We start from the raw sequence: 53,311 nt of genomic DNA, 5'->3' as shown, positions 1-53,311 counted from the left end.
GCGCAGGCCGAGCGCGCCGCCCGGGAGCGGGCCGCCGAGCGCGAGAGGTCGCGCGCGCGGCAGGCCGGGGTCGCCGAGGCCGTCCGCGACGGTGCCCAGCGCGCGCTCGTCGTGCTCGACGAGTCCCTGCGCCGGGCGTCCGCCGAGCGGGACGATGCCGAGACCGCGCGCGGCGAGCGCGACCGCGCGGTGACCGCGGCCCGCGCCGAGGTCGACGTCCGGGCCGGCGAGCTCGCCCAGCTGACCGACGTCGCGCACCGCGACGAGATGGCCCGCACGCAGCAGCGCCTGCGCATCGAGACGCTGCAGGCGCGCGCGGTCGACGACCTGGGCCTCGACCCGGCCGTGCTGATCGACGAGTACGGCCCCCACCAGGACGTCCCGGTCATCCCCCCGCCCGACCCCGGCTCCGACGAGCCGGCGGCGGTGCCCTACGTCCGCGAGCAGCAGGAGAAGCGCCTCCGGGCTGCCGAGCGTGCCCTGTCGCTGCTGGGACGCGTCAACCCGCTCGCGCTCGAGGAGTTCGCCGCGCTCGAGGAGCGTCACCAGTTCCTCGTCGAGCAGCTGGCCGACCTCAAGAAGTCGCGTGCCGACCTGCTCGAGATCGTCAAGGAGATCGACGAGCGCGTCGAGCAGGTGTTCGCGGACGCCTACCGCGACACCGCGGCGGCGTTCGACGTCGTCTTCCCGCGCCTGTTCCCCGGCGGCGAGGGGCGACTCGTGCTCACCGACCCCGACAACATGCTCACCACCGGCATCGAGGTCGAGGCGCGGCCCGCCGGCAAGAAGGTCAAGCGCCTGTCGTTGCTGTCGGGTGGCGAGCGATCGCTGACGGCCGTGGCGCTCCTCGTCGCGATCTTCAAGGCGCGGCCCAGCCCGTTCTACGTGATGGACGAGGTCGAGGCCGCGCTCGACGACGCGAACCTGGGCCGCCTGCTCGAGATCTTCCGAGAGCTGCAGGAGGACTCCCAGCTCATCGTCGTGACGCACCAGAAGCGCACGATGGAGATCGCCGACGCCCTCTACGGCGTGACCATGCGCGGGGACGGCGTGACCACCGTGATCAGCCAGCGGATGCGCGAGGACGTCGCGGTCTGAGTGCCTCGCGTCCTTGTGGAGATTGTGTGAGGTTGTCCGCCCGGCGCGCGTTCGATGCTGCTCACTGCGTGCTCGGCACGGAGACTGGATGACATGCCGGTTCTCGTTGCGATCTTCGTCGCCCTGCTCGTCGCGGGCGGTGTGCTGCTCGTGGCCAGCGTCGTCAGCACCCGGCGCGACCGCCGCGAGTCGCCGCTGACCGCCCTGAAGGCGGGCCTGACGGGCCGGGACCACCCCGACTCCGCGGTCGGTGCCGCCGCGACCGCCGAGCCCGTGGACGTCTCGCTGGCCGAGTTCCTCAGCGTGACCGTCGAGGAGGGGGACCCGTACCTCCACGTCGACGACCTGACCTCGACGCTGCAGGACGCGCGCGCCAAGGCCGCGGGAGCACTGACCGCCAAGCGACGCTGACTCGCTTCCTGGCGCCGCCGCCGTACAGACTGTCCCGGTGACCAACGACAGCCTCGAGATCCTTCTCGCCGCCGGCATCCCGATCGCTCTGCTCGTCGTCCTCGCGACGACGCTCGTGCGTCGTCGCCGACCCGGCCTCGACGACGAGGCACCGCCTCCCGTGGCGGAGGAGGCACCGGCAGCGACCCCGGTCGAGGCTCCCGTCGACACGGCGCCTCCCGCGCCCGTCGTCGAGGCGCCCGAGGAGGTCTTCCCGGACGAGGCCGAGCTGGCTCCCGTCCTCGAGGTCCCCGAACCCGTCGCGGGTCGCCTCGCGCGGCTGCGCTCCCGGCTCGCCCGGTCCGGCTCACCCCTGGGCACGCGGCTGCTCGCGGTCCTCTCGCGCGACCACCTCACGGAGGACGACTGGGACGAGCTCGAGGAGACGCTGCTGCTCGCGGACGTGGGCGCCGGTCCGAGCGGTGAGCTGATCGACGCCCTGCGCACACGGGTGCGGGTGGACGGCGTCAAGGACCCCGCGCAGGTCCGCGCGCTGCTGCGCGAGCAGCTCATCGCGCTCGTCGACCCCACGCTGGACCGGTCGCTGAGCACGGCCCCGACCGTGGCCGAGGACGGGTCCGCCGTCCCGGCCGTCGTCCTGGTCGTCGGCGTCAACGGCACCGGCAAGACGACGACGGTCGGCAAGCTCGCGCGCGTGCTCGTCGCCGAGGGGAGCACTGTGGTGCTCGGTGCGGCGGACACCTTCCGAGCCGCCGCCGCCGACCAGCTGCAGACCTGGGGCTCCCGGGTGGGCGTGCACACCGTGCGCTCGGACCGCGACGGTGCCGATCCCGCGGCCGTCGCGTTCGACGCGGTCCGGGAGGGCAAGACCGAGGGCGTCGACGTCGTGCTCGTCGACACCGCCGGGCGCCTGCAGAACAAGGCCGGCCTGATGGACGAGCTCGGAAAGATCACGCGCGTCATCACGCGCGAGGCGCCCCTGTCCGAGGTGCTCCTGGTGCTCGACGCCACGACGGGCCAGAACGGCCTGAACCAGGCGCGGGTCTTCAACGAGGTCGCCGGCGTCACCGGCATCGTCCTGACCAAGCTCGACGGCACCGCGAAGGGCGGGATCGTCGTGGCGGTCCAACGTGAGCTCGGCGTCCCGGTCAAGCTCGTCGGCCTCGGTGAGGGACCCGACGACCTGGCGCCGTTCGACGCCGCGTCCTTCGTCGACGGGCTGCTCGAGGGCTGACCGCGAGCGCAGGGTCGCGCCGACCTGTCCGGTTTGCTCGGATAATGGGTGGAGTTGTCGCCGTCGGTCCGGCAAGGTGCCCGTGCGGACCGTCACCGAGCCCATCACCTGCCGGAATCAGTGGCTGACCAGGCACGACGCGCGTCGACGCGCGGCCGGACCTCCTGGACGACCGCTCACCACGAAATCGAACGTTTACGCGGGATCGGCGCTTGTCACACGCCCGTAACGTCCCTGGTGACCGAAGGAAACGGGCCTCCCCGACTGTTGACCCGTCCGACCGCCAGGTCGGCGGAGGGAGAGACGCGTAATGGGCTCCACCTTGGTTTCCGCGGAATTCACGCTGGACTCCGGCAACACCGCCTGGATGATGACTTCGGCCGCGATCGTCCTCATGATGACGGTCCCCGGCCTCGCGTTCTTCTACGGTGGCATGGTCCGCAGCAAGTCGGTCCTGAACATGCTGATGATGAACTTCATCTCGGTCGGGACCGTGGGTTTCGTCTGGGTGCTGTACGGCTACTCGATGGCCTTCGGCCCGGACACGACCGGATTCGGGCAGTTCGTCAGCAGCCCGACCACGTACTTCGGTCTGAACGGTCTGACCGACGACCTGAGCCTCCTGGGCTTCGCGGGCGTCCCGGCGCTCGTCGCCGTGGGATTCCAGGCCACGTTCGCCGTGATCACGGTCGCACTCATCTCGGGCGCGATCGCCGACCGCATCAAGTTCGGCACCTGGATCGCCTTCACGGTGGTGTGGGTGACGCTCGTCTACTTCCCGCTCGCGCACATGGTGTGGGGCGGCGGCTTCCTGAGCCCGGTCGGTAAGGTCGCGGGCTGGCTCTCGGCCCCCATCGACTTCGCCGGTGGCACGGTCGTCCACATCAACGCCGGTATCGCGGGCCTCGCCCTCGTGCTCCTGCTCGGCAAGCGCAAGGGCTGGCCGAAGGAGCCGATCCGGCCGCACAACCTGCCGTACACCATGCTCGGTGCCGGCCTGCTGTGGATCGGCTGGTTCGGGTTCAACGCCGGCTCCGAGGGCGGCGCGGACAGCGTCTCCGGTCGTGCGTGGATCAACACGTTCGTCGCCACCTGCCTCGCGATGCTCACCTGGCTCATCGTGGAGAAGATCCGCGACGGCCACGCGACGTCCCTGGGTGCCGCATCCGGCATCGTCGCGGGCCTTGTCGCCATCACCCCGGCTGCGGCCGCGGTGGACACGTACGGCGCCATCGCGATCGGTGCGATCGCCGGTGTGGTCTGCGCCCTGGCGGTCGGCCTGAAGTTCAAGTTCGGCTACGACGACGCTCTCGACGTGGTGGGTGTCCACCTCGTCGGTGGTATCACTGGGACGCTGCTGATCGGCTTCTTCGCGACGACGAACCAGGGTGCCTGGTACCCGGACGGCGCGCAGGACGGTGTCTTCTACGGTGGCGGCTTCACCCAGCTGGCCTCGCAGGCGGTCGTGGCACTGTTCGCGGTCGTGTTCTCCTTCGTCCTGACCATCATCATCGGCTTCGTCCTCAAGGCGATCACCGGTCTGCGGCTCAGCGAGGATGACGAGGTCAACGGCATCGACCTGGCAGTGCACGGTGAGACGGCGTACGAGACCCTGGGTGGAACCCGGGTCCTGACGGAGGTGAACTGATGACCAAGCTCGTCACGGCTGTCATCCAGCCGCATCGGCTCGATGACGTGAAGTCCGCGCTGGAGGCCGCCGGAGTCCGGGGGCTGACGGTGAGCGAGGCGAGCGGCTACGGCCGTCAGAAGGGCCACACCGAGGTCTACCGAGGCGCGGAGTACACCGTCGACCTGGTGCCCAAGGTGAAGATCGACGTCCTGGTCACCGACGAGGACGTGGCGGGCGTGACCGAGGTCATCATCCGCGCGGCCCAGACGGGCAAGATCGGTGACGGCAAGGTCTGGGTCGTGCCGGTGGAGGACGTCGCTCGTGTCCGCACCGGTGAGCACGGCGACGACGCGCTCTAGCAGGACGGTGAATCGCAGCACATGACACACGAACGGCCGCCCGCGGGGGGCGTGGCCGGACATGGGTCGCCCGAGGTCCCGCACCCCCCCGKTGGGGTGCGGGACCTCCGCGCAGAACGGCTCGAGCTCGCCGCCGGCCTGACCGGCCCGGGGTCCGACGGCATCGGGCGACGCCGCGCCATCGTCGACCTCGTCGTCCACCGGCTCAGCGAGCAGTGGACGCTCGCCACCGAGGGCGACGACGTCTCGGGCATCGCGCTCGGGGCGGTGGGCAGCATCGGCCGGGGTGACGCCAGCCCGGTCAGCGACCTCGACCTGCTCCTCGTCCACGAGGGACGCGGGCACTCGCCCGACGAGCTCGCCGCGCTCTCGCAGCGCATCTGGTACCCCATCTGGGACGCCGGGCTCGACCTGGACCACTCGGTCCGCTCGCTCGCACAGTGCCGCCAGGTGGCCTCCAAGGACCTGCCGGCCGCGGTGGGCCTGCTCGACCTGCAGCCGGTGGCCGGCGACGCGCTGGTGATCGCGCGCGCCAAGTCCGCCCTGCTCGAGGACTGGCGCTCCGCGGCCCGCCGCCGGCTCCCCGAGCTCCTCAACTCGACCCGTCAGCGCGCCGAGCGGCACGGCGAGCTCGCCTACCTCATCGAGCCGGAGCTCAAGGAGGCGCGCGGCGGCATCCGCGACGCCGTGGTGCTCAGCGCCCTGGCTGCCACCTGGCTGACGGACCGCCCGCACGGTGCGGTCGACATGGCCTACGCGCACCTGCTCGACGTGCGCGACACCGTGCAGGTGGTCACGCGACGGCACACCAACCGGCTCCTGCTCGCCGACCAGGACGAGGTGGCCGCGCTCGTGGGGTTCGACGACCGCGACGACCTCCTGGCGAGCATCGCCGAGGCCGGCCGCGTCATCTCCTACGCGCTCGACACCACCGTCCGCAACGCCCGGCAGGCGCTCCAGCGCCCGGCGAGGACCGCGATGCTCGTGCGCGGACGTCGGGCCGCGCCACGGCTGCGCTCGATCGCGGAGGACCTGGTCGAGCACGACGGCGAGATCGTGCTCGCGGTCGACGCGCGACCGGCGGACGACCCGCTGCTCTCGCTGCGCGCGGCGGCCACCGCTGCGCGGACGGGGCTGAGCCTGTCGCCGGTGACGGTCGCGAGCCTGACGTCCACGCCGCCCCTGCCGACGCCCTGGCCCAAGGCGGCGCGCCAGTACCTGCTCCAGCTGCTCGGCTCGGGTCCGGCGCAGGTGCCCATCTGGGAGGCGCTCGACCTGGCCGGCGTGGTGACCACCTGGATCCCCGAGTGGGCGGGCGTCCGGAACCGGCCGCAGCGGTCGCAGGTCCACCGGCACACGGTCGACCGCCACCTGATCGAGACCGTCGCGCGTGCGAGCCGCGACAAGCGCGTGGTCGAGAACGGCGACACCCTGCTGGTGGCGGCCCTGCTGCACGACATCGGCAAGCGCGCCGGCGCGGGGGACCACTCGGTCGAGGGTGCCCGCCTGGCCGGCCCGATCGTGGCGCGGATGGGTTTCGACGAGCAGATGGTGGCCGACGTGACGCGCCTGGTGCGCGAGCACCTCACGCTCTCGGAGCTCGCCACGACCGCCGACCCGGACGACCCGGCGACCATCGCGCGGCTGCTCGACGCGGTCGACCACCGCCCGGACATGCTGGTCCTGCTGCGCGCGCTGACCGAGGCGGACGCCGGCGCGGCCGGTCCGCTGGCGTGGAGCACGTGGCGCGCGACGCTCGTCGACGACCTGACGGCGCGGGCCACCCGCGCCCTGGCAGGTACGCTGGGCTCTCTCTGAGAAGCCGTTCCTGAGAACCCCCGAAGTGTGAGGATCGCCAGGTGTTCGCCACCCTGTCCGACCGACTGACGTCGACCTTCAAGAACCTGCGTACCAAGGGCCGTCTGTCCGAGGCGGACATCGACGCCACGGTGCGCGAGATCCGTCGCGCCCTGCTCGACGCCGACGTCGCCGTCCCGGTCGTGCGGTCGTTCACCGGTGCCGTGCGCGAGCGGGCCCTGTCGGTCGAGGTCTCCGGTGCCCTGAACCCGGCCCAGCAGGTCGTCAAGATCGTCAACGAGGAGCTCGTCGCGATCCTCGGCGGCGAGACGCGCACGCTGAACCTCGCCAAGAACCCGCCGACGGTCATCCTGCTCGCGGGTCTGCAGGGTGCCGGCAAGACGACCCTCGCCGGCAAGCTCGCGCTGCACCTGAAGTCGCAGGGCCACACCCCGCTGCTCGTCGCGGCCGACCTCCAGCGCCCGAACGCGGTGACGCAGCTGCAGGTCGTCGGCGAGCGCGCCGGCGTGCCCGTGTTCGCCCCGCACCGGGGCAACCAGGGCCACGAGGACGTCCTGCCGGCCGACGCCGACCCGGTCGCGGTCGCCCGCGAGGGGCTCGCGACGGCCAAGTCGAAGCAGCACGACGTCCTGATCGTCGACACGGCCGGACGCCTCGGCGTCGACGCGGACCTGATGAAGCAGGCCTCCGACATCCGCGACGCGCTCGACCCGGACGAGATCCTGTTCGTGATCGACGCGATGATCGGCCAGGACGCGGTCACGACCGCCCAGGCGTTCCAGGACGGCGTCGGGTTCACCGGCGTGGTCCTGTCCAAGCTCGACGGCGACGCCCGCGGTGGCGCCGCGCTGTCGGTGGCCAGCGTCACGGGCCGCCCGATCCTGTACGCCTCCACCGGTGAGAAGCTCACCGACTTCGAGGTGTTCCACCCCGACCGCATGGCGTCGCGCATCCTCGACATGGGCGACGTGCTCACCCTCATCGAGCAGGCCGAGAAGGCGTTCGACGCCGGCGAGGCCGAGGCGCTGGCCGACAAGCTGTCCGCGGGCAAGGACCTCACGCTCGAGGACTTCCTGAGCCAGATGCAGCAGCTGCGCAAGGCCGGACCGCTCAAGAAGATGATGGGCATGCTGCCGGGCATGGGGCAGATGCGCGAGGCGCTGGACAACTTCGACGAGCGCGAGGTGGACCGCATCGAGGCGATCATCCGCTCGATGACGCCCGCCGAGCGCCGCACGCCGAAGATCATCAACGGCTCGCGCCGCGCGCGCATCGCCAAGGGCTCGGGAACGCAGCCCAGCGACGTCAACCAGCTGCTCGAGCGCTTCGACGGCGCGCAGAAGATGATGAAGCAGATGGCCAAGGGCGGCGGGATGCCCCCGGGCATGCCGGGCAGCATGGGCAACCTGCCGGGCATGGGCGGCAAGAAGTCGAAGGGTCGCACGGCCCCGCCGGTGCGCCGGGTCAAGGCCAAGTCCGGCAACCCGGCCAAGCGGGCCGAGCAGGAGCGCGGCATCACGAGCCGTCCGGCCTCGGCCCCCGGCTCCGCGTTCGGCGTCGCCGCACCCAAGGCACCCGTCGACGTCGACCCCGCAGACCTGACGCTGCCCGCGGACCTCGACCGGTTCCTCGGCGGTCGCTGAGCCGGGCTGCGGCCACCCCGATGGTCCTGCACCTGCGTGGCACGGTCGTCCTCGACGACGAGCACGAGGTCGGTGAGGCCTGGGTCGTCGGCGGACGACTGACGTTCCAGCGCCCGGCGCTCGAACCGTCCGCCGTCCTCGAGGGCTGGGTGCTGCCCGGCCTGGTCGACGTCCACTGCCACATCGGCCTGGCGGCGGACGGCCCGGTCGACGCCGCGACCGCCGAGCTGCAGGCGATCGCCGACCGCGACTCGGGCGTGCTGCTCGTGCGCGACGCGGGCTCGCCGGCCGACACCGGCTGGGTGCACGACCGCGCCGACCTCCCGCGGCTGATCCGCGCGGGACGGCACCTGGCCCTGCCCAAGCGGTACCTGCGGCACTACGGCCGCGAGCTCGCGTCGACGGACGCCCTTGCGTCCGCGGTCCTCGAGGAGGCGGCGCGGGGCGACGGCTGGGTCAAGCTCGTCGCCGACTGGATCGACCGCGACCTCGGAGCCGACGGCGACCTGACGCCCCTGTGGCCGGCGGACGTGCTGAAAGAGGCGGTGGCCGGGGCGCACGCCGCCGGTGCCCGCGTCACGGCGCACACGTTCGCGACGGAGTCTCTCGACGCCTTGCTCGACGCGGGTATCGACTGCCTCGAGCACGCCACGGGGGCCACGTCCGAGCACGTCGACCGCATCGCGGCGGCGGGCATCCCCGTCACCGCGACCCTCCTCCAGATCGCGCAGTTCGAGGCGATCGCTGCCCAGGGGGAGGCGCGCTACCCGCGGTTCGCGTCGCGCATGCGCGCCCTGCACGCCCACCGCTATCAGCTGGTGCGCGACCTGCACGAGGCGGGCGTCCCCGTCCTCGTCGGGACCGACGCCGGCGGCACCCTCGGGCACGGCCGGATCGCCGACGAGGCCGCCGAGCTGGTGCGCGCCGGCCTGCCGCCCCGCGAGGTGGTCGCGGCGGCGAGCTGGCGGACGCGCGAGTGGCTGGGCGTCCCGGGCGTCGCCGAGGGCCAGAGCGCCGACGTGGTCGTCTACGACGGCGACCCCAGGACGGACATCGCCGTGCTCGAGCACCCGCGCGCCGTGGTTCTCCGGGGGGACGTCGTCGCGCACGTGTGACGTCGGGCATGTGGTTGGGGGAGACCCTCCACATCTGGCACAATGGTCGGCTGTACCCGGCGTCTGCAGCCCCTCTACCTGCGTTCACCGTGTCCCCGACCGAACCGGCGCGCCCAACCCCACGGGTCATGCGCGGGAACGTCAACTCAGCAGACCTCAGGAGAAGACCACACCGTGGCCACCAAGATTCGTCTCAAGCGTTTCGGCAAGATCCGCCAGCCGTACTACCGCGTCGTCGTCGCCGACTCGCGCACCAAGCGCGACGGCCGCGTGATCGAGGAGATCGGCAAGTACCACCCCACCGAGGAGCCCTCGTTCATCGAGATCGACTCCGAGCGTGCGCAGTACTGGCTCGGCGTCGGCGCGCAGCCGACCGAGCAGGTCTCCGTGCTCCTCAAGATCACGGGTGACTGGCAGAAGTTCAAGAACCTTCCCGGCCAGGAGGGCACCCTGCGCACCAAGGCCGACAAGGTCGACCCGAAGGCGGCCATCGAGGCCGTCGGTCTGGACGCCGAGAAGGCCAAGGCCAAGGCGTCCGAGAAGAAGGCTGCCGACAAGGCCGCCGCTGCCGAGGCTCCTGCCGCGGACGACGAGGCCTGATGCTCGCGGAGGCGCTCGAGCACCTGGTGCGCGGCATCGTCGACCACCCGGACGACGTGCGGGTCAACGCCTCGACGCTGCGTCGCGGTGACCTGCTCGAGGTCCGCGTGCACCCGGACGACCTCGGCCGGGTCATCGGCCGCGGCGGTCGGACCGCTCGTGCCCTGCGCACGGTCGTCGGCGCGCTCTCCACGGACGGCTCGGTCCGGGTCGACGTCGTGGACGTCGACCGGCGCTGAGCCCAGCACCACCTGCGCAAGGCCCGGTCCCCTAGCCTGGGGACCGGGCCTTCGCCACATCCGCCGCCTCTGGAAGGACTCCCATGCTGTTGACCGTCGCGCGGATCGGCCGTGCCCACGGCCTGCGCGGTGAGGTGGCGCTCGACCTGCGCACCGACACCCCCGAGGACCGATTCGGCGCCGGCACGCAGCTGCGGACCGAGCCGGCTGCGCGCGGTCCGCTCACGGTGGTCAGCACCCGGGTCCAGCAGGGTCGCTGGTACGTGACGTTCGCGCAGATCAACGACCGCACCACGGCCGAGGCCATGCGTGGCACCGAGCTCGTCGTCGAGGAGGACGTCTCCGACGAGGACGACGCCTGGTACCCGCACGAGCTCGCAGGGCTGCGCGCCGAGCACGTCGACGGCTCGCTGCTCGGCGAGATCATCGGTCTGGAGCACCTGCCGGCGCACGACATGCTGATCTTGCGCGAACCCGACGGCACGCGCACGCTCGTGCCGTTCGTCCGCGTGATCGTGCCGGTCGTCGACGTCGCGGGCGGGCGCGTGGTGCTCGACCCGCCCGGTGGCCTGCTCGCCTCCGACGCCGCGAACCTGGTGGTCTCCGAGGAGACGGTCGGCGCGTCGGACGACGACGGGGCCGACGACTGACGTGCGCATCGACGTCGTCTCGATCTTCCCGGAGTACCTCAGCCCGCTCGAGCTCTCGCTCGTCGGCAAGGCCCGGACGTCCGGGCTGCTCGACCTGCGGGTGCACGACCTGCGGGACTGGACCACGGACCGGCACCGGACGGTCGACGACACCCCGTTCGGCGGCGGCGCGGGCATGGTCATGCGCCCGGACGTCTGGGGGAGCGCGCTCGACGAGGTCCTGACGCCGGGCGCGCACCTCCTGGTGCCGACGCCGTCGGGGGAGCCGTTCACGCAGCGGACCGCCGAGGCGCTCGCCGGCGAGAGCCACCTCGTGCTGGCCTGCGGCCGGTACGAGGGGATCGACTCGCGCGTGGCGGAGCACTACCGCGGGCGTCCCGGGGTGACCGTGACCGAGTTCTCGATCGGCGACTACGTGCTGAACGGCGGCGAGGTGGCGGCCCTGGTCGTCGTCGAGGCCGTCGGACGCCTGCTCCCGGGCGTCGTCGGCAACCCCGAGTCCCTGGTCGAGGAGTCCCACGGGGCTGCTGGACTGCTCGAGTACCCCGTCTACACCAAGCCACCCGCCTGGGCCGGGCTCGAGGTGCCCGAGGTGCTGCTCTCGGGGCACCACGCGAAGATCGCGCGCTGGCGTCGGGACACCGCGCTCGAGCGCACCGCCGCGCGCCGGCCGGACCTCGTCGCCGCTCTGCCCCTCGACCAGCTCGACGCGCACGACCTGCGCGTGCTGGCTGACCTCGGGTGGGTGCCCGTGGACGGTCGGCTCGTCCGGGCTGAACCGCCCCTCTGATTTACCGCTGCACCCCTGCGTGTGGCAGACTTGCCCGTTGGTGCGCGCAGGCTGCGTCTCTGCCACAGGGGAGACGATCAACGGCCACCTGGGAGATGTCTCCCGGACGCGCACGACCATGAGCCCACGGACGCCGGCTCCTGCCCTCGCGGGCGGGCCGAGACGTCCCGACGACGCTCCTGACCTGTGGCAGGGCGAGGAAGTGAACATCATGCACACGCTCGACTCCGTCGATGCAGCATCGCTGCGCTCCGACATCCCGGACTTCCGCGCCGGTGACACCCTGAAGGTCAACGTCAAGGTCGTCGAGGGCACGCGCTCCCGCATCCAGGCGTTCCAGGGCGTCGTGATCGCGCGCCAGGGCAGCGGCGTCCGCGAGACCTTCACGGTCCGCAAGGTCAGCTTCCAGGTCGGCGTCGAGCGCACCTTCCCCGTGCACTCCCCGAGCCTGGAGTCGATCGAGGTCGTCACCCGCGGTGACGTCCGTCGCGCCAAGCTCTACTACCTGCGCAACCTGCGCGGCAAGAAGGCGAAGATCAAGGAGAAGCGCGACTTCGTCCCGGCCAAGAAGGCCTGACGCTCAGCGCTCCCAGCACTCCTCGACGGGCGGTCACCTCACGGTGGCCGCCCGTTCGCGTCGTCGGACATCCGTCGTGTACGCGGATCACAACTCCACGTGCGAGAGTGTGCGGGTGACCGACCGACCCGCCGACGAGCTCGGCATCGACGCGGGTCCGACGGCCTGGCCGGGCCAGGTGAGCTCGGCTGCGCCCGCGACGGCCGCGACGGCGGGAGAGACCGTCGTCCCGTTCGGGGAGGTCCCGCCCTCGACCCCGGCGTCGTCCAGCCCGCGTCGCCACGCGGCCCCCCGGCGGCACGGCGGAGCCGGTTCGCTCCTGCGCGAGACGGTCATCATCCTCGTCAGCGCGATCGTCCTGTCGCTGCTGGTCAAGACCTTCCTGGTGCAGGCGTTCTTCATCCCGAGCCAGTCGATGCACGACACCCTGATCGAGGACGACCGGATCCTCGTCTCGAAGCTCACGCCCGGCCCTTTCGACCTGCGCCGCGGTGACATCGTCGTGTTCAAGGACCCGGGTGGCTGGCTCCAGGAGCAGGTCGTGCCGGATCCTGGCCCCGTCCGATCCGGGATCAACAACTTCCTGACATTCATCGGCCTGTACCCCGCGGACGCCAACGAGCACCTGGTCAAGCGGCTGATCGGGCTGCCCGGCGACCGCGTGGCCTGCGCCGGACCGGGCGAGCCGATCACCGTGAACGGCGTGCCGATCGACGAGCCGTACCTCGCCGCGGGCGCGATGCCGAGCGAGCTCCAGTTCGACATCACGGTGCCGCCGGACAGCATCTGGGTGATGGGCGACAACCGCCAGAACTCGGCGGACTCGCGGTTCCACCAGGGCAACCCGGGCGGCGGCTCCGTGCCGATCTCGAACGTCGTCGGCACCGCGTTCGTCACCGTGTGGCCGCTCGAACGCTTCGGCCTCCTGCGCAACCCGAGCAGCACGTTCGCGGACGTGCCACCCCCGTCGTGACCACGACCGCCGACCGTCCGGCGACGCCGCGCACCGCGGCGCCCCGGCCGTCGGCACCCCGCACGCCGCCGCACCTGCGCAACGAGCGGCTGCTCCTGCGCGACGGCGCCCGCCTCCTCGCGGGCATGGACGAGGTGGGCCGCGGGTCGCTCGCCGGGCCGGTCAGCGTCGGCGTCGTCGTGGTGGACGTCTCGACGCGCTCCGCCCCGCGCGGGGTCGCCGACTCCAAGCTGCTGACGCCGGCGGCGCGCACCGCCCTCCTGCCTCCGCTGCGCCGGTGGGGTGTCGCCCGGGCCGTCGGGCACGCGAGCGCGGCGGAGATCGACGAGGTCGGGATCATCGCCGCCCTGCGCCTCGCGGGCACCCGGGCGCTGGAGACGGTCGCCCTGGTGGTCGGCCCGGTGGACGTCGTGCTCCTCGACGGCTCGCACGACTGGCTCAGCCGTCCGGCCCAGGGCGACCTGTTCTCGCTCGACGACGAGCCGCTGGTCGCCGGACCGCGCGTGCACCTGCGGGTCAAGGCCGACCGTACGTGCGCGAGCGTGGCCGCCGCGAGCGTCCTGGCCAAGTGCGAGCGCGACGCGATGATGGTCGACCTGTCCGCGCAGCACCCGCACTACCGCTGGGACGAGAACAAGGGCTACGCGTCGCCCGAGCACATGGCGGCGCTGCGCGAGCTCGGACCGAGCGTCCTGCACCGGCGCTCGTGGCGGCTGCCGGGAGTCGAGGTCGACTGAGCCGCGTCGGTCGGGCGAGCGTCGTGCGATGGGGGATGATGGGCGCGTGAGTGCCGAGGACCTGGAGAACTACGAGACCGACATGGAGCTCGCGCTCTACCGCGAGTACCGCGACGTCGTGGGGCTCTTCTCCTACGTCGTCGAGACCGAGCGCCGGTTCTACCTGGCCAACCAGGTCGACCTGCAGGTGCGGTCGGCAGCCGGTGAGGTCTACTTCGAGCTGTCGCTCGCGGACGCGTGGGTGTGGGACGTCTACCGCTCCGCGCGGTTCGTGAAGTCGGTGCGGGTCGTGACGTTCAAGGACGTCAACGTCGAGGAGCTGGCCAAGGCCGAGCTCGACCTCGGGGGCAGCGCCGGCTTCGCGCGCTGAGCCGCCCCCAGCCCCTGCGCGGACCTCCTGGTCGGGACCGGCCGTTCCTGCCGCGTCCCGGCTGGAAGCGTCGTGCCCGGAGGTGGTCCGGTGCGCGCGAAGGACGCAGTGGGGCGGTACGGCGAGGACGTTGCGGAGGCGCACGTGCGTCGCCGCGGGTGGCAGGTGCTCGAGCGCAACTGGCGGTGCCGCGACGGTGAGCTCGACCTCGTGGCGCTCGACGGCGACGAGCTCGTGGTGGTCGAGGTCAAGACCCGTCGGTCGACCGCGTACGGGCACCCGGCCGAGGCGGTCACCGCCGTGAAGCTCGCGCGGGTGCGTCGGCTCGCGGCCCAGTGGCTCGCCGTGCACGACGTGCACCCGAGCTCGGTCCGGGTCGACGTGATCGCGGTCCTCCTCCTGCGTGGTCGCGCGGCGCAGGTCGACCACCTGGTCGGGGTGGTCTAGGTGGTGCTCGGCCGAACCCTCGGCGTCGCCCTCGTCGGGCTCACCGGGCACGTCGTCGACGTCGAGGCGCACCTGGCGCCGTCCCTGCCGGCATTCACGCTCGTCGGCCTGCCGGACGCGTCGCTCGCCGAGTCGCGGGACCGCGTGCGTGCCGCCGTGACCTCGTCGGGCCTGGCGTGGCCCAACCGGCGGATCACCGTGAACCTCTCGCCCGCCACCCTGCCCAAGTCGGGGTCGGGCTTCGACCTGGCGATCGCCGTCGCGACGCTCGCCGGTGCCGAGGTGGTCGACCCGGCGGGCCCCCAGGGAGTCGTGCACCTCGGCGAGCTCGGTCTGGACGGGCGGCTGCGGCCCGTGCGTGGCGTGCTCCCTGCGGTCGCCGCAGCCGTCGCCGCAGGGCGTCGTCGCGTGGTCGTCGCCGAGGCCAACGTGGCCGAGGCCCGGCTCGTGCCGGGTGCCCAGGTGGTCGGTGCGCGCAGCCTGGCAGAGGTGGCCGCGAGCTACGGCGCCGACGTCGCGGTCCCCGCGCTGCCCGCGGTCGAGCCCGAGGCCGTGCAGCTGCGCCCGCGCCTCGCCGCGCTCGACCTGGCGGACGTGGTGGGCCAAGAGGACGCCCGCGCGTGCCTCGAGGTCGCCGCGGCGGGCAGTCACCACCTGCTCATGGTGGGGCCGCCCGGCACCGGCAAGACCATGCTCGCCGCCCGCCTGCCCGGGCTCCTGCCCGATCTGTCGGAGGCCGACGCGGTCGAGGTGACCGCCGTGCACTCCGTGGCCGGAGCGTTCGACCCGGGGGAGGGACTCCTCCGGAGACCGCCGTTCGAGGACCCGCACCACACCGCGACGCCGGCCAGCGTGATCGGCGGCGGCTCCGGGGTGCCGCGTCCCGGCGCCGCGTCGCGTGCGCACCGCGGCGTGCTGTTCCTCGACGAGGCCCCGGAGTTCAGCACCGCGGTGCTGCAGACCCTGCGCCAGCCGCTCGAGCACGGCGAGCTGGTCCTGCACCGGGCCGCCGGCACCGCGCGCTACCCGGCGCGGTTCCAGCTGGTGCTGGCGGCCAACCCGTGCCCCTGCGGCCAGGCGGTCGGCAAGGGGCTCGCGTGCACGTGCCGCAGCGAGCAACGGCGCCGCTACTTCGGCAAGCTCTCCGGGCCGTTGCTGGACCGCGTGGACCTGCAGGTGGAGCTCGGCCCGGCGCGGGCCGGGTCGACCGCGGGGGAGTCGACCTCTCTGGTCGCCGCCCGGGTCCTGGCTGCCCGTGGAGCGCAGTCGGACCGGCTCGAGGGCACGCCCTGGCGGACGAACGGCGAGGTCCCGGGCGGTTGGTTACGTGCGCGGCTGGGCCCCGACCGCTCTCTGATGGGCGACCTCGACCGGGCGCTGGACCGAGGCACGCTCAGTCTGCGCGGGGTCGACCGGGTGCTGCGGGTCGCGTGGACGCTGGCGGACCTCGAGGGTCGGGCGGCGCCCGGGCGATCCGACGTCGGGCGTGCGCTGCTCCTGCGCACGCGCGGGAACGGCGCATGAGCGCCGACGAGGCGGACGCGCTCGCGCGGATGGCCTGGAGCGCGCTCGTCGAGCCCGGTGACCCGGTCGCCGGGGTCCTGGTCGAGCAGCTCGGTGCGTCCGACGCCCTCGACTGGGTCCGTTCCGGCGTCGGAGGCAGCTCCGAGATGCACTGGCGAGCGCTCGAGGAGCGGTGCGGGACTCTCGCTCCGGACGTGCGGGCGCGGATCGCCCGAGCCGTCGCCCGCTGGTCCGGGCGCCTCCCCGACGTCGACGCTGCCCGCAGCGGGGACCAGCTGGCGCGGCTCGGTGGCGTGCTGCTCGTGCCGACGGACCCGCGCTGGCCCGACGGCCTGACCGATCTCGGCGCCGAGGGGCCGTTCTGCCTCTGGGTCCGCGGGGAGCCCGACCTACGGGCGGTGCTGACGCGGTCCGTCGCCGTCGTGGGGTCGCGGGCGTCGACCACCTACGGCGAGCGGGTCGCGTTCGACCTCGCCGACGGCCCGACCGGCCGCGGGGTGTGCGTCGTGTCCGGCGGTGCGTACGGCATCGACGCGGCGGCGCACCGGGGTGCCGTCGCGCGGGACGGCGCGACCGTGGTGGTCCTCGCAGGGGGCGTGGACCGCGCCTACCCCGCCGGCAACGCCCGGCTGCTCGAGGCGGTGGTCGGTGCCGGCGGGGCGCTCGTGGCGGAGGTGCCGCCGCAGAGCCTGCCCACCAAGAGCCGATTCCTGCAGCGCAACCGGTTGATCGCCGCGGCCGGCAAGGCGACGGTCGTGGTCGAGGCGGCCTGGCGGTCCGGCGCGATGAGCACCGCCCACCATGCGGCCAGGTTGCTACGACCGGTCGGGGCGGTGCCCGGACCGGTCACGTCGGCCGCGTCCGCCGGCTGCCACCGGCTGCTCCGGGACGGCGTCGCGGTCTGCGTCACGGACGCCGACGAGGTCGGTGAGCTCGCCGGGCTGACCGGCTCGGCCGCAACCCCCGGCGAGGAGGCCGCCGACGCCGGTGCGGTCCGCGCGACCGACCACCTGGACCCCGTGGCGCGCCGGGTCCTCGACGCCCTGCCGCGCCGGTCGGCGGTCGAGGTGGAGCGGGTGGCCGCCGCGGCGGGTATCTCCAGGGTGGAGGCAGGGGCAGCCCTGGGCATTCTGGAGCTCGACGGATGGGCAGTTCGCCGGGGCAACGGGTGGCTTCTGAGCAGGATGTCCGAAAGTTCATAGTGCCAAATGTCCAGCGGACTCGCCGATGGCAAAGGAGTGAGTTTCGGGGGTGAGTCCTGCAGGGGGTGAAAAAATCGGACACCGGTCCAATACGCGCTCGACGAATCGGACATTGACCCCGGAATCGCCCAGGATTAGGCCGTAGGTGTGAAAGTCGCGCTTGTTCCCGGCTGTGTTTCACGCCACCGTAGGGGCCATGAACGTGGCCGAGATCACCACAGGGACGCCCAGCCGGGCGAGCATCCTTGCTGCGTTCTCGGACCACCTGACCGCCCAGCGCGGCCTCTCGGAGCATTCCGTCCGCGCCTATCTGGGCGATGTCGACCAGCTTCTGGGATATGCCTCCCGCCACGGCGCGGTCACGCTCTCGGACATTGATCTCGCGATGCTGCGCGGCTGGCTCGCCTCCATGGCGACGGCTCGGCGCAGCCGCTCCACCCTGGCCCGCCGCGGTGCGGCCGTCCGGACGTTCTTCGCATGGGCCACGCGCTCGGAGCTCGTCGCGACCGACCCGGCCCTGCGCCTGGCGACGGCCCGCGCGGCCTCCCCGCTGCCGACCGTGCTCCGGGTCGAGCCGGTCACCCAGCTCCTCGACCAGGCCGGCGAGCGCGCCGAGGACGACGACGCGATCCACCTGCGCGACTGGGCGCTGCTCGAGCTGCTGTACGCCACGGGCGTCCGCGTGGGGGAGGTCGTCGGTGCCGACCTGGCCGACGCCGACCCGTCCGAGCGCACCATCCGCGTCGTCGGCAAGGGCGACAAGGAGCGGGTCGTGCCCTTCGGCCGCCCCGCCGAGCTGGCGCTGCGCGCCTGGCTCGACCGCGGTCGCCCGCAGCTCGCACAGCCCAACTCCCCGAAGGCCGTGTTCCTCGGCCTCCGCGGCGGACGCCTCGACCAGCGCCAGGCGCGCGCGGTCGTGCACCAGGCCGCCGCACTGGCAGGCGTCGACGACGTCGCGCCCCACGCACTGCGTCACACCGCAGCGACCCACCTTCTCGAAGGCGGTTCGGACCTGCGCAGCGTCCAGGAGATCCTCGGTCACTCGAGCCTCGCCACGACGCAGCGCTACACACATGTCTCCGCCGAGCGTCTGCGATCGGCGTTCCAGCAGGCGCACCCCCGAGCATGACGGACACAACGGAGTCGACGATGACCACTCAGCTGGATGCCGCATACAACGTGCACACGCGGTTCACGGGTACTGCGCCCGAGGGCGTCATCCCGCAGCCGCGCGCGTCCGCGGCCGAGCTGCTCGCCGAGGTCCCGACGCAGCGTGGAGCCTCCGCGCCCAGCCGGACCGGCGAGGACATCGACGCCCTCTGGGAGGAGTACAAGGCGACCTCCGCGCCTCGTGCCCGTGAGCGCCTGATCCTGCACTACGCGCCCCTGGTCAACGCCGTCGCCGGCCGCGTGGGCATGCGGCTGCCGAGCACCGTGGAGCAGGCCGACCTGGTCTCCTACGGCATGTTCGGCCTCATCGACGCCATCGAGAAGTACCAGACCGACCGTGCGGTGAAGTTCGAGTCCTACGCCTCCTCCCGCATCCGCGGCGCCATCATCGACGAGCTGCGCGCCATGGACTGGGTCCCGCGCTCGGTCCGCACCAAGGCCCGCTCCGTCGACCGCGCCTACGCCGAGCTCGAGGCCAAGCTGCACCGCACGCCCAGCGAGGCCGAGGTCGCCCTGCACCTCGAGATGCCGGTCGAGGACCTCCGTGCGATCTACTCTCAGCTCTCCACCGTCAACGTCGCCGCGCTCGACGAGCTGCTCGGCGGCGGCGAGGACCGCCCCGGCGGCGTCTCGCTCGGCGACACCCTCGGCGACGAGCGGACGCTGGACCCGGCCGGCTCGCTGGAGGCGGCCGAGACCAAGTTCCTGCTGGCCCGTGCCATCGAGTGTCTCGGGGAGCGCGAGCGCATCGTCGTCGTCCTCTACTACTACGAGGGCATGACCCTCGCCGAGATCGGTCGCGTCCTGGGCGTCACCGAGTCGCGGATCTCGCAGATGCACACGGCCGCGATGGTCCGGCTGCGCACCCGCCTCATGGACGCCGAGCGCGTCTGACCTCCGGCGGGACGCGTTCCCGACGAGAGCAGCACCACAGGTCCCGCCCCGGGCAGCAGACCCAGCGGGTCGACGTACTCGGCGCCCTCCCGCACGCCCCAGTGCAGGCAGGTTCGCGGCGCGCAGTGCGAGCCCGCAGCCTCGACGGTCCCGACCGGGTCGCCCCGTGCCACGCGCGTCCCGACGAGCACCGAGGCGCCGACCGGCTCGAGGCTCGACCGCCGACCGTCCGGGTGCGCGACGGTCAGCACGCCGCGACCCGCGACGGATCCCGCGAACGCCACGACACCGTCCGCCGGCGCGAGCACCTCGGCACCCACGACCGAGCGCAGGTCGACCCCGCGGTGCCCCGCCGACCACGCCTGCTCGGGCGCCTCGAACCGCCGCGCGACGTCGGGCGCGCCGGCCAGCGGCAGGCCGTAGGACTCGGACGCGCGCACGGGTACCGGTCCGGAGGCCGCCGGCAGCGCCGAGCCGAGCACGCCCAGCAGCACCAGCGCGAGGAGCGCGCAGACGGCGACCGCGACGGTCGGCGCGAGCCGGACGTGCGGCGCTGGTCGCGGCGAGGTCCTGGTCATGTCGCCACCCTGGCCTCCGGGAGCGACCGGCACGTCGGGCGCGTCGCCGACCGGAGGCGGATCCGCGTCGCCGGGGGGCTGGGGACGGCTCGGCCCCCGGTGTTCGGAGCTGCTGCCGCCATCCGCTAAACTGTTCTCGCGACCGGTCCGTACCGGTCGACTTCGCGCGTCATCCTCCCTTCCGGGAACCCGCTCGTGCCCTCCGGGGTCGGGCGAGCACCAGGTCGGGGTCGATCTCCGCAGCGGTCCGGCATCTTGCACACGGTCACCCGATGCAGCTGCCGGAGCGGACGACGACATGGCGCCAGGGGCGACGACCACATGGTCGGAGCCGACAACCGAGATGCGGATCCCTCGCGGGTCCGCCTTTGACGCGTGCACCTCGCGGTGCGCGCCGGAAGGACGTGCCATGGCCGTCGTGACCATGCGCCAGCTGCTCGAGAGCGGTGTCCACTTCGGACACCAGACCCGCCGCTGGAACCCCAAGATGAAGCGCTTCATCTTCACCGAGCGCAACGGCATCTACATCGTCGACCTGCAGCAGTCGCTGTCCTACATCGACCGCGCGTACGACTTCGTCAGCCAGACCGTCGCCCACGGCGGCACCATCCTGTTCGTCGGCACCAAGAAGCAGGCGCAGGAGCCGGTCGCCGACCAGGCCGCCCGCGTCGGCATGCCGTACGTCAACCAGCGCTGGCTCGGTGGCATGCTCACCAACTTCAGCACCGTGCACAAGCGTCTGCAGCGCCTCAAGGAGCTCGAGCAGATCGACTTCGACGACGTGGCGGGCTCGAACCTCACGAAGAAGGAGCTGCTCGTCCTGCGCCGCGAGAAGGACAAGCTCGCGAAGACGCTCGGCGGCATCCGCGACATGGCAAAGGTCCCCTCGGCCGTGTGGATCGTGGACACGAACAAGGAGCACCTCGCCGTCAACGAGGCGCGCAAGCTCGGCATCCCGGTCGTCGCGATCCTCGACACCAACTGCGACCCCGACGTCGTCGACTACCCGATCCCGGGCAACGACGACGCGATCCGCGCCGTGCAGCTGCTGACCCGCGTCATCGCGGACGCCGCGGCCGACGGTCTGCTCAAGCGTCACTCGGGTCGCACCGCGGCCGCCGAGGGCGCCGACGCCGACGCCGAGCCGCTGGCCGAGTGGGAGCGCGAGCTGCTCGCCGGTGCCGAGGCCGGCCTGGCCGCCGAGGCCACGGCCGAGGCCACCGAGGACGCTGCCGAGGAGGCCGTCGCGGCCGAGGTCGTCGAGGAGATCGCCGAGGCGGTCGCCGAGGAGATCGCCGCCGAGGAGATCGCGGAGGCCGTCGTCGAGGAGGCCGCTGTCGAGGCCATCGCCGAGGAGCTCGTCGCTGAGGGCGTCGAGGCCGAGGTCGCCGTCGAGGCTGCCGAGGAGGTCGTCGCCGAGGCCGTTGCCGAGGAGGCCGCCGACGCCGACGCCCAGGCCGAGGGCGACACCGACGCCAAGTGAGTTGATCCGGCCGCCGCGAGGCGGCCGGATCCCCGCTCGATCATCACGACACAAGCAGAACGGACACGACTGATGGCGAACTACTCGCTCGCAGACATCAAGGCGCTGCGCGAGAAGACCGGTGCCGGAATGATGGACGTCAAGAAGGCGCTCGAGGAGGCTGAGGGCGACTCCGACAAGGCGCTCGAGCTCATCCGGGTCAAGGGCCTCAAGGGCGTCGGCAAGCGTGAGGGACGCGCGGCCTCCGACGGCCTCGTCGTCGCGCACGTCGGCCCGACGGCCGACGGGGAGGGTCAGACGGGCGTGCTCGTCGAGATCAACTCCGAGACCGACTTCGTCGCCAAGAGCCCGAACTTCGTCGCCCTGGCGGACCGCGTCCTCGCGGCCGCGGTCGACAGCCCGGCTCGCGACGCGGACGCGCTGCTGGCCACCGAGGTCGACGGCTCCAGCGTGCAGAACATCGTCGACGAGACGGCCGCCACCCTGGGTGAGCGCGTCGTCGTGCGTCGTCTGGCCCGCGTGGCCGGCGAGCACGTCGAGGTCTACCTGCACAAGGTCAGCAAGGACCTGCCCCCGCAGGTCGGCGTCCTCGTGGCGACCGACGCGGCCGGTGCCGGTGTGGCCCGTGACATCGCGACCCACATCGCGGCGTTCTCGCCGACGTACCTGACGCGTGAGGAGGTCTCGGCCGACGTCGTCGCGAACGAGCGCCACATCGCCGAGGAGACGGCGCGCAACGAGGGCAAGCCCGAGGCCGCGCTGCCGAAGATCATCGAGGGCCGCCTCAACGGCTTCTTCAAGGAGAACGTCCTGCTCGAGCAGGCGTTCGCCAAGGACAACAAGAAGACGGTCGCCCAGGTCCTCTCCGAGGCCGGCGGCACGCTGACGGGCTTCGTGCGCTACCGCGTGGGAGCCTGACACCTGTGAGCGCAACGGTGGCCCCGATCCGACTGGGTCGGGGCCACCGTCGCAACCAGGCGGCGGACGCCGCACCCAACAGCTGCGAGGAGACGACGTGAGCCAGGACCCGGGTCCCGTGCGCGGGGCCGAGCCGGAGCGTCGCGTCCTGCTCAAGCTGTCGGGCGAGACGTTCGGCGGAGGCGACATCGGCCTCGCGGCGGACGTCGTGCAGCGGGTGGCCGCGGAGATCGCGGTGGCCGTCCGCGCCGGGGTGCAGGTGGCGATCGTCGTCGGCGGTGGCAACTTCTTCCGCGGCGCCGAGCTCTCGCAGCGCGGTCTGGACCGCGCCCGCGCCGACTACATGGGCATGCTCGGCACGGTGATGAACTGCCTGGCGCTGCAGGACTTCCTGGAGCAGGCCGGCGTGAGCACCCGCGTGCAGACGGCGATCACGATGGGCCAGGTGGCCGAGCCGTACATCCCGCTGCGCGCCATCCGGCACCTCGAGAAGGGCCGCGTCGTCATCTTCGGCGCCGGCGCCGGGATGCCGTACTTCTCCACCGACACCGTCAGCGTCCAGCGCGCCCTCGAGACGCACTGCCACGAGGTCCTCATGGGCAAGAACGGCGTGGACGGCGTCTACTCGGCCGACCCGCGTACCGACCCCACGGCCGTGAAGCTCGACCACCTGACCTACACCGACGCCCTGGTCAACGACCTGGGGGTCATGGACGGCTCGGCGCTCAGCCTGTGCCGCGACAACGACGTCCGCATGCGCGTGTTCGGCCTCGAGGAGGTCGGGAACGTCACGCGGGCCCTGCAGGGTGAGAAGATCGGCACGCTGATCACGGCCAGCTGAACCCCACCCGGGCGCAGGCCGAACGACACGAACGACGAAGGAGCTCCGGTGATCGACGAGACCCTCTTCGAGGCTGAAGAGAAGATGGACAAGGCCGTCGAGGTCGCCAAGGAGGACTTCTCGACGATCCGCACGGGCCGCGCCAACGCCGCGATGTTCTCCAAGGTGTTCGTCGACTACTACGGCAGCCCGACGCCCCTGCAGCAGCTCGCGTCCTTCAACGTGACCGAGGCGCGCACGATCCTCGTCTCGCCGTTCGACAAGTCGTCGACGGTCGCGATCGAGAAGGCCCTGCGCGACTCCGACCTCGGGGTGAACCCCACCAACGACGGCAACGTCATCCGCGTGGTCCTGCCCGCGCTGACGCAGGACCGTCGCAAGGACTTCGTCAAGCTGGCCAAGACCAAGGCCGAGGACGCGCGCATCTCGGTGCGCAACGTGCGTCGTCGCGCCAAGGAGGAGCTGGACCGCATCGTCAAGGACGGCGAGGCGGGTGAGGACGAGGTGGGTCGCGCCGAGAAGGAGCTCGAGGCGCTGACCAAGAAGCACGTCGACCTCATCGACCAGCTCCTCTCGTCCAAGGAGAGCGAGCTGCTCGAGGTCTGATGACGGACACAGCCATCGCCACCACCCGCACGCCGCGCTCGGGTCGCGACCTCCCGGTCGCGATCGTCGTCGGTGTCGGCCTGCTCGTCCTCGTGGTGGCCTCGCTGTTCATCCGCAAGGAAGCGTTCGGCGTCCTGGCGATCATCGCGGTCTGCGCGGGTCTGTGGGAGCTGGCGCAGGCGTTCACGCGCCGCGACATCCACCTGCCGCTGCTCCCGCTGCTGGTCGGCGCGATCGGGATCCTCGTGTCGGCGTACACAGCCGGACCCGAGGCGCTGTTCGTGTCGTTCATGCTCACCGTCGGGGGCGTCGTCGTCTGGCGCGTGCTCGACGGCAGCGGCCAGTCGGCCCTGCGGGACGTGACCGCCGGGACGTTCGCGGCCGCGTACCTGCCGTTCCTCGCCGGGTTCGTCATGCTCATGCTCGCGGAGCCCGACGGGCCGTCGCGCGTGATGCTGTTCATCCTGCTCTGCGTGGCCAACGACACCGGCGGCTACACGGTCGGTGTCCTGCTGGGCAAGCACCCGCTCGCGCCGTCGGTCAGCCCGAAGAAGACCTGGGAGGGTCTGCTCGGGTCGATCGTCCTGGCGTGCGTCGTCGGCGTCGTCGGCGTGCAGGTCGCGTTCGACGGTGAGCCGCTCGTCGGCGTGTTCCTGGGGCTGGCCACGGTCGTGACGGCGACTCTGGGCGACCTGAGCGAGTCCATGCTCAAGCGCGACCTGGAGCTCAAGGACATGGGCCGGCTCATCCCCGGCCACGGTGGCCTGCTCGACCGGCTCGACTCCCTCCTGCTGACCGTCCCCGCGGTCTACGTCGTCCTGGCGGTCCTGCAGCCCGCCGCCTGACAGCTCGTCTTTCTTCCTCGCGCGGCCACCGCCGCCAGCCCGACCCGAGAGGGGGTACCGATGACCGGTACACCCGTCCGCCTCGACCTGTCCTCGCCCAGCCGGGGACCTCGGGGCAAGCCGCCCAAGCACTTCGTCGACCTCACGCCCGAGCAGCGGATCGAGGCCGTCACGGAGCTGGGGGAGAAGCCGTTCCGCGCCAAGCAGCTGGCGACGCACTACTTCACGCACCTGTCGAACGACCCCGCGACGATGACCGACCTGCCGAAGGCGACCCGCGACAAGCTGGTCGAGGGGCTGTTCCCGCGCCTGCTGACCGCGCACAAGACCATGACGGCCGACCACGGCACCACGGTCAAGACGCTCTGGCACCTCTTCGACGGCGCCAAGGTCGAGTCCGTGCTGATGCGCTACAAGAACCGCACCACGCTGTGCATCTCGAGCCAGGCCGGCTGCGGCCTCGCGTGCGCGTTCTGCGCGACGGGCCAGATGGGCCTCACACGCAACCTGTCGACCGCCGAGATCGTCGAGCAGGTCCGGGCGGCCGGCCGCATGCTCGCCGACGGCGAGGTGCCGGGCGGCCCGACCAGGCTGACGAACGTCGTCTTCATGGGCATGGGCGAGCCGCTGGCCAACTACAAGTCGGTGATGGAGACGGTGCGGCGCCTCGTCGCGCCGACACCCGACGGGCTGGGGATGTCCGCCCGCAACGTCACCGTCTCGACGGTGGGCATGGTCCCGGCGATGAACAAGCTGGCGGGCGAGGGCATCCCGGTGACGCTCGCGCTGTCCCTGCACGCGCCCGACGACGAGCTGCGCAGCGAGCTCGTGCCGGTCAACACGCGCTGGTCCGTCGCCGAGGCGATCGACTCGGCGCACCGGTACTTCGTGGCCACCGGCCGACGCGTCTCGATCGAGTACGCGATGATGCGCGACATCAACGACCAGGCGTGGCGCGCGGACCTGCTCGGCGAGCTGCTCAACCAGCGGGGGCGTGGCTGGGTGCACTGCAACCCGATCCCGCTGAACCCGGTGCCGGGCTCGAAGTGGACGGCGAGCGATCCGCAGGTCGAGCAGGAGTTCGTGGCACGCTTGCGTGCGCACGGCATCCCGACGACGATCCGGGACACGCGCGGCAGTGAGATCGACGGTGCCTGCGGCCAGCTCGCAGCAGAGGAGGACGAGTGAGCGACGGCATGTTCCGGACCGTCTCCGGTCTGAAGCAGGGCTACGACCCGGACGAGGTCGACGACTTCTTCGCCCACGCGAGGGCGGTGTACGAGCAGGGACCGGCCGCCGCGTTGTCCAGCAAGGACGTGCGTGGGGTCGCGTTCGACATGGTGCGCGGCGGGTACGTGACCGCGGCCGTCGACGCGGCGCTCGACCGGCTCGAGGCGGCCTTCGTCGCCCGGGCGCGTGCCGAGTACGTGTCGACGCAGGGGCAGCAGGCGTGGATGGCCAAGCTGAGCGAGCAGGCGCGCACGCTCTACGGCCGCCTCGGTCGGCCGGACGGCGACCGGTTCGCCCCGCCCGAGCGTCGTCAGCAGGGCTACGAGCCCGCCGACGTCGACGAGCTGTGCCGTCGCCTCGTCGCCTACTTCGACACCGGTGCGCCGCTCGCGGCCGCCGAGGTGCGTGCCGCCACGTTCCGCCGCCGCAAGGGCCGCAACGCCTACGCCGAACCGCCGGTCGACGCGTTCTTCGCGCGGGCCGTCGAGGTGCTGCTCGGCGTCGAGTGACCAGCACGGGTGACTGACCCGCAGAAAGGCCGCGCTCCGACGAGGAGCGCGGCCTTTCGCATTCATGGAGCTCAGCCGTCCTCGCGCTTGAAGGTCCGCGCGCCGAACAGCCTCGTCGCGACCCGGGCCGTGGCTCAGCCGTCCTCGCGCTTGAAGGTCCGCGCCCCGAACCACATCCCGAGCGCCGCCAGCGCGATCGTGATCACCACGCCCCAGACCGCCGTCGGGGTGCCGAAGTCGCCGTTGAACTGGGCACGGATGCCCGAGACGACGTGCTTGACGGGGTTGAGGTTCGACAGGGTGTTCAACCACGCGGGGGCGGTGGCGGCCGTGATGGGCAGCAGGATCCCGGACAGCAGCAGCAGCGGCAGGGCGATGCCGTTCATGAGCGGGGCGAGCGCGTCCTCGCTCTTGAGCGTCAGCGCGATCGCGTAGGACGCCGACGCGAACGCGGCCGCGAGCAGGGCGCCGGTCACGATGCCGAGCACGACGCCCCAGAACGGCGCCTCGAGCCCGAACAGGAACGCGACCGAGCACAGGACGACGCCCTGGACGAAGACGACGATGACGTCACGGGTGACGCGGCCGAGCACGAGCGCGGCGCGGGGTGCGGGGCTGACGCGCTCGGCCTCGATCACGCCGTCGCGCCACTCGCCGATGAGGCCGAAGCCGACGAACAGCGCGCCGAACATGCCCAGCTGCACGAGCAGTCCGGGGACGAACATCTGGTAGGAGTTCGTGGCGCCGAGCTGCCCGGCGATCGGCTCCAGCAGGGGACCGAACAGGCAGAGGTAGAGCACGGGCTGCAGGAGACCCATGACCGACCAGACGGGGTTGCGCAGCGAGATGCGCATGGCCCGGCGGAACACGGTGCTCGTGTCCCGCAGGAACGTCGAGCGGCCGGTCTGCTCGTCGAGGATCGCCGGTGCTTCGGTGGTGGTCATGCTGCGGCTCCGTCCGTGGTGTCGGCGCCGTCGGCGCGGCGTTCGCCGTCCCGCAGGGAGCGTCCGGTGAGGGTGAGGAAGACGTCGTCGAGGGTCGGGCGGCGCAGCTCGACGCCGTCGATCTCGACCCCGTCGGCGTCCAGGGCGCGCAGCAGTCCGGCGAGCTGGGTGCGACCCTGCGGGACGCGCACCTCGACGATCGAGCCGTCGACGACGGGTGCCGTGGCGCCGGGCAGCTGCGCGGCGACCGTCGCGATGCGGGCGACGTCCGAGGGCAGGGCGGCGGTGAGGACGATCGCGTCGCCGCTGACCCGCTGCTTGAGCTCCTCGGGGCTGCCCTGGGCGACGATCTGGCCGCTGTCGATCACGAGGATCCGGTCGCACAGCGCGTCGGCCTCGTCGAGGTAGTGCGTGGTGAGGAAGACCGTGCTGCCGCGGGTGTCGCGCAGGCCGCGCACGTGCGTCCAGAGGTTGGCGCGGGCCTGCGGGTCGAGACCGGTGGTCGGCTCGTCGAGGAACACGAGCCGGGGTGTGTGGATCAGCCCGAGCGCGATGTCGAGGCGACGGCGCTGGCCCCCGGACAGGGAGCCGGCCTTGCGGTCCCAGAGCCCGTCGAGCTCGAGCTGACCGAACAGCTCCCGGCCGCGGGCGACCGCGACGGACCGCTCGACGCCGTACAGCAGGGCGTGGTCGACGACCTCCTCGCCGGCGCGGGCCTCGGAGGCGGTGGACCCGGACTGGGCGACGTAGCCGATGCGGCGTCGCACGGTGCCGGGGTCGCGGCGCAGGTCGGCACCGGCGACGGTCGCCTCGCCGCGCGTCGGGCGCAGGAGGGTGGTGAGCATGCGCAGCGTCGTCGTCTTGCCGGCGCCGTTCGGGCCGAGGAAGCCGACGATCTCGCCGGCCTCGACGTCGAGGTCGACGCCGCGCACGGCGTCCACGTCTCCTCGTCGGGTCTTGTAGGTGCGGGCCAGGCCGCGGGCATGGATCATGCGAGGTCTCCTTCGGGTGGAGACCTCAGTATTCAAGATTGACTATTACTCGTCAACCTTGACTATTACGTGTCTTTCAGCAGGCCGAGATCGAGGCCGTGACCCTGCTGCTCGACGAGGAGCACCCCGGGACCCACGCCGGCGAGCCGGGCGGCCTCGACCTGCTCGGGCGTCGGCGTCCAGAGCGGCGGCTCCCCGTCGAACGCGTACGCACCCGACCGCAGGCGCCCGAGGTACTCGTGCGCCCAGGCGATGTCCGCCCGGACGTGCGCCGACAGCAGACGGGGCACCTCGCTCGCCGTGTCGGGGGTGTCCTTGGCGTCGAGGATCGAGTCGATCGACCCCGTCGTCTCGGTCAGGAGGCCCTCGAGCAGGCCGATCCGCGTCTGGATCGCACGGACCACCTCGTCGCGCGGGAGCGCGTAGGCCATGTTCACGGCCGTGAGGAACACCTGCAGGTCCTCGACCTCCAGCAGCCCCGCCCGCACGAGGGCCAGGAACTCCTCGTCGCCCTCGCGCGTGATCACGTAGGTGGTGCGCTGCGGGCGCGTGCCGGCCGGGGTCTCGATCTCGGCCAGCAGCCCGGCGCGGGTGAGCGTCTTGAGCGCGTTGTAGATGGATCCGGGGTGGATCCGGGCCCAGCGCTCGATGTCCCAGCTCACCAGCTCGCGGCGCAGGAAGTAGCCGTGCACGGGCTGGAAGATGCGCACGCAGCCGAGGACGAGCAGGCGCGTGGCGGACCCCTGGGCGGGTACAGGACCGGGCATGCGGCGATCCTGCCACGACCCGCGATGATGGGGGCGTGAGCCAGCGCAGCGTCATCCTCCTCGGGTCCACGGGCTCGATCGGCACCCAGGCCATCGACGTCATCACCCGCAACCCGGACCGGTTCTCGGTGACCGGGCTGAGCGCCGGCGGCGGTGACGTCGGGCTCCTCGCCCGGCAGGCGCGGCAGCTCGGTGCGGCCACGGTCGCGGTTGCCGACGAGACCGCGGGCCCGGCCCTGCGAGACGCGCTCCCCGGCGTCGAGGTGCTCGTCGGGCCGGACGCATCGACCGAGCTCGCCGGCCGCGGCGCCGACGTGGTGCTGAACGGGGTCACCGGCAGCGTCGGCCTCGGCCCGACGCTCGCGGCCCTGCGCGCGGGAAGCACCCTGGCGCTGGCCAACAAGGAGTCGCTGGTCGTGGGCGGCCGGCTCGTCCACGCCGCGCGGCAGCGGCCCGACCAGATCGTCCCGGTCGACTCCGAGCACTCGGCGATCGCCCAGGCCCTGCGCGGAGGCACGCGGCCCGAGGTCCGCCGCCTCGTCCTGACCGCGTCCGGGGGACCGTTCCGTGGCTGGGCTCAGGACGACGTCAAGGCGGTCACGCCGCAGCAGGCCCTCGCGCATCCGACCTGGTCGATGGGGCCGGTGGTGACGATCAACTCGGCGACCCTGATGAACAAGGGGCTCGAGCTCATCGAGGCGCACCTGCTGTTCGACGTGCCGGTCGAGGACATCACCGTCGTCGTGCATCCGCAGTCGGTCGTGCACTCGATGGTCGAGTTCGTCGACGGGTCGACGCTCGCACAGGCGTCGCCGCCCGACATGCGGCTGCCGATCGCGCTGGGGCTGAGCTGGCCCGACCGGGTACCGGACGTCGCGCCGGGCTGCGACTGGACTCGGGCGACCGCCTGGACGTTCGAGCCGCTCGACGAGGAGGTGTTCGGTGCGGTCGCGCTCGCCCGGACCGCCGTGGCGGCATCCCCGACGCACCCGGCGGTCTACAACGCCGCCAACGAGGAGTGCGTGGAGGCGTTCCTGACCGGGCGGATCGGGTTCCTCGACATCGTGAGCACGGTCGAGCGGGTGCTGGGCGAGCACGGCGGGGTCGACGACCTCACGCTCGACGCCGTGCTGGACGCCGAGAGGTGGGCGCGGACGCGCGCCCACGAGCTGCTCGCCCGCGCCTGACCCGGGCGAGTGCCGCAGGAGGCGGTCAGCGGCCGAGCACGCGGCTGAGCACGGACTCGACCCGGCTCGTGTGCCCGGACCGGCGCTCGATGCGGTCGGACCACGCGGCGGCCCGGCGGGCGGCCGTGATCCCGGCCCAGCGCAGCGGCTCCGGCTCCCACCGCGGGGAGCGGTGGCCCACCCAGGGCAGGCGCACCAGGGACGAGTCCGCGCCGGCGACCAGGTCGGCCAGCGTCCGCCCGGCGAGGTTGGTCGTCGCGACGCCGTCCCCGACGTACCCGCCCGCCCAGCCGATGCCGGTCTCCGCGTCGAGGCCGACGGACGGCGACCAGTCGCGCGCGACGCCGAGCGGTCCGCCCCAGCGGTGCGTGACCTCCGCGCGGTCCAGCACGGGGAAGAGCTCGACCAGCTCGCGCCGCAGGTGCTCGGCGGTGGCGTCGACCTGGTCGTAGGACGGCCGGATCGCGGAGTTGAGGTGGTACGGCGCGCCGCGACCGCCGAACGCGAGCCGGTCGTCGGTCGTGCGCTGGCCGTAGACGATGAGGTGCCGGGCGTCGTGGAACGTCTGCGCGCGGTCCAGACCGATCTGCGCCCAGACCTCGGGCGGCAGCGGCTCGGTGGCGATCATGTGCGAGTAGACGGGCGCCAGGTCGCGCTCGGAGCCGGGCAGCTGCGTGGTCCATGCCTCGGTCGCACGGATGACCCAGCGCGCGCGCACCGTGCCGTGGTCGGTGACGACGGCCCGCGGGGAGAGCCGCAGGGCACGCGTGCCCTCGGCCAGCCGGGCGCCGCGGGACAGCAGCACGTCGACGAGGCCGCGGACGAGGCGCAGGGGCTGGATGCGGGCGCAGTCGGGGGTGTAGGAGCCGCCGATGACGCCCTCGGCCCGCACGTGGTCGGCGACCTCGTCGGGGCCCAGCAGGTGGGACTCGTCGCCCCACCGGGAGTCGGCCTCGACCTCGGAGGCGATGCGCTCGAGCTGCGGGCGGTTGCGAGCCAGCGTGACCGTGCCGCCGAACGCGAAGCCGCAGTCGATCTGCTCGGCCGCCGCGACGCCGCCGACCTCGACGACCGTGTCCCGCATCGCCGCGCGCATGTCGGCCGCCGCCTCCCGGCCGTGCCGCCGGGCGAGCTCGTCGGCAGAGACGGGGAAGAGGGCTGAGCACCAGCCGCCGTTGCGACCGCTGGCCCCGAACCCGGCCACCTCGGCCTCGACGATCAGCACGTCGAGCGCCGGGTCGTGCTCGAGCAGGTAGTACGCCGTCCACAGGCCCGTCAGCCCAGCGCCGACGATCACGACGTCGGCCACCTCGTCCCCGTCGAGCGGGTCGCGAGGCACCAGGCTGTCCGGGTCCTCGGCGGCGACCTGGTCGAACCAGAGGGACAGCGGAGCGGGCGCCGCAGCCGTCACAGGCGCGTCCACGCCTCGGTGAGCACCCCGCGCAGGATCTGCTCGATCTCGTCGAACTGCTGCTGCCCGCACGTCAGCGGGGGAGCGAGCTGGATGACGGGGTCGCCGCGGTCGTCGGCCCGGCAGTACAGACCCGCCTCGAACAGGGCGCCTGACAGGAACCCGCGCAGCAGGCGCTCGCTCTCGTCGTCGTCGAACGTCTCCCGGGTGACCTTGTCCTTGACGAGCTCGATCCCGTAGAAGAAGCCCTCGCCGCGCACGTCTCCGACGATCGGCAGGTCGAGCAGCTTCTCCAGGGTCCGCCGGAACGCCGGGGCGCTCTCCTTGACGTGGGTCGTGATGCCCTCGCGCTCGAAGACGTCGAGGTTGGCGTTGGCGACCGCGGCCGAGACCGGGTGCCCGCCGAACGTGTAGCCGTGGGCGAACGATGCGTTGCCCTTGGCGAACGGCTCGTACAGCTTGTCGGAGGCGATCAGGGCGCCGATCGGGGAGTAGCCCGAGGTCATGCCCTTGGCGCAGGTGATCATGTCCGGCACGTAGCCGAAGTCGTCGCACGCGAAGATCGAGCCGATCCGGCCGAACGCGCAGATGACCTCGTCGGAGACCAGCAGCACGTCGTACTCGTCGCAGATCTCGCGCACACGCTCGAAGTACCCGGGCGGTGGCGGGAAGCAGCCGCCGGCGTTCTGGACGGGCTCGAGGAACACGGCGGCGACGGTGTCCGGACCCTCGAACTCGATGGCCTCGCCGATGCGGTCGGCGGCCCATCGGCCGAAGGCCTTGGGGTCGTCGCGCAGGTGCTCGGGCGCGCGGTACTCGTTCGTGTTCGGCACCTTGTGCGCGCCCGGGACGAGCGGCTCGAACTGCGCCTTCAGCGTCGGCAGGCCGGTGATCGACAGGGCCCCGTGCGTGGTGCCGTGGTAGGCGATCGACCGCGAGATCACCTTGTACTTGTTGGGCTTGCCGGTGAGCTTGAAGTAGTTCTTGGCCAGCTTCCAGGCGGTCTCGACGGCCTCGCCGCCACCCGTGGTGAAGAAGACGTGGTTCAGGTCGCCCGGGGCGTAGGCGGCCAGGCGCTCGGCCAGGTCGATCGCCTCGGGGTGCGCGTACGACCACAGCGGGAAGAACGCGAGCTTCTCGGCCTGCACGCGCGCCGCCTCGGCGAGCTCGGTCCGGCCGTGGCCGGCCTGCACCACGAACAGCCCGGAGAGCCCGTCGATGTACTGGCGCCCGGCGTCGTCGTAGATGTGGTGACCCTGGCCGCGCACGATCGTCGGGACGCCGTGCTCCCACGCGCTCTGCCGGGTGAAGTGACCCCAGAGGTGGTCGCGTGCCGCCTGCGAGCGGTCGGCGCCGGAACGGGTGGTGCTCATCTGGTCCCCCAGTTGTAGAGCTGCTTGCGCAGCTTCAGGTACACGAACGTCTCGGTGGTCCGTACGCCGGGGAGCGAGCGGATCTTCTGGTTGAGCACCTCGAGCAAGTGGTCGTCGTCCTCGCACACGACCTCGCACAGCAGGTCGAAGCCGCCGGCCGTCACGACGACGTAGTCGACCTCCTGGAGGTCGGCCAGCGCGTCGGCGACGACGCTGAGGTCGCCCTCGCACTTGAGCCCGATCATCGCCTGGCGCGTGAAGCCGACCTGCAGCGGGTCGGTCACCGCGACGATCTGCATGACGCCGGAGTCGGTCAGTCGCTGGACGCGCTGCCGCACCGCGGCCTCCGACAGGCCGATGGCCTTGCCGATCGTCGCGTACGGCCGCCGGCCGTCCTCCTGGAGCTGCTCGACGATGGCCTTGGAGACGTCGTCGAGCACCATGCCGCCGTTGACCGGTCTGCGATTGCCCACGCGCCGATCGTGGTCGGCGATCGGCCTCGATGCAAGGAATTCGTTGTGACAGGCCGAAAAAACTTCTGATTTCGAGGACTGGGGCTCCTCGATCGGCCGAATGGTCCGTCCTACCCTGCCGCAACGCGCGTCGTCGGCGTACGGTGCGACCACCGACGAATCGCCCGCGAAGGAGTCACCGTGAGCCAGGCCCCCGACCAGACCATCGAGCTGCTGAACGTCGTCGGGGGTGAGCTGCGGCCTGCTGCGGACGGCCGCACGACCTCGGTGGTCGACCCGTCGACGGGCCAGGAGTACGCCCGCGCGCCGCTGAGCGGGGCCGCGGACGTGGACGCCGCCTACGCGTCGGCGTCGCAGGCGTTCACCACCTGGGGTCGCACGACGCCGGCCGAGCGACAGCTGGCGCTGCTGCGGCTCGCGGACGCCGTCGAGGCGCGTGCCGACGAGTTCGTCGCGGTCGAGTCGCGGAACACCGGCAAGCCGCTGCACCTGACCGCGACGGACGAGGTGCCGCCCTGCGTGGACCAGCTGCGCTTCTTCGCGGGCGCCGCGCGCGTGCTCGACGGGCTGAGCGCGGGGGAGTACATGGCCGGCCACACGTCGTGGGTGCGCCGGGAGCCGGTCGGCGTGATCGGGCAGGTCACGCCGTGGAACTACCCGCTCATGATGGCGATCTGGAAGATCGCACCCGCGCTCGCCGCCGGCAACACGGTGGTGCTCAAGCCGTCGGACACGACCCCTGCCTCGAGCCTGCTCCTCGGTCAGGTGGCGGCCGAGGTGCTGCCTCCCGGCGTGCTCAACGTCGTCTGCGGGGACCGCGTCACGGGTCGGGCGCTCGTCTCGCACGCCCGTCCGGACATGGTCGCCATCACGGGGTCGGTGCGCGCGGGCTCGCAGGTCGCCGAGGCCGCGTCGGCCGGGCTCAAGCGCGTCCACCTGGAGCTCGGCGGCAAGGCGCCGGTCATCGTGTTCGCCGACGCCGACCTCGCGGCCGCGGCCGAGGGCATCGCCGGCGCCGGGTACTACAACGCGGGGCAGGACTGCACCGCGGCCACCCGGGTCCTCGTGCACGCCTCCGTGCACGACGACTTCGTCGCCGCTCTCGCCGACGCCGCGCGCGGGCAGAGGACCGGGATGCCCGACGACGCGGACGTCGCGTTCGGTCCGGTGAACAACGCGCTGCAGCTCGAGCGGGTCACGGGCTTCCTGGACCGGCTGCCGGACCACGCCTCGATCGTCGCCGGCGGTCACCGGGTCGGCGACGCGGGCTACTTCGTCGAGGCCACCGTCGTCTCCGGCCTGCGCCAGGACGACGAGGCCGTCCAGGACGAGATCTTCGGGCCGGTCATCACCGTGCAGACGTTCACGGACGAGGACGAGGCGATCGCGCTGGCCAACGGCGTCCGCTACGGCCTCGCGAGCTCGGTCTGGACCTCGAACCACGGCCGCGCGCTGCGGATGTCTCGGGCGCTCGACTTCGGCGTCGTGTGGATCAACACGCACATCCCGTTCGTGGCCGAGATGCCGCACGGAGGCTTCAAACAGTCCGGCTACGGCAAGGACCTGTCGATGTACGGGTTCGAGGACTACACCCGGATCAAGCACGTGATGTCCGCGTTTGATGTGTAAGTCCACTGATCCGACGGGTGGATGCTTCAGGCGTGCAACATTTTCGTTGCGGTCGGGTGCTTTCGCAACGAATTCCTTGCTGGACGCCCGTCCGCTTGCGATGATCCGTCGGACCGTGTTCGTGTCACTGCCGTACCGAGGAGCCCCATGAGCGACCAGCGCCGTCGACCTGTACCGACCGACCCGCGCGTCCGGGCTCTCATCGCCCAGGCGACACGTCGGAGCCGTGAACGGTCGACGGACCTGTCGCGGCGTTCGTTCCTGCTCGGTGCGGCCGGCACGGCCGGCGCCGCAGCGCTGCTCGCAGCGTGCGGCACGGGTGGTTCGGCGTCCCCGACGGCGCAGGCCGCGAAGGATGACTCGGCGAGCGAGAAGCTCGTCCGGTGGGCCAACTGGACCCAGTACCTGGACCAGAACGACGACGCCACCGAGTACCCGACGCTCACGTCGTTCGAGTCCAAGACCGGCATCACGGTCGACTACGCCGAGGACATCGAGGACAACGACTCGTTCTACGGCAAGGTCAACGGCCAGCTGAAGAACGGCCAGGACATCGGCTACGACATCGTCACGCTCACCGACTGGATGGCCGCGCGGATGATCCGCCTCGGCTACACCCAGGAGCTCGACAAGGCAGCCATGCCGAACTCGGCGAACATCCTGCCGAACCTGGCGAACGTCGACTTCGACCCGGGTCGCATGCACTCGTTGACCTGGCAGTCGGGCTTCGCCGGGCTGGCCTGGGACAAGGAGAAGGTGCCCGGCGGCGTGCACTCGATCGAGGACCTGTGGAAGCCGGAGCTCGCCGGGCGCGTCGAGGTGCTCTCCGAGATGCGCGACACCATGGGCCTGATCATGTTCAGCCAGGGCGTCGACCCTGCCGGCGAGTGGACCGACGACGACTTCTACGCCGCGCTCGACGTCCTCAAGCAGAAGATCGACTCGGGCCACATCCGCAAGGTGCTCGGCAACTCCTACACGCAGGACCTCGCCTCGGGCGACGCGATCGCCGTCATCGGCTGGTCGGGCGACATCACGTCGCTCAACTATGAGTCGGACGACCGCTTCGAGTTCGCGATCCCGGAGGCCGGCGGCACGCTCTGGAGCGACAACATGATGGTGCCGATCGGCTCGCCGGCCCGCAGCAACGCCGAGACGCTCATGAACTACTACTACGACCCGGAGGTCGCCGCGCAGGTGGCCGCGTGGGTCAACTACATCACCCCGGTCGAGGGCGCCCAGCAGGCCATGCTCGAGCTCGACCCCGACCTCGCGACCAACCCGATGATCTTCCCGACGCCCGACATCCTGTCCAAGGTCAGCGTCTTCCGGACGCTCGAGCCGGCCGAGGAGGCGCGCTACAACGGCGAGTTCCTCACCGTGATCGGCGCATGACGAGCACGACAGGGGCCTCGGACGCCGTGACGGTGTCCGTCGAGGACGCCACCGACTCGGGCGCCGCGCTGGAGATCACCGGCGTCACCAAGGCGTTCGGCGACTTCGTGGCGGTCGACGACCTGAGCCTGACCGTGCCGTCCGGCTCGTTCTTCGCGCTGCTCGGCCCGTCGGGCTGCGGCAAGACGACGACCCTGCGGATGGTCGCCGGCCTCGAGCAGCCGACCACCGGGACGATCGCCATCGGCGGCAAGGACGTGACCGGGACGCGCGCCCACCAGCGGCCGGTCAACACCGTCTTCCAGAGCTACGCGCTGTTCCCGCACCTGACCGTGGGGGAGAACGTCGCGTTCGGCCTGCGCCGGACCGGCAAGAGCGAGATCGCCCGTCGGGTCGCCGAGGGTCTGGACCTGGTCGAGCTCGCCCACCTGGCGGACCGCAAGCCGGCCCAGCTCTCGGGCGGGCAGCAGCAGCGCGTGGCCCTGGCCCGCGCCCTGGTCAACCGGCCGTCCGTGCTCCTCCTCGACGAGCCGCTCGGCGCGCTCGACCTCAAGCTGCGCCGCCAGATGCAGCTGGAGCTCAAGCGGATCCAGACCGAGGTGGGACTGACGTTCATCCACGTCACGCACGACCAGGAGGAGGCCATGACGATGGCCGACACCGTCGCCGTGATGAACCACGGGCGCATCGAGCAGATGGGCACGCCCGCCGAGCTGTACGAGCTCCCGCGCACGGCGTTCGTCGCCAACTTCCTGGGCCAGTCGAACCTCGTGCCGGGCACGGTGGTCGAGAAGGTCACGACGACCCAGCTGCTGGCGGTCGACGTCGCCGGGAACCGGATCCTGGTGCCCGAGGGCCGGTCCGTGCGGTCGAGCGGTGGTGTCCTGGTCGGTGTCCGGCCCGAGAAGCTGCGGATCCTCGTCGGCGACCAGGAGCCGTCGGCCACGGAGAACGTGCTCGGCCCCGGGACGGTCACGGACGTGTCGTTCATGGGCGTCAGCACGCAGTACCAGGTGACGGTCCCGGGCCTCGGCACGTTCGGCGTGTTCGCGCAGAACCTGCTCGGTGGCTCGACGGTCGCGCCCGGTGCCGAGGTCCGCCTCGCCTGGTCGGCCGACTTCACGTTCGCGCTGGACGGCGCCGACGCTCCCGACGAGGGAACGGTCGACCTGGACGACGACCTGTGAGCATCACCGCGGCGCTCGCCGAGTCGGGCCCGCCCGAGGCGGCGCCCCGTCCGCGCAAGTCCTCGCGTGCGCACTGGATCCTGCTCGGCCCCGGCCTGATCTACCTGCTCCTGCTGTTCGTCGTGCCCGTCGGCGCGCTGCTCGCGACGTCCCTGTACGTGCCGGTGCCCGGTGGCGACATCGGGCAGTACCAGCCGGCGCTGCACTGGCAGAACTACACCGAGGCGATCGCCCAGTTCTGGCCGGTGATCCTGCGCTCGTTCTGGTTCGCCCTGGTGGCCACGGTGGCGACCCTCGTCATCGGCTACCCGATGGCCTACGCGATCGCCATCCGCGCCCGCGGACGCAAGCTCCTGCAGGGCATGCTGCTCGTCCTGGTCGTCGCGCCGTTCTTCACCAGCTTCATCCTGCGCACGATCGCGTGGAAGCAGATCCTCGCCGACGACTCGTTCGTGGTCAGCGCCCTGCACTGGCTGAACCTGCTGCCCGAGGACGCTCGCCTCACCGCGACGCCCTTCGCGGTCGTCTGCGGTCTGACGTACAACTTCCTGCCCTTCATGGTGCTGCCGATCTTCGCGGGGCTCGAACGCCTGGACGCCCGGATGCTCGAGGCGGGCGCCGACCTGTACGCGTCGCCGATCACCACGTTCCGCAAGGTGACCTGGCCGCTGTCCCTGCCCGGGGTCGTCGCCGGGACCCTGCTGACGTTCATCCCGGCGGTGGGCGACTACGTCAACGCGGCGCTGCTCGGCAACAACACGAACACGACCATGATCGGGCAGGTCATCGACGCCCGGTTCTTCAAGGTCCTGGACTACCCGACGGCCGCCGCGCTGTCCGTCGTCCTGATGGCCGCGATCATGCTCATGGTGTCGCTGTACATCAAGCGCGCGGGGACCGAGGAGCTCCTGTGACCGCGACGGCGACGAGGCCCACGGATGCGCCGACCACGAGCCGGACCCCGACCGTGCGCCGCAAGCCCGTCCGGCGACGGATCGGCGACTCGATCATCCCGATCTTCGCGATCCTCGGCTTCGTGTTCCTGCTGGTGCCGGTCGCGTACACGGTCGTCTTCTCGTTCAACGACGCCGGCAAGACGAACCTCGTCTGGCGCGGGTTCACGCTGGACAACTGGCAGAACCCGTGCGGCGCGCCGCAGGTGTGCGAGGCGTTCGGCAACTCGCTGAAGGTCGGCGTGCTGGCCACGGTCATCGCGACGATCCTCGGCACGCTCGTGGCCATCGGGCTGGTCCGGTTCCAGTTCCGTGGGCGCTCGGCCACCAACCTGCTGATCTTCCTGCCGATGTCGACGCCCGAGGTCGTGCTCGGCGCGGCGCTCCTGGCGCAGTTCCTGTCGGTGCGGGTGCCGCTCGGCTTCAGCACCGTGGTCGCGTCGCACGTGCTGTTCTGCATCAGCTTCGTCGTCGTCACGGTCAAGGCCCGCGTCTCGAGCCTCGACCCGGCGATCGAGGAGGCCGCGGCGGACCTGTACGCGTCCCCTCTGCAGGCGTTCTGGCGCGTCACGTTCCCGCTCCTGCTGCCCGGGATCGCCGCCGCCGCGCTGCTCGCGTTCAGCCTGAGCTTCGACGACTTCATCGTCACGAACTTCACGTCCGGCTCGTTCGAGACGTTCCCCAAGTTCGTGTACATCTCGGCCACGCGCGGCATCCCGCCCCAGGCCAACGTCATCAGCTCGTTCATGTTCGTGCTGGCCCTGGCGATCGTCGTGATCGTCCAGCTGGTCGGCTACGCCCGGGGCCGACGCCTCTCCCGTCGATGACAGCAACCATGAATGACGAACGGGTGCGACGCGCCCGGTGAGAGGTGGACCTCGTGCGGATCCTGGTGGTCGGTAGCGGAGGGGTGGGCGACGCGGTCGCCCGGATCGCGGCCCGGCGGCCGTTCTTCGAGCAGCTCGTGGTCGCGGACGTGGAACTCGGCCGCGCGGAGCGCACGGTCGCCGCGGCGAGCGAGCACGACGTCGTCGGCGGCCGGTTCGTCGCAGCGGTCGTGGACGCCTCGAGCCCGGCCGCGGTCGAGGCCCTCGTGCGCGAGTGCGGCGCGACGCACGTGCTGAACGCGGTGGACCCCCGGTTCGTCATGCCGATCTTCGAGGGCGTGCGCGCGGCCGGCGCGGACTACCTCGACATGGCGATGTCGCTGTCCCACCCGCACCCGGACCGCCCCCACGAGCTGCCCGGCGTGAAGCTCGGCGACGAGCAGTTCGCGGCCTCCGGCGACTGGGAGTCCGCCGGTCGCCTCGCCCTCGTCGGCATCGGCGTGGAGCCCGGGCTGTCCGACGTGTTCGCGCGGTACGCGGCGGACCACCTGTTCGAGTCGATCGACGAGCTCGGCGTGCGCGACGGCGCCAACCTCGTCGTGCTCGGCGACGACGGCGAGCCGATCTTCGCGCCGTCGTTCTCGATCTGGACGACGATCGAGGAGTGCCTCAACCCGCCGGTGATCTGGTCCGCGGACCGCGCCGAGGCGGGCTCCGGGCTCGAGGACGGCTGGTACACGACCGCGCCGTTCCACGAGCCCGAGGTGTTCCGGTTCCCCGACCCGATCGGCGACGTGGAGTGCGTGCACGTCGAGCACGAGGAGGTCCTGCTCATGCCGCGCTGGGTGTCCGCGCGGAAGGTGACGTTCAAGTACGGGCTCGGTGAGGAGTTCATCGGGGTGCTGCGGACGCTGCACACGCTGGGCCTGGACCGCACGGAGCCGGTCCTCGTGCGCGGGGTGCCGGTCAGCCCTCGTGACGTCGTCGCCGCGTCCCTGCCGGACCCGGCGACGATCGGCCCCCGGATGACCGGCTCGACGTGCGCCGGACTGCTCGTCACGGGCACTGGAAAGGACGGCAACCCCCGCGAGGTCTACCTGCACCACGTCGTGGACAACGCCTGGTCGATGGCCGAGTACGGCGCCCAGTGCGTCGTGTGGCAGACAGCCGTCAACCCGGTCGTCGCGCTCGAGCTGCTGGCCGCGGGCGTGTGGTCGGGGTCGGGGGTGCTCGGCCCGGAGGCGTTCGACGCGGTGCCGTTCCTGGACCTGCTCGCCGGACCGTACGACTCGCCCTGGGGCCTGCAGGAGCGGACCCCCTAGGTCGCGCGGCGGTAGACCGACACGTGTGACGACGAGTCCGCGGTGAACGGTGCGCCCGCCCAGTCGGCCTCGCGGCTCTCGAGCTCGAGGCCGGCCAGCTGTGCCATGAGGTCGAGCTCCGCGGGCCAGACGTACCGGTGCGGACTGCGGGACAGTCGGGCCGCCGTGCCGTCCTCGTCGTACCGGACGTGGTGCGAGACCACCTGCTGGTGCAGCACGTCGTAGGTGTCCAGGCCCAGGTAGCCGGGCTCCACCGCCCAGACCGTGGCGCTGCGCCCGGGCGGCAGGGCGCGCAGCTCGGGGACCCAGAGCTCGACGACGAACCGGCCGCCGGGCGTCAGGTGACGGGCTGCGTTGCGGAAGCACGCGACCTGCTCGGCCTGGGTGAGCAGGTTCGAGATCGTGTTGTAGACGAGGTAGACGAGGCTGAACGCGCCCGGTGCCGTGGCCGTCGCCATGTCGCCGACGACCACCGGGATCGTCGCCTCGTCGGCCTTCGTGCGCAGCCGGCCCAGCATGGGCTCGGACAGCTCGATGCCGGTGACCGGCACTCCGCGCTCGGCGAGCGGGACGGCGACGCGTCCCGTGCCGATCGCGAGCTCGAGTGCCCGGCCGCCGCCGGCCAGCTCTACCAGCCGTTCGACCGTGGGACCGAGCACCTCGGGGGCGAACATGCCGATCCCCGGGGTGTCGTAGAGCTGCGCGGTCTCGTCGTCCCAGATCTGACCCATGTTCCGACCGTGGCAGCCTCGCCCGGCGGAGGTCGACCGATTTACAGGGCGTGCAGCGCGTCCTCCAGGACGCCCAGCGCGTCGTCGAGCAGCTCGTCGCCGATGACCAGCGGAGGAAGCAGCCGCAGCACGTTGCCCCAGGTGCCGCAGGTGAGCACGAGGACGCCCTGGGCGGCGCAGGCCGCGGCGACCTTCTGCGCCGCCGCCTTGTCGGGGTCGAGCGTCCCGGGCACGACGAGCTCGATCGCGAGCATCGCGCCCCGACCACGGATCTCGGCGACCGCGCCGACGTCGGCCAGGTTGGCGGTCAGGCGGGGCACGACCCTGGCCTCGATCGCCCGCGCCGCCCCGGCCAGGTCGGTCCGCTCGTACAGGTCGATGCTGGCCAGCGCGGCCGCGCACGCGACCGGGTTGCCGCCGAACGTCCCGCCCAGGCCGCCGGCGTGCACGGCGTCGAGCAGCTCCGCGCGGCCGGTCACCGCACCGAGCGGCAGCCCGCCCGCGATGCCCTTGGCCAGCGCGATCAGGTCCGGCACCACGTCCTCGTGGTCGCACGCGAACATCGCGCCGGTGCGGGCGAAGCCGGTCTGCACCTCGTCGGCGACGAACACGATCCCGTTGTCCCGCGCCCAGGCGGCGAGCGTCGAGAGGAAACCGGGCGCCGGGACGACGAAGCCTCCCTCGCCCAGGATCGGCTCGACGACGATCGCCGCCACCTGGTCGGCCCCGACCTGGCGCTCGGCGACGCCGATCGCGCGTCGGGCGGCCTCCTCGCCGGTCATCCCCTCGGGGTCGCGCAGCGGGTAGGACGCGGGGACGCGGTACACCTCGCCCGCGAACGGTCCGAAGCCCGTCTTGTAGGGCATGGCACGGGCGGTCATCGCCATCGTGAGGTTGGTGCGGCCGTGGTACGCGTGGTCGAGCACCAGCACCGCGTCGCGGCCCGTGGCGCGGCGGGCGATCTTCACGGCGTTCTCGACGGCCTCGGCGCCGGAGTTGACCAGCACCGACCTCTTGGCGTGGTCGCCGGGCGTGAGCCGCGCGAGGGCCTCGCACACCGCGACGTACTCCTCGTACGGGCTGATCATGAAGCAGGTGTGCGTGAAGTCGAGCGCCTGCGCGCCGACCGCGGCGGACACCTCGGGCGCGCTGGCGCCGACGGACGTCACGGCGATCCCGGAACCGAGGTCGACGAACACGTTCCCGTCCACGTCCTCGATGACCGCACCCGACGCCCGCGCGACGTACACCGGGAGAGTCGACGACACGCCGGCGGCGACGGCGGCCGCGCGTCGTGCGCCGAGCGCGACGGAGTTCGGGCCGGGGACGGCGGTCCGCAGCGACCGACGCTGCTCGAGAACGGTGAGGTGCGCGGAATCAGTGGCCATGCTCGGACGCTAGTGCCGATCTCGAGCGCGGGAAAGGTCCGCCACGACGAATTCCGCGACAGGACCGCCGTGGACAAGAGCGTCCGAGCATTCGCGCAGGTCGTCCGGATTTCGACCCGCCGAACGAGTGAGCCCAGCGGGCGTCCAGCGACTTCCCAGGGTTGCGGGGGAGGATGTGCGCGCGGGGGCTCGGGGTCCACGCTGGGGTGGGGCGGCGCGTCCCCTGACGGAGGGTCCTGATGGAGTACCTGATCGGCTTGCTCATCTTCATCGTCGTGCTGCTCGGCTCGATCGCGCTGCACGAGGTGGGGCACATGGTGCCCGCCAAGCGCTTCGGCGTGCGGGTGAGCCAGTACATGGTCGGGTTCGGCCCCACGCTGTGGTCCCGCACCAAGGGCGAGACCGAGTACGGCTTCAAGGCGATCCCGCTGGGCGGCTACGTGCGCCTGGTCGGCATGTACCCGCCCGCCGACGCCGTCGGGAACCCACCGGCGCGCACCTGGGTCGGTCGCCTCGCCAGCGACGCCCGGCAGGCCAGCGCCGACGAGATCCACCCCGGCGAGGACAGCCGCGCGTTCTACCGGCTCTCGACGCCCAAGAAGCTGGTCGTCATGCTCGGCGGCCCCGTCATGAACCTCGTCATCGCGTTCTTCCTCATGGCGATCGTGTTCGTCGGGATCGGGCTGCCCGGTCCGACGACCACGGTCAACACCGTCAGCGCGTGCGTGATCCCCGCCGACGCCCCCGCGACCCGCGAGTGCACGTCGAGCGACCCGGCGGCCCCGGGCGCCGAGGCGGGCCTGCTGCCCGGCGACACCGTGGTCGTCTACGACGGCACCGCCGTCGAGTCGTGGGACCAGCTCTCCGGGCTGATCCGCGCCACCGGCGACGTGGCCGTCCCGGTGACGGTCGAGCGCGACGGCACCACGGTCGAGCTGTCGGTCACGCCGGTCGTGGCCGAGCGCCCCGTCTACGACGAGAACGACGCCCCGGTGCTGAACGCGGACGGCACCCCGAAGACGACCTCGGTCGGCTACATCGGCATCGGGCCGAAGGAGGCGACGCAGCGCGAGTCGATCTGGGCGATGCCCGGCCGGGTCGCCACCATGACCGGTCAGACGGCGTCGGTCGTCGCGACCCTGCCGGCCAAGGTCGGCGACCTCTGGGACTCGACCGTGAACGGCACGCCGCGCGACACGACGAGCGTGGTCGGCGTCGTCGGCATCGGCCGGTTCGCCGGGGAGATCGCCTCGGAGAACGACATCGACTGGGGCCTGAAGCTCGCGGGGCTGCTGCTGATGCTCGCGAGCCTGAACATCGCGCTCTTCGTCTTCAACCTCATCCCGCTCCCGCCGCTCGACGGCGGTCACGTGGCAGCGGCCCTGTGGGAGGGCGGTCGCCGGCAGGTGGCCAAGCTCCGTGGCCTGCCCCGCCCGGGGCCCTTCGACAGCGCCAAGCTCGTGCCGATCGCCTACAGCGTCTTCATCCTGCTCGGCGGCGTGGGGCTGCTCCTCGTGTATGCCGACCTCGTCAACCCCGTGCAGATCTGAGGGTGATGTCGTGCACGCCACGTCCTGCGAGCCGGCAGGCGGCGGCACGGGTGCGATGATGGCGACGTGAGCATCCCGATCAGCCTCGGCATGCCGGAGGCGCCCGTTCCCGTCCTGGCACCTCGGCGTCCCACCCGCAAGATCCGCGTCGGCAAGGTCGAGGTCGGCGGTGACGCGCCTGTGAGCGTCCAGTCGATGTGCACGACCCCGACCACCGACATCAACGCGACCCTGCAGCAGATCGCCGCGCTGACCGCGGCCGGCTGCGACATCGTGCGGGTGGCGGTGCCGACCCAGGACGACGCCGAGGCCCTGCCCGCCATCGCCCGCAAGTCGCAGATCCCGGTGATCGCGGACATCCACTTCCAGCCGAAGTACGTGTTCGCCGCGATCGACGCCGGCTGCGCGGCCGTCCGCGTCAACCCGGGCAACATCCGCAAGTTCGACGACCAGGTCAAGGAGATCGCCCGCGCGGCGACCGACGCCGGCGTCTCGATCCGCATCGGCGTGAACGCCGGTTCCCTCGACCCGCGCCTGCTGGCCAAGTACGGCAAGGCCACGCCCGAGGCGCTCGTCGAGTCGGCGGTCTGGGAGGCGTCCCTGTTCGAGGAGCACGGCTTCCACGACTTCAAGATCTCCGTGAAGCACAACGACCCCGTGATCATGGTCCGGGCGTACGAGCTGCTCTCCGAGCGCGGCGACTGGCCCCTGCACCTCGGCGTCACCGAGGCCGGGCCGGCGTTCCAGGGCACGATCAAGTCCGCGACCGCGTTCGGCGCGCTGCTGAGCAAGGGCATCGGCGACACCATCCGCGTGTCCCTGTCCGCGCCGCCGGTCGAGGAGGTCAAGGTCGGCATCCAGATCCTGCAGTCGCTCAACCTGCGGCCCCGCAAGCTCGAGATCGTCTCCTGCCCGTCCTGCGGGCGGGCCCAGGTGGACGTCTACACGCTCGCCGAGCGGGTCACGGCCGGTCTCGAGGGCATGGAGGTCCCGCTGCGGGTCGCCGTCATGGGCTGCGTCGTCAACGGGCCCGGCGAGGCGCGCGAGGCGGACCTCGGCGTCGCGTCCGGCAACGGCAAGGGACAGATCTTCGTCCGGGGCGAGGTCATCAAGACCGTCCCCGAGGCGCTGATCGTCGAGACATTGATCGAGGAGGCCATGCGGCTCGCCGAGTCGATGGACCCGGTCGAGTCGGGCGAGGGTGCTCCCGTCGTCACCGTGGGCTGAGCGAGCGAATCCGCACGTCGACCACCGGAATTCATCACATCGACGCACTCAAGATGGGGTGAATCGGGCCTCGGTGGTGCAAGATCGGCTCATGGTGCAACGCCGCGCTGCTCTGCTCGACAACCGAGCCGGAGGTCGGGTCCTGTCGGACATCGACCTCGAGAGCGCGCTGGCCGTGTGTGCACGAGATGCCGTCGGCTCCGTTCTCGCGACCGCCCGGTTGGAACAGGCCGTCGGACGCGGTCTGCGTGCGGCAGGTGGCAGCCTCTGGGGATACGAGCAGGACGACGAGCTGGTCGCGATCTGCTTCGCGGGAGCGAACATGGTCCCCGTCGTCCCCGTCGACGACTCGCGCACGGTCGCCCGTGCGCTCGACGCGTTCGCCGGGCTCGCCCGCCTGCAGGGACGGCGCTGCTCGTCCATCGTCGGTCCGGCCGACGCCGTGCTCGGCATGTGGAGCCGGCTGCGGCAGTTCTGGCCCGCGGCGCGCGAGGTCCGCGACGACCAGCCGTCCATGGTGATCGAGCACGCCCCTCTGGTGACCGCCGACCCGACCGTGCGCCGCTCGGTCCCCGAGGAGTTCGACATCGTCCTTCCGGCCTGCGTCCGGATGTTCACCGAAGAGGTCGGCTACTCGCCCGTCAGCGGGCCAGGCGGCCCGTACGAGACGCGCGTGCGCAACCTCATGGCGCAGGGCCGCTCGTTCGTGCGCGTGGACCGGTCGTCCGTCCGCCCGCGCGGGGACGTGGTGTTCAAGGCTGAGCTCGGCGCGGTAGCCGGCGGGGTCGCCCAGGTGCAGGGCGTGTGGGTGACGCCCGACCGCCGCGGTGAGCGGCTCTCCGAGTCGGGCATGGCCGCGGTCGTGCAGACCACGCGCTCCGAGGTCGCACCGCTCGTCTCGCTCTACGTCAACAACTACAACGTGCGCGCGCTGGCCGCCTACAGGGCCGTCGGCTTCCGCCAGGTCGGCACGTACGCGACCGTCCTGTTCTAGCGGCTACCGCAGCAGGCGCGACATCCGGCGGTCCGCGAGCGGCTTGCCGCCCGTCTGGCACGTGGGGCAGTACTGCAGCGCGGAGTCGGCGAACGACACCTCGTGCACGGTGTCCCCGCACGGGACCCCGTCCCAGCCCGGGCACGGCTCGCCCGCGCGACCGTGGACGCGCATCCCTTGGCGCTTGGCGTCCTTGAGCTCGGTCGCGGGCTTGCCCGACGCGGCGGCGACAGCCTCGGTGAGCACGTCCTGGATGGCCCGGTAGAGGGTGGCCGTCTTCGCGTCGTCGAACGACTTCGTCATGGCGAACGGGCTCATCCGGGCCACGAGCAGGATCTCGTCCGAGTAGGCGTTGCCGATGCCGGCGATGGTGCCCTGGTCGCGCAGCAGGCCCTTGACCTGCTGGTTGCGTGCCGCGAGAAGCTCCGCCAGGCGGTCCTGGGTGAACTCCTGCGACAGCGGCTCCACGCCGAGCGTCGCGATCTGGGGGACGTCGGTCGGCTCCTCGACGACGTGCACCGCGAGCCGTTTGCGCGTGCCGGCCTCGGTGAGGTCGAAGCCCGCGCCGTCGTCGAACCGGACCCGCAGGGCGATGGGGGACTTGCCCGGCCGGACGGGCCGCTCGGACAGGGCCTCCGACCAGCGCACCCACCCCGCTCGGGACAGGTGCCAGACCAGGTGCAGCGGCTCGCCGGTGGACGTCGCGACCATGAGGTCGAGCCACTTGCCGTGGCGCTGGACGTCGACGACGACCCCGCCCCTGAGCGCGTCGGGCGGCGGCTTGAACGTCTTGAGCGCGCTGATGGCGCCGATCTCCACGGACGTCACGGTGTGGTCGACCGTGCGCCCGCGCAGGAACTGCGCGAGCGCCTCGACCTCGGGCAGCTCCGGCACGCTGCCCATGCTCTCGCATGAACGGGCGGTGCGTGGGAGCAACTAGGCTCCCGGTCATGCTTCTGCGCCTCTCCACGCTCTTCTTCCGCACGCTGCGCGAGGACCCGGCCGACGCCGAGGTCGCCAGCCACCGGCTCCTCGTGCGCGCTGGGTACATCCGTCGCGCCGCCCCCGGCATCTACACCTGGCTCCCGCTCGGCCTGCGCGTGCTCGCCAAGGTCGAGGCCGTGGTCCGCGAGGAGATGACCGCGGCCGGGGCGCAGGAGGTGCACTTCCCGGCGCTGCTGCCCAAGGAGCCGTACGAGGCTTCGGGCCGCTGGACCGAGTACGGCCCGAACATCTTCCGCCTCAAGGACCGCAAGGGCGGTGACTACCTGCTCGCGCCCACGCACGAGGAGATGTTCACGCTGCTGGTCAAGGACCTGTACTCGTCGTACAAGGACCTGCCGCTCGCGCTCTTCCAGATCCAGACGAAGTACCGCGACGAGGCCCGGCCGCGCGCCGGGCTGATCCGCGGGCGCGAGTTCATCATGAAGGACGCCTACTCGTTCGACGTCGACGACGCGGGCCTGGAGGCGTCCTACCAGTCGCAGCGTGCGGCCTACCAGCGCATCTTCGACCGGCTCGGGCTCGAGTACGTGATCGTGGCTGCGACGTCGGGCGCGATGGGTGGCTCGCGGTCGGAGGAGTTCCTCACGCCGACGGCGATCGGTGAGGACACGTTCGTGCGCTCCGCGGGCGGCTACGCGGCGAACGTCGAGGCCGTCACCACGGTCGTGCCGGACGCGATCCCGTTCGACGACGCGCCCGCGGCCCACGTCGAGGACACGCCGGACACGCCCACGATCGACTCGCTGGTCGCCGTCGCCAACGAGCGCTTCGCGCGCCCCGACCGGGCCTGGACCGCGGCCGACACGCTCAAGAACGTCGTGCTGGCTCTCGTCCAGCCCACCGGCGAGCGCGAGCTGCTGGTCGTCGGCCTGCCCGGCGACCGGGACGTGGACCTCAAGCGCCTCGAGGCCGCCGTGGCCCCGGCCGAGGTCGAGGCCGCCGGAGATGCTGACTTCGCCGCCCACCGCGAGCTCGTCCGCGGGTACATCGGACCCGGGGCGATGGGACCGAACGTGCCCGTCGCCGACGGGGTCGAGCGCACCGCCGTGCGCTACCTGCTCGACCCGCGCGTGGTGCCCGGCACCCGGTGGATCACCGGCGCGAACCAGCCTGGCCGGCACGTGTTCGACCTCGTCGCCGGTCGCGACTTCATCGCCGACGGCACCGTCGAGGCCGCCGAGGTGCGTGCGGGCGACCTCGCGCCGGACGGCTCGGGACCGCTCGAGCTGGCTCGCGGCATCGAGATCGGCCACATCTTCGCGCTCGGCCGCAAGTACGCCGAGGCGCTCGGGCTGACCGTGCTGGACCAGAACGGCAAGGCCCAGGTCGTCACGATGGGGTCCTACGGCATCGGCGTCACGCGGGTGCTCGCCGCGCTCGCAGAGGCCAACAACGACGAGCGCGGCCTGGCCTGGCCCGCCCACGTGGCACCGGCGCACGTGACCGTCGTGGCCACCGGCAAGGACGCGGCCGTCTTCCAGGCCGCCGAGGCGCTGGCCACCGAGCTGTCGTCGCGCGGCATCGAGGTCATCTACGACGACCGTCCGGGCCGCGTGTCGCCCGGCGTGAAGTTCGCCGACGCCGAGCTCCTGGGCGTCCCGCTCGTCGTCGTCGTCGGCCGCGGGCTGGCCGAGGGCGTCGTCGAGGTCCGCCCGCGCACCGGCGGCACCGCCGAGCAGGTCCCGGTCGACCGGGCCGTCGACCACGTGGCCGCCCTCGTCGACACCCTGCTCAACGGCTGACACGTCACGACGTCCGCACTCGCGTGGCCTACCGCGCCCACGAGTGCGGACGTCGTCGACGGGGAAAGGCTGGCGTCCGAGCTCGGACGTGCCCGGGTCAGCCGACGGGTTGGGTGACCTGCTCGGGGAGGCCAGGGAAAGCGACCGGGGTCGCGCCCCAGGTCGCCGCTGCGCCGGTCGCGGCACGCAGACCGTCGACGAGCGCCAGACGGTCGCCGGCCGGAGCGGCGGCCACCGCGTTCGCGTAGGCGTCCGCGACGGCGGTCTGCAGGGTGCGGGCCAGGGCCACCGCGACAGCGGGGTCGTCGAGGCCCACGGGCAGGGTGTACGAGGCTCGGCGAGGGTCCTGCGTCGTGCCGTCGCTGCCCGACTCGCGCGCCCAGCGCTCCGCGTCGGCACGGTTGGCGGACGCGGCCGCGCGGGCGGCGGCGCGCTGGTCGCCCGAGAGCTTCGCGGCGATGACCTCGAAGCCGAATCCGGCCTGGTCGTGGGCGAGCGCCAGCGCGTCGAGGTCAGGGCGCGGCACCGTGCTCGGGGTCGGCTCGGGCAGGGGTGCCTGAGCGGAGGCGGTGCTGGTCTCGTCCGCGGACGGGGCCGAGGCGTCGACCGCCGGGGGATCCACGGGCGGCACGGGCAGCCCCGCGGCGGCCGCGAGCCTGGTCGTCAGCTCGGACCGCGACGTCGCGATCGAGGCGACGAGCCGGGCCAGGTCGCCGTCGTCGACCGTGTCCGCGTCAGTCAGCGACGTGGTCGTCGCCGTGGCCAGCTCGGCCAGCAGCGTCGCGACGTCCAGCACCGGGGGCGCCGTGGTCGTCGACGGCGAGGCGCTCGGCTCCGGCAGGCCGGAGTCGTACGTGCCGCCGGCCTGCTGGGCGTGCTGGTCCGAGAACGACGCGAGGTCCGCGAGCACGCCCGCGAGCGGCTCCGCGGCCGTCGCGCCGAGCGCCCGGGCGTCCGCGGCCAGGGTCAGGGAGTCGGCGACCGTGCGGGCGCGGACCTGCTCGATCGCGTCCGGGGTGGGCTCGACGGGAGGCGGCGTCTCGGTCCGCAGGCCGCAGGCGGCCACCAGCGCCAGGGTCAGAAGTGTGGCGAGCGCGACACCGAACCGGCGGGCGCGGGAGGCGACTTCCGGGTGCTGGTGCGGGCGCGACAGGGGAGGCATCGCCGGTGATCCTGCCATGCGTCCGACCCGCGGCGGTCGGGCACGCCCGGACTCGTTAGGCTGGACCCCACAACATCACAGGGTCGATCCGTTGCCTCGGCACTGACCCGCTGGAGCGATAAGGAGGCTGCCGTGGCCGCGCCATCGCACCCAGCACATGCCGAGAAGGTCCGGGCGGTCGTCGAGCCCGCCGTCGGGTCGGTGGGTCTGCTCCTGGAGGACGTCACGGTGCGCCGCTCCGCCGGGCGGTCCGTCGTCGAGGTCGTGATCGACGTGACCGAGGACGACGAGGGCGGCCTGGACCTCGAACGCATCGCCGACGCGACGCGCGCGGTCTCGGACGCCCTGGACTCCGCCGACACGATCGACGGCGAGTACACGCTCGAGGTGATGAGCCCGGGAGTCTCCCGGCCGCTCACCGAGCGCCGACACTTCACGCACGCCGTCGGTCACACGGTGGTGGTGCACCGGCACGACGGCGGCACCCTGAGCGGGCGGCTGACCGCGGTCGAGCGGACCGGGGCCGACGACGGCACCATCGTCGTCGTGCCGGTGACGCCCGGCCTCAAGGGGCGCAAGCCGGTGGTCGGGGAGCCCGTGCAGGTTCCCCTGTCCGAGGTGCGCGCCGCGCACGTCGAGGTGGACCTGACAGGGGTCGGGCCCGTGGACGACGACGAGGCCGGCAGCGACGCCGACGCCGGACAGGAGAGCTGAGATGGACATCGACATGCAGACGCTGAGGATGCTCGAGCGCGAGCGCGAGATCAGCCTCGACGTGCTGGTCTCCGCGATCGAGCAGGCGCTCCTCTCGGCGTACCACCGCACGCCCGGCGCGCACACGCGGGCCCGCGTCGAGGTGGACCGCAAGAGCGGTCACGTGACCGTCTGGGCGCGCGAGGAGGCCCCGCCGCAGGACGACGAGGGCCCCACGTTCGCGCACCACGACGAGCCCGAGTTCGACCACACGCCTGACGGGTTCGGCCGCATCGCTACAGCGACCGCCCGGCAGGTCATCGTCCAGCGCCTGCGGGACGCCGAGGACGACCAGGTGCTCGGCGCGTTCCGCGGCAAGGAGGGCGAGGTGCTCGGCGGGGTCATCCAGCAGGGCCGCGACCCGCGCACCGTGCTCGTCGACGTCGGCGGCACGGAGGCCGTCCTGCCGGCGCACGAGCAGGTGCCGGGGGAGGAGTACGTGCACGGCGACCGCATCCGCGGCTACGTGCTCGAGGTGGCCCGCGGCCCGCGCGGACCCCAGGTGACCCTGTCGCGCACGCACCCGAACCTCGTGCGCAAGCTGTTCGAGCTGGAGGTCCCCGAGGTGGCCGACGGCACCGTCGAGATCACCGCGATGGCGCGCGAGGCCGGTCACCGCACCAAGATGGCCGTCCGCGCGACCGTGCCCGGCGTCAACGCCAAGGGCGCGTGCATCGGCCCGATGGGCGGCCGCGTCCGGGCCGTCATGGCCGAGCTGCACGGCGAGAAGATCGACATCGTCGACCATGCGGACGACCCGGCCGAGATGATCGCGCACGCGCTGTCGCCCGCGCGGGTGCTGTCGGTGACCGTCGTCGACCCCGAGGCGCGGGCCGCGCGCGTCGTCGTGCCGGACTACCAGCTCTCGCTCGCGATCGGCAAGGAGGGCCAGAACGCCCGCCTCGCCGCGAAGCTGACGGGCTGGCGGATCGACATCCGCTCCGACGCCGAGGTCCCGGGCGACCTGCAGGGCGCGAGCACCGGTGAATGACGTCACGATTGACGCGTCCAGTGGTACGGCGCGGTAGACTTGCTGCGGCTGGGCCGGATGTCCGGCTCCTCCCGTCGAGCCGGCGGACCCCACAGACAGCGAAAGCGGTCTCTGGCATGGGTCCGGTCCGGACCTGCGTGGGGTGCCGAGCCACCGGCCCGAGGTCAGCCCTGCTGAGGGTGGTCGTCGCCACGGATGCCGCGGGATCTCCCGCGCTCGCTGTGGACGAGGGTCGCCGGATGCCGGGCAGGGGGGCGTGGCTGCACCCCGATCTTGGATGTCTCGAGACCGCCGAACGCCGACGTGCACTCGGGCGGGCACTGCGCAACGCAGGCCTGCTCGACGTGACCGCCGTGCGCCGGCACCTCGAGGAGCAGGAGAAGAACGGCGTCGGGCAGATCCCGGCGTCGTAGGCCGATCGTCGATGAGGGAAGCGGGTCTGGAAGCCGATGGCTACCCGATGAGAACGCTCCGATGAGTACCCAGCGATGAGTACCCAGAACTAACGACGGTCCGACCCTGTCCGGGCGGACCGAGACAGGAGAGATGTGGCCAAGGTCCGCGTCTACGAGCTCGCCAAAGAGCTCGGGGTCGACAGCAAGACCATCATGACCAAGCTGAACACCATGGGTGAGTTCGTCCGGTCGGCATCGTCGACCATCGAGCCCCCGGTCGTTCGCAAGCTGCGCGACGAGTACCCCGCAGGCAGTGCGGGAACGTCAGCGCCGGCAGCAGCAGCACCCAAGGCACCCGCGCGCCCCGCGCCGGCGCCTGCCCCCGCTCCGGCCGCCGCGCCCGTCGTCGAGGCCCCGCGCCC

The 53,311-nt window shown here is 72.1% G+C and carries 53 protein-coding genes and 1 pseudogene; 43 read left to right on the top strand and 11 right to left on the bottom strand.

Translation table 11 applies throughout. The features are described 5' to 3' along the window. From AC1DUE_RS18435 to whiG, 21 genes are all read left to right on the top strand, one after another. The coding region (locus tag AC1DUE_RS18435; RefSeq protein WP_477040867.1) for an AAA family ATPase at positions 1–1,098 on the top strand (1,098 nt) is incomplete at its 5' end. Between the two features lie 93 nt (positions 1,099–1,191). After that, positions 1,192–1,509, top strand: a complete 318-nt coding sequence (locus tag AC1DUE_RS18430) for a hypothetical protein (RefSeq protein ID WP_477040866.1) — start codon at positions 1,192–1,194, stop codon at positions 1,507–1,509. A gap of 37 nt (positions 1,510–1,546) precedes the next feature. Continuing rightward, on the top strand, positions 1,547–2,743 hold the full coding sequence (ftsY, locus tag AC1DUE_RS18425) for a signal recognition particle-docking protein FtsY (RefSeq protein WP_477040865.1): 1,197 nt from the start codon (positions 1,547–1,549) through the stop codon (positions 2,741–2,743). 310 nt (positions 2,744–3,053) lie between these two features. Then, positions 3,054–4,391 carry an ammonium transporter gene (locus AC1DUE_RS18420; protein WP_477040864.1) on the top strand — a complete coding sequence of 446 codons (1,338 nt, stop codon included), beginning with the start codon at positions 3,054–3,056 and terminating at the stop codon, positions 4,389–4,391. Further along, positions 4,391–4,732: a P-II family nitrogen regulator gene (locus tag AC1DUE_RS18415; protein WP_028047055.1), complete on the top strand. Its 342-nt coding sequence runs from the start codon at positions 4,391–4,393 to the stop codon at positions 4,730–4,732. Before AC1DUE_RS18420 ends, AC1DUE_RS18415 begins: the two co-directional genes overlap by 1 nt. Before the next feature lie 21 nt (positions 4,733–4,753). Further along, positions 4,754–6,550 (top strand): [protein-PII] uridylyltransferase, encoded by a 1,797-nt coding sequence (locus AC1DUE_RS18410; RefSeq protein WP_477040863.1) that lies wholly within the window; start codon positions 4,754–4,756, stop codon positions 6,548–6,550. Between the two features lie 41 nt (positions 6,551–6,591). Beyond that, on the top strand, positions 6,592–8,193 hold the full coding sequence (gene ffh, locus AC1DUE_RS18405; protein WP_477040862.1) for a signal recognition particle protein: 1,602 nt from the start codon (positions 6,592–6,594) through the stop codon (positions 8,191–8,193). A gap of 20 nt (positions 8,194–8,213) precedes the next feature. Beyond that, positions 8,214–9,308 carry an amidohydrolase family protein gene (locus AC1DUE_RS18400; protein WP_477040861.1) on the top strand — a complete coding sequence of 365 codons (1,095 nt, stop codon included), beginning with the start codon at positions 8,214–8,216 and terminating at the stop codon, positions 9,306–9,308. A gap of 174 nt (positions 9,309–9,482) precedes the next feature. Continuing rightward, on the top strand, positions 9,483–9,908 hold the full coding sequence (gene rpsP, locus AC1DUE_RS18395; protein WP_477040860.1) for a 30S ribosomal protein S16: 426 nt from the start codon (positions 9,483–9,485) through the stop codon (positions 9,906–9,908). Further along, entirely contained in the window at positions 9,908–10,147 is a 240-nt protein-coding gene (locus tag AC1DUE_RS18390; RefSeq protein WP_477040859.1) for an RNA-binding protein, read from the top strand. Before rpsP ends, AC1DUE_RS18390 begins: the two co-directional genes overlap by 1 nt. Before the next feature lie 83 nt (positions 10,148–10,230). Next, positions 10,231–10,797, top strand: coding sequence for a ribosome maturation factor RimM (gene rimM, locus AC1DUE_RS18385; RefSeq protein ID WP_477040858.1), 567 nt, complete (start codon positions 10,231–10,233; stop codon positions 10,795–10,797). Position 10,798: 1 nt separating this feature from the next. Further along, positions 10,799–11,587, top strand: a complete 789-nt coding sequence (gene trmD, locus AC1DUE_RS18380) for a tRNA (guanosine(37)-N1)-methyltransferase TrmD (RefSeq protein ID WP_477040857.1) — start codon at positions 10,799–10,801, stop codon at positions 11,585–11,587. A gap of 211 nt (positions 11,588–11,798) precedes the next feature. Continuing rightward, positions 11,799–12,164 (top strand): 50S ribosomal protein L19, encoded by a 366-nt coding sequence (gene rplS / locus AC1DUE_RS18375; protein WP_028047047.1) that lies wholly within the window; start codon positions 11,799–11,801, stop codon positions 12,162–12,164. Between the two features lie 115 nt (positions 12,165–12,279). Beyond that, a complete protein-coding gene (gene lepB / locus AC1DUE_RS18370; RefSeq protein WP_477040856.1) occupies positions 12,280–13,137 on the top strand; it encodes a signal peptidase I in 858 nt (285 codons plus the stop codon). After that, the gene (locus AC1DUE_RS18365) at positions 13,134–13,874 is read left to right on the top strand and encodes a ribonuclease HII (RefSeq protein ID WP_477040855.1); all 741 of its coding nucleotides are present in this window, start codon (positions 13,134–13,136) and stop codon (positions 13,872–13,874) included. Before lepB ends, AC1DUE_RS18365 begins: the two co-directional genes overlap by 4 nt. Before the next feature lie 46 nt (positions 13,875–13,920). Beyond that, positions 13,921–14,244 carry a DUF2469 domain-containing protein gene (locus tag AC1DUE_RS18360; protein ID WP_028047046.1) on the top strand — a complete coding sequence of 108 codons (324 nt, stop codon included), beginning with the start codon at positions 13,921–13,923 and terminating at the stop codon, positions 14,242–14,244. 90 nt (positions 14,245–14,334) lie between these two features. Then, positions 14,335–14,691 (top strand): YraN family protein, encoded by a 357-nt coding sequence (locus tag AC1DUE_RS18355; RefSeq protein WP_477040854.1) that lies wholly within the window; start codon positions 14,335–14,337, stop codon positions 14,689–14,691. Then, entirely contained in the window at positions 14,692–16,215 is a 1,524-nt protein-coding gene (locus AC1DUE_RS18350) for a YifB family Mg chelatase-like AAA ATPase (RefSeq protein WP_477040853.1), read from the top strand. Beyond that, on the top strand, positions 16,212–17,417 hold the full coding sequence (dprA, locus tag AC1DUE_RS18345) for a DNA-processing protein DprA (RefSeq protein ID WP_477040852.1): 1,206 nt from the start codon (positions 16,212–16,214) through the stop codon (positions 17,415–17,417). Before AC1DUE_RS18350 ends, dprA begins: the two co-directional genes overlap by 4 nt. Positions 17,418–17,613: 196 nt before the next feature. Further along, entirely contained in the window at positions 17,614–18,546 is a 933-nt protein-coding gene (locus AC1DUE_RS18340) for a tyrosine recombinase XerC (RefSeq protein ID WP_477040851.1), read from the top strand. A 20-nt stretch (positions 18,547–18,566) separates the two neighbouring features. Continuing rightward, positions 18,567–19,481 (top strand): RNA polymerase sigma factor WhiG, encoded by a 915-nt coding sequence (gene whiG, locus AC1DUE_RS18335; RefSeq protein WP_477040850.1) that lies wholly within the window; start codon positions 18,567–18,569, stop codon positions 19,479–19,481. A 77-nt stretch (positions 19,482–19,558) separates the two neighbouring features. Here the strand turns inward: whiG and AC1DUE_RS18330 are convergent. Next, positions 19,559–20,059 (bottom strand): annotated as a pseudogene (locus tag AC1DUE_RS18330) (peptidoglycan DD-metalloendopeptidase family protein); the annotation flags it as partial. A gap of 409 nt (positions 20,060–20,468) precedes the next feature. Here AC1DUE_RS18330 and rpsB point away from each other — a divergent pair. The 7 genes from rpsB (at position 20,469) to AC1DUE_RS18295 (ending at position 26,491) form a co-directional block, all read left to right on the top strand. Next, complete coding sequence (gene rpsB, locus AC1DUE_RS18325) at positions 20,469–21,542, top strand: 30S ribosomal protein S2 (protein ID WP_477040849.1); 1,074 nt, start codon at positions 20,469–20,471, stop codon at positions 21,540–21,542. 72 nt (positions 21,543–21,614) lie between these two features. Next, a complete protein-coding gene (gene tsf / locus AC1DUE_RS18320; RefSeq protein WP_477040848.1) occupies positions 21,615–22,460 on the top strand; it encodes a translation elongation factor Ts in 846 nt (281 codons plus the stop codon). Positions 22,461–22,557: 97 nt separating this feature from the next. Then, on the top strand, positions 22,558–23,301 hold the full coding sequence (gene pyrH / locus AC1DUE_RS18315) for a UMP kinase (protein WP_477040847.1): 744 nt from the start codon (positions 22,558–22,560) through the stop codon (positions 23,299–23,301). Between the two features lie 48 nt (positions 23,302–23,349). Beyond that, entirely contained in the window at positions 23,350–23,907 is a 558-nt protein-coding gene (gene frr / locus AC1DUE_RS18310; protein ID WP_477040846.1) for a ribosome recycling factor, read from the top strand. Then, positions 23,907–24,752, top strand: coding sequence for a phosphatidate cytidylyltransferase (locus AC1DUE_RS18305; RefSeq protein WP_477040845.1), 846 nt, complete (start codon positions 23,907–23,909; stop codon positions 24,750–24,752). Before frr ends, AC1DUE_RS18305 begins: the two co-directional genes overlap by 1 nt. Positions 24,753–24,812: 60 nt before the next feature. Further along, positions 24,813–25,940 carry a dual-specificity RNA methyltransferase RlmN gene (gene rlmN, locus AC1DUE_RS18300; protein WP_477040844.1) on the top strand — a complete coding sequence of 376 codons (1,128 nt, stop codon included), beginning with the start codon at positions 24,813–24,815 and terminating at the stop codon, positions 25,938–25,940. Then, positions 25,937–26,491 carry a DivIVA domain-containing protein gene (locus AC1DUE_RS18295; RefSeq protein ID WP_477040843.1) on the top strand — a complete coding sequence of 185 codons (555 nt, stop codon included), beginning with the start codon at positions 25,937–25,939 and terminating at the stop codon, positions 26,489–26,491. Before rlmN ends, AC1DUE_RS18295 begins: the two co-directional genes overlap by 4 nt. Positions 26,492–26,625: 134 nt before the next feature. Here AC1DUE_RS18295 and AC1DUE_RS18290 read toward each other — a convergent pair whose 3' ends face one another. The 3 genes from AC1DUE_RS18290 to AC1DUE_RS18280 form a co-directional block, all read right to left on the bottom strand. Beyond that, the gene (locus AC1DUE_RS18290; protein ID WP_477040842.1) at positions 26,626–27,435 is read right to left on the bottom strand and encodes an ABC transporter permease; all 810 of its coding nucleotides are present in this window, start codon (positions 27,433–27,435) and stop codon (positions 26,626–26,628) included. After that, the gene (locus AC1DUE_RS18285) at positions 27,432–28,427 is read right to left on the bottom strand and encodes an ATP-binding cassette domain-containing protein (RefSeq protein WP_477040841.1); all 996 of its coding nucleotides are present in this window, start codon (positions 28,425–28,427) and stop codon (positions 27,432–27,434) included. The genes AC1DUE_RS18290 and AC1DUE_RS18285 overlap by 4 nt, the downstream gene beginning before the upstream one ends. 65 nt (positions 28,428–28,492) lie before the next feature. Next, positions 28,493–29,194, bottom strand: a complete 702-nt coding sequence (locus AC1DUE_RS18280; RefSeq protein WP_477040840.1) for a PadR family transcriptional regulator — start codon at positions 29,192–29,194, stop codon at positions 28,493–28,495. Positions 29,195–29,229: 35 nt separating this feature from the next. On the opposite strand from AC1DUE_RS18280, the gene dxr reads away from it, so the two are divergent. Further along, positions 29,230–30,381: a 1-deoxy-D-xylulose-5-phosphate reductoisomerase gene (gene dxr / locus AC1DUE_RS18275; protein WP_477040839.1), complete on the top strand. Its 1,152-nt coding sequence runs from the start codon at positions 29,230–29,232 to the stop codon at positions 30,379–30,381. A gap of 25 nt (positions 30,382–30,406) precedes the next feature. Here the strand turns inward: dxr and AC1DUE_RS18270 are convergent, their stop codons facing one another. The 3 genes from AC1DUE_RS18270 to AC1DUE_RS18260 are packed head-to-tail and all read right to left on the bottom strand — an operon-like array spanning position 30,407 to position 33,608. After that, positions 30,407–31,804 (bottom strand): NAD(P)/FAD-dependent oxidoreductase, encoded by a 1,398-nt coding sequence (locus tag AC1DUE_RS18270; RefSeq protein ID WP_477040838.1) that lies wholly within the window; start codon positions 31,802–31,804, stop codon positions 30,407–30,409. Continuing rightward, the gene (locus AC1DUE_RS18265; protein WP_477040837.1) at positions 31,789–33,165 is read right to left on the bottom strand and encodes an aspartate aminotransferase family protein; all 1,377 of its coding nucleotides are present in this window, start codon (positions 33,163–33,165) and stop codon (positions 31,789–31,791) included. Before AC1DUE_RS18265 ends, AC1DUE_RS18270 begins: the two co-directional genes overlap by 16 nt. Continuing rightward, entirely contained in the window at positions 33,162–33,608 is a 447-nt protein-coding gene (locus AC1DUE_RS18260; protein WP_477040870.1) for an Lrp/AsnC family transcriptional regulator, read from the bottom strand. The genes AC1DUE_RS18265 and AC1DUE_RS18260 overlap by 4 nt, the downstream gene beginning before the upstream one ends. Before the next feature lie 210 nt (positions 33,609–33,818). Between AC1DUE_RS18260 and AC1DUE_RS18255 the strand changes: the two genes are divergently transcribed. The 6 genes from AC1DUE_RS18255 (at position 33,819) to AC1DUE_RS18230 (ending at position 40,951) form a co-directional block, all read left to right on the top strand. Next, positions 33,819–35,267 carry a gamma-aminobutyraldehyde dehydrogenase gene (locus AC1DUE_RS18255; protein WP_477040836.1) on the top strand — a complete coding sequence of 483 codons (1,449 nt, stop codon included), beginning with the start codon at positions 33,819–33,821 and terminating at the stop codon, positions 35,265–35,267. A gap of 147 nt (positions 35,268–35,414) precedes the next feature. Continuing rightward, a complete protein-coding gene (locus tag AC1DUE_RS18250) occupies positions 35,415–36,662 on the top strand; it encodes an ABC transporter substrate-binding protein (RefSeq protein ID WP_477040835.1) in 1,248 nt (415 codons plus the stop codon). Next, positions 36,659–37,849 carry an ABC transporter ATP-binding protein gene (locus tag AC1DUE_RS18245; protein WP_477040834.1) on the top strand — a complete coding sequence of 397 codons (1,191 nt, stop codon included), beginning with the start codon at positions 36,659–36,661 and terminating at the stop codon, positions 37,847–37,849. Before AC1DUE_RS18250 ends, AC1DUE_RS18245 begins: the two co-directional genes overlap by 4 nt. Further along, the gene (locus tag AC1DUE_RS18240; RefSeq protein WP_477040833.1) at positions 37,846–38,763 is read left to right on the top strand and encodes an ABC transporter permease; all 918 of its coding nucleotides are present in this window, start codon (positions 37,846–37,848) and stop codon (positions 38,761–38,763) included. The genes AC1DUE_RS18245 and AC1DUE_RS18240 overlap by 4 nt, the downstream gene beginning before the upstream one ends. A gap of 80 nt (positions 38,764–38,843) precedes the next feature. Further along, positions 38,844–39,629, top strand: coding sequence for an ABC transporter permease (locus tag AC1DUE_RS18235; protein ID WP_477040869.1), 786 nt, complete (start codon positions 38,844–38,846; stop codon positions 39,627–39,629). A gap of 53 nt (positions 39,630–39,682) precedes the next feature. Beyond that, complete coding sequence (locus AC1DUE_RS18230; RefSeq protein WP_477040832.1) at positions 39,683–40,951, top strand: saccharopine dehydrogenase family protein; 1,269 nt, start codon at positions 39,683–39,685, stop codon at positions 40,949–40,951. Here the strand turns inward: AC1DUE_RS18230 and AC1DUE_RS18225 are convergent. Both AC1DUE_RS18225 and gabT read right to left on the bottom strand, forming a co-directional pair. Further along, positions 40,948–41,682: a class I SAM-dependent methyltransferase gene (locus tag AC1DUE_RS18225; protein ID WP_477040831.1), complete on the bottom strand. Its 735-nt coding sequence runs from the start codon at positions 41,680–41,682 to the stop codon at positions 40,948–40,950. The two genes, AC1DUE_RS18230 and AC1DUE_RS18225, sit on opposite strands and share 4 nt — an antisense overlap. A 41-nt stretch (positions 41,683–41,723) precedes the next feature. After that, the gene (gene gabT / locus AC1DUE_RS18220) at positions 41,724–43,070 is read right to left on the bottom strand and encodes a 4-aminobutyrate--2-oxoglutarate transaminase (protein WP_477040830.1); all 1,347 of its coding nucleotides are present in this window, start codon (positions 43,068–43,070) and stop codon (positions 41,724–41,726) included. A gap of 239 nt (positions 43,071–43,309) precedes the next feature. Between gabT and AC1DUE_RS18215 the strand changes: the two genes are divergently transcribed. The 3 genes from AC1DUE_RS18215 (at position 43,310) to AC1DUE_RS18205 (ending at position 46,841) form a co-directional block, all read left to right on the top strand. Next, positions 43,310–44,620: a M50 family metallopeptidase gene (locus AC1DUE_RS18215; protein WP_477040829.1), complete on the top strand. Its 1,311-nt coding sequence runs from the start codon at positions 43,310–43,312 to the stop codon at positions 44,618–44,620. Between the two features lie 90 nt (positions 44,621–44,710). Further along, positions 44,711–45,847, top strand: a complete 1,137-nt coding sequence (ispG, locus tag AC1DUE_RS18210; protein ID WP_477040868.1) for a flavodoxin-dependent (E)-4-hydroxy-3-methylbut-2-enyl-diphosphate synthase — start codon at positions 44,711–44,713, stop codon at positions 45,845–45,847. A gap of 91 nt (positions 45,848–45,938) precedes the next feature. Next, a complete protein-coding gene (locus AC1DUE_RS18205) occupies positions 45,939–46,841 on the top strand; it encodes a GNAT family N-acetyltransferase (RefSeq protein WP_477040828.1) in 903 nt (300 codons plus the stop codon). A 3-nt stretch (positions 46,842–46,844) separates the two neighbouring features. Here AC1DUE_RS18205 and AC1DUE_RS18200 read toward each other — a convergent pair whose 3' ends face one another. Next, positions 46,845–47,735 (bottom strand): Fpg/Nei family DNA glycosylase, encoded by an 891-nt coding sequence (locus AC1DUE_RS18200; protein WP_477040827.1) that lies wholly within the window; start codon positions 47,733–47,735, stop codon positions 46,845–46,847. Between the two features lie 56 nt (positions 47,736–47,791). On the opposite strand from AC1DUE_RS18200, the gene AC1DUE_RS18195 reads away from it, so the two are divergent. Beyond that, complete coding sequence (locus AC1DUE_RS18195; protein WP_477040826.1) at positions 47,792–49,588, top strand: proline--tRNA ligase; 1,797 nt, start codon at positions 47,792–47,794, stop codon at positions 49,586–49,588. A 97-nt stretch (positions 49,589–49,685) separates the two neighbouring features. Here the strand turns inward: AC1DUE_RS18195 and AC1DUE_RS18190 are convergent, their stop codons facing one another. After that, entirely contained in the window at positions 49,686–50,750 is a 1,065-nt protein-coding gene (locus AC1DUE_RS18190; RefSeq protein WP_477040825.1) for a DUF4439 domain-containing protein, read from the bottom strand. Between the two features lie 132 nt (positions 50,751–50,882). On the opposite strand from AC1DUE_RS18190, the gene AC1DUE_RS18185 reads away from it, so the two are divergent. The 4 genes from AC1DUE_RS18185 to AC1DUE_RS18170 all read left to right on the top strand — a co-directional run. Next, positions 50,883–51,464: a ribosome maturation factor RimP gene (locus AC1DUE_RS18185; protein ID WP_477040824.1), complete on the top strand. Its 582-nt coding sequence runs from the start codon at positions 50,883–50,885 to the stop codon at positions 51,462–51,464. 1 nt (position 51,465) lies between these two features. Continuing rightward, positions 51,466–52,494: a transcription termination factor NusA gene (nusA, locus tag AC1DUE_RS18180; protein WP_477040823.1), complete on the top strand. Its 1,029-nt coding sequence runs from the start codon at positions 51,466–51,468 to the stop codon at positions 52,492–52,494. Further along, entirely contained in the window at positions 52,491–52,907 is a 417-nt protein-coding gene (locus AC1DUE_RS18175; protein WP_477040822.1) for a YlxR family protein, read from the top strand. Before nusA ends, AC1DUE_RS18175 begins: the two co-directional genes overlap by 4 nt. 135 nt (positions 52,908–53,042) lie before the next feature. Beyond that, on the top strand, positions 53,043–53,311 hold a 269-nt coding region (locus AC1DUE_RS18170), incomplete at its 3' end, for a translation initiation factor IF-2 N-terminal domain-containing protein (RefSeq protein WP_477040821.1).

Source organism: Cellulomonas sp. P4_A2, from assembly GCF_056402515.1.
This window is presented reverse-complemented; position numbering and strand designations above follow the sequence as displayed.

What these genes read in the sequence shown, in the direction of transcription:
- AC1DUE_RS18430 (WP_477040866.1), top strand. Translation starts at nt 1,192, where the DNA reads ATGCCGGTTCTCGTTGCGATCTTCGTCGCCCTGCTCGTCGCGGGCGGT.
- AC1DUE_RS18420 (WP_477040864.1), top strand. Translation starts at nt 3,054, where the DNA reads ATGGGCTCCACCTTGGTTTCCGCGGAATTCACGCTGGACTCCGGCAAC.
- AC1DUE_RS18415 (WP_028047055.1), top strand. Translation starts at nt 4,391, where the DNA reads ATGACCAAGCTCGTCACGGCTGTCATCCAGCCGCATCGGCTCGATGAC.
- AC1DUE_RS18400 (WP_477040861.1), top strand. Translation starts at nt 8,214, where the DNA reads ATGGTCCTGCACCTGCGTGGCACGGTCGTCCTCGACGACGAGCACGAG.
- AC1DUE_RS18390 (WP_477040859.1), top strand. Translation starts at nt 9,908, where the DNA reads ATGCTCGCGGAGGCGCTCGAGCACCTGGTGCGCGGCATCGTCGACCAC.
- rimM (WP_477040858.1), top strand. Translation starts at nt 10,231, where the DNA reads ATGCTGTTGACCGTCGCGCGGATCGGCCGTGCCCACGGCCTGCGCGGT.
- rplS (WP_028047047.1), top strand. Translation starts at nt 11,799, where the DNA reads ATGCACACGCTCGACTCCGTCGATGCAGCATCGCTGCGCTCCGACATC.
- dprA (WP_477040852.1), top strand. Translation starts at nt 16,212, where the DNA reads ATGAGCGCCGACGAGGCGGACGCGCTCGCGCGGATGGCCTGGAGCGCG.
- AC1DUE_RS18340 (WP_477040851.1), top strand. Translation starts at nt 17,614, where the DNA reads ATGAACGTGGCCGAGATCACCACAGGGACGCCCAGCCGGGCGAGCATC.
- whiG (WP_477040850.1), top strand. Translation starts at nt 18,567, where the DNA reads ATGACCACTCAGCTGGATGCCGCATACAACGTGCACACGCGGTTCACG.
- rpsB (WP_477040849.1), top strand. Translation starts at nt 20,469, where the DNA reads ATGGCCGTCGTGACCATGCGCCAGCTGCTCGAGAGCGGTGTCCACTTC.
- tsf (WP_477040848.1), top strand. Translation starts at nt 21,615, where the DNA reads ATGGCGAACTACTCGCTCGCAGACATCAAGGCGCTGCGCGAGAAGACC.
- AC1DUE_RS18305 (WP_477040845.1), top strand. Translation starts at nt 23,907, where the DNA reads ATGACGGACACAGCCATCGCCACCACCCGCACGCCGCGCTCGGGTCGC.
- rlmN (WP_477040844.1), top strand. Translation starts at nt 24,813, where the DNA reads ATGACCGGTACACCCGTCCGCCTCGACCTGTCCTCGCCCAGCCGGGGA.
- AC1DUE_RS18290 (WP_477040842.1), bottom strand. Translation starts at nt 27,435, where the DNA reads ATGACCACCACCGAAGCACCGGCGATCCTCGACGAGCAGACCGGCCGC.
- AC1DUE_RS18285 (WP_477040841.1), bottom strand. Translation starts at nt 28,427, where the DNA reads ATGATCCATGCCCGCGGCCTGGCCCGCACCTACAAGACCCGACGAGGA.
- AC1DUE_RS18280 (WP_477040840.1), bottom strand. Translation starts at nt 29,194, where the DNA reads ATGCCCGGTCCTGTACCCGCCCAGGGGTCCGCCACGCGCCTGCTCGTC.
- AC1DUE_RS18265 (WP_477040837.1), bottom strand. Translation starts at nt 33,165, where the DNA reads ATGAGCACCACCCGTTCCGGCGCCGACCGCTCGCAGGCGGCACGCGAC.
- AC1DUE_RS18260 (WP_477040870.1), bottom strand. Translation starts at nt 33,608, where the DNA reads ATGGTGCTCGACGACGTCTCCAAGGCCATCGTCGAGCAGCTCCAGGAG.
- AC1DUE_RS18250 (WP_477040835.1), top strand. Translation starts at nt 35,415, where the DNA reads ATGAGCGACCAGCGCCGTCGACCTGTACCGACCGACCCGCGCGTCCGG.
- AC1DUE_RS18245 (WP_477040834.1), top strand. Translation starts at nt 36,659, where the DNA reads ATGACGAGCACGACAGGGGCCTCGGACGCCGTGACGGTGTCCGTCGAG.
- AC1DUE_RS18225 (WP_477040831.1), bottom strand. Translation starts at nt 41,682, where the DNA reads ATGGGTCAGATCTGGGACGACGAGACCGCGCAGCTCTACGACACCCCG.
- gabT (WP_477040830.1), bottom strand. Translation starts at nt 43,070, where the DNA reads ATGGCCACTGATTCCGCGCACCTCACCGTTCTCGAGCAGCGTCGGTCG.
- AC1DUE_RS18215 (WP_477040829.1), top strand. Translation starts at nt 43,310, where the DNA reads ATGGAGTACCTGATCGGCTTGCTCATCTTCATCGTCGTGCTGCTCGGC.
- ispG (WP_477040868.1), top strand. Translation starts at nt 44,711, where the DNA reads ATGCCGGAGGCGCCCGTTCCCGTCCTGGCACCTCGGCGTCCCACCCGC.
- AC1DUE_RS18205 (WP_477040828.1), top strand. Translation starts at nt 45,939, where the DNA reads ATGGTGCAACGCCGCGCTGCTCTGCTCGACAACCGAGCCGGAGGTCGG.
- AC1DUE_RS18195 (WP_477040826.1), top strand. Translation starts at nt 47,792, where the DNA reads ATGCTTCTGCGCCTCTCCACGCTCTTCTTCCGCACGCTGCGCGAGGAC.
- AC1DUE_RS18190 (WP_477040825.1), bottom strand. Translation starts at nt 50,750, where the DNA reads ATGCCTCCCCTGTCGCGCCCGCACCAGCACCCGGAAGTCGCCTCCCGC.
- nusA (WP_477040823.1), top strand. Translation starts at nt 51,466, where the DNA reads ATGGACATCGACATGCAGACGCTGAGGATGCTCGAGCGCGAGCGCGAG.
- AC1DUE_RS18175 (WP_477040822.1), top strand. Translation starts at nt 52,491, where the DNA reads ATGACGTCACGATTGACGCGTCCAGTGGTACGGCGCGGTAGACTTGCT.